Origin of the sequence: Clostridium sp. SM-530-WT-3G, assembly GCF_012843905.1 — a bacterium.
In the GTDB taxonomy this organism is placed as follows: domain Bacteria; phylum Bacillota; class Clostridia; order Clostridiales; family Clostridiaceae; genus Clostridium.
On sequence record NZ_JABAGC010000016.1, the window covers coordinates 1 to 57,671 of the forward strand.

The 57,671-nt window shown below is 32.7% G+C and carries 46 protein-coding genes and 3 pseudogenes (1 of these 49 running past the window's edge); all 49 read left to right on the forward strand.

The genetic code is table 11. The annotated features are described in order from the left end of the window. The first annotated feature begins 82 nt into the window (after nucleotides 1–82). Nucleotides 83–1,300: a D-alanyl-lipoteichoic acid biosynthesis protein DltB gene (dltB, locus tag HF850_RS07715; protein WP_169104891.1), complete on the forward strand. Its 1,218-nt coding sequence runs from the start codon at nucleotides 83–85 to the stop codon at nucleotides 1,298–1,300. Nucleotides 1,301–1,519: 219 nt separating this feature from the next. Then, the gene (locus tag HF850_RS07720) at nucleotides 1,520–2,371 is read left to right on the forward strand and encodes a YihY/virulence factor BrkB family protein (protein WP_169104892.1); all 852 of its coding nucleotides are present in this window, start codon (nucleotides 1,520–1,522) and stop codon (nucleotides 2,369–2,371) included. A 108-nt stretch (nucleotides 2,372–2,479) separates the two neighbouring features. Further along, complete coding sequence (locus HF850_RS07725) at nucleotides 2,480–2,830, forward strand: single-stranded DNA-binding protein (protein ID WP_169104893.1); 351 nt, start codon at nucleotides 2,480–2,482, stop codon at nucleotides 2,828–2,830. Nucleotides 2,831–3,187: 357 nt separating this feature from the next. Next, nucleotides 3,188–3,493: a DUF6514 family protein gene (locus HF850_RS07730; protein WP_169104894.1), complete on the forward strand. Its 306-nt coding sequence runs from the start codon at nucleotides 3,188–3,190 to the stop codon at nucleotides 3,491–3,493. Between the two features lie 83 nt (nucleotides 3,494–3,576). After that, entirely contained in the window at nucleotides 3,577–3,951 is a 375-nt protein-coding gene (gene acpS, locus HF850_RS07735; protein WP_169104895.1) for a holo-ACP synthase, read from the forward strand. After that, nucleotides 3,948–5,462: an NAD(P)H-hydrate dehydratase gene (locus HF850_RS07740; RefSeq protein ID WP_169104896.1), complete on the forward strand. Its 1,515-nt coding sequence runs from the start codon at nucleotides 3,948–3,950 to the stop codon at nucleotides 5,460–5,462. The genes acpS and HF850_RS07740 overlap by 4 nt, the downstream gene beginning before the upstream one ends. Before the next feature lie 60 nt (nucleotides 5,463–5,522). Next, on the forward strand, nucleotides 5,523–6,149 hold the full coding sequence (locus tag HF850_RS07745; RefSeq protein ID WP_169104897.1) for a germination lipoprotein GerS-related protein: 627 nt from the start codon (nucleotides 5,523–5,525) through the stop codon (nucleotides 6,147–6,149). Between the two features lie 311 nt (nucleotides 6,150–6,460). Further along, nucleotides 6,461–6,694 (forward strand): hypothetical protein, encoded by a 234-nt coding sequence (locus HF850_RS07750; protein WP_169104898.1) that lies wholly within the window; start codon nucleotides 6,461–6,463, stop codon nucleotides 6,692–6,694. Nucleotides 6,695–6,703: 9 nt separating this feature from the next. Then, complete coding sequence (locus tag HF850_RS07755) at nucleotides 6,704–7,057, forward strand: type II toxin-antitoxin system PemK/MazF family toxin (protein WP_169104899.1); 354 nt, start codon at nucleotides 6,704–6,706, stop codon at nucleotides 7,055–7,057. 168 nt (nucleotides 7,058–7,225) lie between these two features. Then, nucleotides 7,226–8,047, forward strand: coding sequence for a transketolase (locus HF850_RS07760; RefSeq protein WP_169104900.1), 822 nt, complete (start codon nucleotides 7,226–7,228; stop codon nucleotides 8,045–8,047). After that, on the forward strand, nucleotides 8,047–8,988 hold the full coding sequence (locus HF850_RS07765) for a transketolase family protein (RefSeq protein ID WP_169104901.1): 942 nt from the start codon (nucleotides 8,047–8,049) through the stop codon (nucleotides 8,986–8,988). The genes HF850_RS07760 and HF850_RS07765 overlap by 1 nt, the downstream gene beginning before the upstream one ends. Nucleotides 8,989–9,284: 296 nt before the next feature. Continuing rightward, the gene (locus HF850_RS07770; RefSeq protein WP_169104902.1) at nucleotides 9,285–10,133 is read left to right on the forward strand and encodes a YitT family protein; all 849 of its coding nucleotides are present in this window, start codon (nucleotides 9,285–9,287) and stop codon (nucleotides 10,131–10,133) included. Nucleotides 10,134–10,341: 208 nt separating this feature from the next. Beyond that, a complete protein-coding gene (ftsE, locus tag HF850_RS07775; RefSeq protein ID WP_169104903.1) occupies nucleotides 10,342–11,028 on the forward strand; it encodes a cell division ATP-binding protein FtsE in 687 nt (228 codons plus the stop codon). Beyond that, nucleotides 11,018–11,908: a permease-like cell division protein FtsX gene (ftsX, locus tag HF850_RS07780; RefSeq protein WP_169104904.1), complete on the forward strand. Its 891-nt coding sequence runs from the start codon at nucleotides 11,018–11,020 to the stop codon at nucleotides 11,906–11,908. The genes ftsE and ftsX overlap by 11 nt, the downstream gene beginning before the upstream one ends. A gap of 166 nt (nucleotides 11,909–12,074) precedes the next feature. Beyond that, nucleotides 12,075–13,340 (forward strand): S41 family peptidase, encoded by a 1,266-nt coding sequence (locus HF850_RS07785; RefSeq protein ID WP_169104905.1) that lies wholly within the window; start codon nucleotides 12,075–12,077, stop codon nucleotides 13,338–13,340. Then, entirely contained in the window at nucleotides 13,340–14,629 is a 1,290-nt protein-coding gene (locus HF850_RS07790) for a site-2 protease family protein (RefSeq protein ID WP_169104906.1), read from the forward strand. The genes HF850_RS07785 and HF850_RS07790 overlap by 1 nt, the downstream gene beginning before the upstream one ends. A 291-nt stretch (nucleotides 14,630–14,920) precedes the next feature. Continuing rightward, entirely contained in the window at nucleotides 14,921–16,897 is a 1,977-nt protein-coding gene (gene uvrB, locus HF850_RS07795) for an excinuclease ABC subunit UvrB (protein ID WP_169104907.1), read from the forward strand. A gap of 87 nt (nucleotides 16,898–16,984) precedes the next feature. Next, entirely contained in the window at nucleotides 16,985–19,810 is a 2,826-nt protein-coding gene (uvrA, locus tag HF850_RS07800) for an excinuclease ABC subunit UvrA (RefSeq protein ID WP_169104908.1), read from the forward strand. Between the two features lie 254 nt (nucleotides 19,811–20,064). Continuing rightward, nucleotides 20,065–20,508 carry an FHA domain-containing protein gene (locus HF850_RS07805; RefSeq protein ID WP_169104909.1) on the forward strand — a complete coding sequence of 148 codons (444 nt, stop codon included), beginning with the start codon at nucleotides 20,065–20,067 and terminating at the stop codon, nucleotides 20,506–20,508. A gap of 149 nt (nucleotides 20,509–20,657) precedes the next feature. Next, nucleotides 20,658–21,878 (forward strand): FtsW/RodA/SpoVE family cell cycle protein, encoded by a 1,221-nt coding sequence (locus HF850_RS07810; RefSeq protein ID WP_169104910.1) that lies wholly within the window; start codon nucleotides 20,658–20,660, stop codon nucleotides 21,876–21,878. A gap of 3 nt (nucleotides 21,879–21,881) precedes the next feature. Further along, nucleotides 21,882–23,366, forward strand: coding sequence for a penicillin-binding transpeptidase domain-containing protein (locus HF850_RS07815; RefSeq protein WP_169104911.1), 1,485 nt, complete (start codon nucleotides 21,882–21,884; stop codon nucleotides 23,364–23,366). Between the two features lie 121 nt (nucleotides 23,367–23,487). Continuing rightward, entirely contained in the window at nucleotides 23,488–25,365 is a 1,878-nt protein-coding gene (gene uvrC / locus HF850_RS07820; protein WP_169104912.1) for an excinuclease ABC subunit UvrC, read from the forward strand. 140 nt (nucleotides 25,366–25,505) lie between these two features. After that, on the forward strand, nucleotides 25,506–26,420 hold the full coding sequence (gene murB, locus HF850_RS07825; RefSeq protein ID WP_169104913.1) for a UDP-N-acetylmuramate dehydrogenase: 915 nt from the start codon (nucleotides 25,506–25,508) through the stop codon (nucleotides 26,418–26,420). A 243-nt stretch (nucleotides 26,421–26,663) separates the two neighbouring features. Then, nucleotides 26,664–27,548 (forward strand): RNase adapter RapZ, encoded by an 885-nt coding sequence (gene rapZ, locus HF850_RS07830; RefSeq protein ID WP_169104914.1) that lies wholly within the window; start codon nucleotides 26,664–26,666, stop codon nucleotides 27,546–27,548. Next, nucleotides 27,545–28,894, forward strand: coding sequence for a YvcK family protein (locus HF850_RS07835; RefSeq protein WP_169104915.1), 1,350 nt, complete (start codon nucleotides 27,545–27,547; stop codon nucleotides 28,892–28,894). The genes rapZ and HF850_RS07835 overlap by 4 nt, the downstream gene beginning before the upstream one ends. Before the next feature lie 40 nt (nucleotides 28,895–28,934). Continuing rightward, a complete protein-coding gene (gene whiA / locus HF850_RS07840) occupies nucleotides 28,935–29,879 on the forward strand; it encodes a DNA-binding protein WhiA (RefSeq protein ID WP_169104916.1) in 945 nt (314 codons plus the stop codon). Between the two features lie 316 nt (nucleotides 29,880–30,195). Beyond that, nucleotides 30,196–31,347 (forward strand): annotated as a pseudogene (dnaE, locus tag HF850_RS15740) (DNA polymerase III subunit alpha); the annotation flags it as partial. 27 nt (nucleotides 31,348–31,374) lie between these two features. Further along, complete coding sequence (locus HF850_RS15745) at nucleotides 31,375–32,724, forward strand: LAGLIDADG family homing endonuclease (protein ID WP_279285834.1); 1,350 nt, start codon at nucleotides 31,375–31,377, stop codon at nucleotides 32,722–32,724. Nucleotides 32,725–33,014: 290 nt separating this feature from the next. Continuing rightward, nucleotides 33,015–34,106: pseudogene (gene dnaE / locus HF850_RS07855) on the forward strand (DNA polymerase III subunit alpha); the annotation flags it as partial. Nucleotides 34,107–34,175: 69 nt separating this feature from the next. Beyond that, nucleotides 34,176–35,045, forward strand: coding sequence for a hypothetical protein (locus HF850_RS07860; protein WP_169104918.1), 870 nt, complete (start codon nucleotides 34,176–34,178; stop codon nucleotides 35,043–35,045). A 302-nt stretch (nucleotides 35,046–35,347) separates the two neighbouring features. Next, nucleotides 35,348–36,616, forward strand: a pseudogene (locus HF850_RS07865) (OB-fold nucleic acid binding domain-containing protein); the annotation flags it as partial. A 382-nt stretch (nucleotides 36,617–36,998) separates the two neighbouring features. Next, nucleotides 36,999–37,955 carry a 6-phosphofructokinase gene (gene pfkA, locus HF850_RS07870; RefSeq protein ID WP_169104920.1) on the forward strand — a complete coding sequence of 319 codons (957 nt, stop codon included), beginning with the start codon at nucleotides 36,999–37,001 and terminating at the stop codon, nucleotides 37,953–37,955. Between the two features lie 69 nt (nucleotides 37,956–38,024). After that, entirely contained in the window at nucleotides 38,025–39,446 is a 1,422-nt protein-coding gene (pyk, locus tag HF850_RS07875) for a pyruvate kinase (protein WP_169104921.1), read from the forward strand. A gap of 403 nt (nucleotides 39,447–39,849) precedes the next feature. Beyond that, on the forward strand, nucleotides 39,850–41,220 hold the full coding sequence (gene rlmD, locus HF850_RS07880; RefSeq protein ID WP_169104922.1) for a 23S rRNA (uracil(1939)-C(5))-methyltransferase RlmD: 1,371 nt from the start codon (nucleotides 39,850–39,852) through the stop codon (nucleotides 41,218–41,220). Between the two features lie 172 nt (nucleotides 41,221–41,392). Then, nucleotides 41,393–43,567 carry a phage tail protein gene (locus HF850_RS07885; RefSeq protein WP_243159439.1) on the forward strand — a complete coding sequence of 725 codons (2,175 nt, stop codon included), beginning with the start codon at nucleotides 41,393–41,395 and terminating at the stop codon, nucleotides 43,565–43,567. 13 nt (nucleotides 43,568–43,580) lie between these two features. Further along, a complete protein-coding gene (locus tag HF850_RS07890) occupies nucleotides 43,581–44,432 on the forward strand; it encodes a phage tail family protein (RefSeq protein ID WP_061129996.1) in 852 nt (283 codons plus the stop codon). A 2-nt stretch (nucleotides 44,433–44,434) separates the two neighbouring features. Then, nucleotides 44,435–46,372, forward strand: coding sequence for a siphovirus ReqiPepy6 Gp37-like family protein (locus HF850_RS07895; RefSeq protein ID WP_061129997.1), 1,938 nt, complete (start codon nucleotides 44,435–44,437; stop codon nucleotides 46,370–46,372). A gap of 15 nt (nucleotides 46,373–46,387) precedes the next feature. After that, nucleotides 46,388–46,891, forward strand: coding sequence for a hypothetical protein (locus HF850_RS07900; protein WP_061129998.1), 504 nt, complete (start codon nucleotides 46,388–46,390; stop codon nucleotides 46,889–46,891). 13 nt (nucleotides 46,892–46,904) lie between these two features. Beyond that, the gene (locus HF850_RS07905) at nucleotides 46,905–49,259 is read left to right on the forward strand and encodes a hypothetical protein (RefSeq protein ID WP_061129999.1); all 2,355 of its coding nucleotides are present in this window, start codon (nucleotides 46,905–46,907) and stop codon (nucleotides 49,257–49,259) included. Between the two features lie 74 nt (nucleotides 49,260–49,333). Then, a complete protein-coding gene (locus HF850_RS07910; protein WP_061130000.1) occupies nucleotides 49,334–49,774 on the forward strand; it encodes a phage holin family protein in 441 nt (146 codons plus the stop codon). Further along, nucleotides 49,771–51,165 carry a hypothetical protein gene (locus tag HF850_RS07915; RefSeq protein WP_061130001.1) on the forward strand — a complete coding sequence of 465 codons (1,395 nt, stop codon included), beginning with the start codon at nucleotides 49,771–49,773 and terminating at the stop codon, nucleotides 51,163–51,165. The genes HF850_RS07910 and HF850_RS07915 overlap by 4 nt, the downstream gene beginning before the upstream one ends. Before the next feature lie 17 nt (nucleotides 51,166–51,182). Further along, on the forward strand, nucleotides 51,183–51,884 hold the full coding sequence (locus HF850_RS07920; RefSeq protein WP_061130002.1) for an N-acetylmuramoyl-L-alanine amidase: 702 nt from the start codon (nucleotides 51,183–51,185) through the stop codon (nucleotides 51,882–51,884). Nucleotides 51,885–52,113: 229 nt separating this feature from the next. Further along, nucleotides 52,114–52,317, forward strand: coding sequence for an SHOCT domain-containing protein (locus tag HF850_RS07925; RefSeq protein WP_061130008.1), 204 nt, complete (start codon nucleotides 52,114–52,116; stop codon nucleotides 52,315–52,317). 61 nt (nucleotides 52,318–52,378) lie between these two features. Further along, nucleotides 52,379–53,941 carry a recombinase family protein gene (locus tag HF850_RS07930; RefSeq protein ID WP_169104923.1) on the forward strand — a complete coding sequence of 521 codons (1,563 nt, stop codon included), beginning with the start codon at nucleotides 52,379–52,381 and terminating at the stop codon, nucleotides 53,939–53,941. Further along, complete coding sequence (locus HF850_RS07935; RefSeq protein ID WP_061130004.1) at nucleotides 53,942–54,355, forward strand: recombinase family protein; 414 nt, start codon at nucleotides 53,942–53,944, stop codon at nucleotides 54,353–54,355. A 3-nt stretch (nucleotides 54,356–54,358) separates the two neighbouring features. Next, the gene (locus HF850_RS07940) at nucleotides 54,359–55,930 is read left to right on the forward strand and encodes a recombinase family protein (protein WP_061130005.1); all 1,572 of its coding nucleotides are present in this window, start codon (nucleotides 54,359–54,361) and stop codon (nucleotides 55,928–55,930) included. A 289-nt stretch (nucleotides 55,931–56,219) separates the two neighbouring features. Beyond that, on the forward strand, nucleotides 56,220–56,642 hold the full coding sequence (locus tag HF850_RS07945; RefSeq protein WP_229059762.1) for a hypothetical protein: 423 nt from the start codon (nucleotides 56,220–56,222) through the stop codon (nucleotides 56,640–56,642). Between the two features lie 13 nt (nucleotides 56,643–56,655). Beyond that, nucleotides 56,656–57,546: an alpha/beta hydrolase gene (locus tag HF850_RS07950; RefSeq protein ID WP_211101838.1), complete on the forward strand. Its 891-nt coding sequence runs from the start codon at nucleotides 56,656–56,658 to the stop codon at nucleotides 57,544–57,546. Nucleotides 57,547–57,574: 28 nt separating this feature from the next. Next, on the forward strand, nucleotides 57,575–57,671 hold the 5' end (the start) of the coding sequence (locus tag HF850_RS07955; RefSeq protein WP_044037638.1) for an Mph(B) family macrolide 2'-phosphotransferase. It continues 803 nt past the right edge of the window; 97 of the gene's 900 nt are visible here — the first part of the coding sequence; the start codon lies at nucleotides 57,575–57,577; its stop codon lies off the right edge, out of view.

Here is a 57,671-nt window from a genome sequence, read left to right on the forward strand (position 1 = left end):
GCAGATACATTGAAAAAGGAATGAAACATAAGATTTTATAATTTTTTATAGATTTTTATAAGTTTTCAGTAACGGAATAAAAATGACCTTAGAACAATACGGAGATTATTTTTACCTGTATATTTTAATTATTTTCTTATTGCCAGCTGTGATTTTAGGAATATTAGAGAAACCTATTAAATACTATGGATTATTTTTATCTATAATCATGATACCGATACTGATGAGACATAATTTTAATGAAATATATCCTATGTTTATACAAGGAAATATAAAGGGCGTTATTAAATCTGGGCAAATGGAGTTTTTATTATTTTTAATTTTCTTATTTGTAGAGATCCTAGTAATTAAGGGGTATTTAGAAATAAGAAAAAGAACTGATAATAAGTATATTTATTATATATTTCTATTCTTATCTATTTTACCAGTGCTTATTGCTAAAATAACTTCAATAACTTCAATTGGAGCCGTTGGTTTTTTGGGATTATCGTATCTGAATTTTAAGGTAATACAGATGGTAATAGAAATATATGATGGTGTACTCAATGAAATAAGCTTGATAAAAACATTATATTTTATTATATTTTTCCCTACATTAAGCTCAGGGCCAATAGATAGATATAGAAGATTCGATTCAGATTTAAATAGGAGAATAGAAAGAAAAGAGTATATAAATGATTATCTAATTAAAGGGATTGAATACATATTTCAAGGAATATTATATAAATTCATTATTTCAGCACTTATAAATGTACTTTGGATTGATAAAATACCTAAGGATATTTCTTGGTATCATGGAATTAAATATATGTATTCATATAGCCTATATTTATTTTTTGACTTTGCTGGTTATAGTGCATTTGCTATAGGAACAAGTTATATATTAGGGATAAAAACTCCTATTAATTTCAATAAGCCTTTCTTAAGTAAAGATATGAAAGAATTTTGGACTAGATGGCATATTTCATTATCTAGATGGTTTGGAGATTATATTTTTTCAAGATTTGTATTAAATTCGATGAGAAAAAAGAGATTTAAAAGTAGATTTACTGCATCCCATGTGGCACAGATTTTAACAATGCTTATTATGGGGATATGGCATGGATTTGAAGTATATTATATTATTTATGGTCTATATCAAGGAATTGTATTAGTTCTTACAGATATTTTTCAAAGAAAATCAAAGTTTTATAAGGCTCATAAAAAAGAAAAGTGGTTTCAATGTGTTGAGATAATAGTTACTTTTAATATAGCATGCTTTGGACTATTAATTTTTTCAGGATATGGGTTTAATAAATAATATATTTTAAGCAGACATTTGTTGAAAGTCTGCTTTTTATTAATTATTTTTAAAAACAATAAAAATAGTGAAAGTATTATGTAGTTATTATAAGTATAAGTTTTGGGATTAATAAAAAAAGTGTGGCATATACTATAAAAAGCACGTTATAATTGTTTTATTATAAGTAAAATTAAATTAAATTAAATTGTGAATAGTTAGAAAGAAAATGGTGATTAAATGAATAAAAATAATTCGACAATAAGGAGAAGGATTAATGTGCTGATTCATCTTATGATAAAAATAAAGAATGACGATGTTGTCGCATTATCTTCTCAATTAGCATATTATCTGATGTTATCATTTTTTCCGTTTATTTTATTTTTAGTAACTCTTGTGGGATTTAGTAAATTAAATTCTTCTGAAGTACTTAATAGCCTTAATGGGTTACTTCCTCAAAGTATAGTAGAACTTACACAATCAACGGTTATGGAAGTTTTCGATAACCAGCATACAGGATTATTAGGGGTATCTATTCTTCTTATGATATGGACTTCTTCATCAGGATTTAGGGCAGTAATAAAAGGAGTAAATAAAGCTTATAATTTTAAGGAAAATAGATCATTTATAGTAAGAGCTGGTATTTCTATGATGGGAATATTGGCATTGGCTATAATAATTATTTTATCTTTATCTATGCTAGTTTTTGGAACTATAATAGGAGACTTTATTAAGAGAATTATACCAATATACAGCTCATTTTCATTTATATGGGATATGTTTAGGCATGCTTTTATATTTATTGTAATGGTGTTTATTTTTTCAGGAATTTATTGTGTAGCACCATCGAAGAGGCTTAAAATAAAAGAAGTAATACCAGGTGCAGTATTTAGTACTGTGGGATGGATAGTTATGTCGTTTGCATTTTCTTTTTATGTAAATAATTTTAGTCATTATTCAAGATTTTATGGAAGTCTTGGAACTGTATTTATTCTAATGACATGGTTGTTTTTAATTTCAATGATTTTTATTTTAGGTGTTGAAATTAATTGTGTTAGATCTCAGATGAAACAAAGGAAAATCATAACTTAAGATATTTAAAGCATATTTTATTTTTGATATTATTTTTTCCTCTGTAATGTGTATATATTTGCTTAAAGTGGGTATTACTTAAGAAGAAATATACTCAGGAGGTAAAAAATGAATAAAATAATTTTATTAGGTACATTAACAAAAGATCCAGAGTTAAAACAAAGTGAAAATGGAGAAAAAACATACACTCGTTTTGTTATTGCAGTACAAAGGAATTTTAAATTACCAGATGGAAGTAGAGAAGCTGATTTTATACAAGTTGTTGTATTTGGAAAAAAGGCAGAAATAATTTGTAAGTATTTAAGAAAGGGAAGTATGCTTACATTAAGTGGTAGATTAAGAACAGGGAGTTATGAAGATAAGGATGGAAATAGGAGGTATGTTGCAGAAGTAATTGCCGAAGATTTTAAGTTCTTAAATTATAAAAAGAGCAGTGATGAAGACGAAATAAGCTGTTAATATATACAAATTTTCCTTATAGAATAAAAATAATAAAATGTAAAAAAAATGTGCTATAATTGTGCTGATTATATTTAAATGGGCATAAATTTCGATTATGGTTAAAATAAGAGAAATTATGAGACAAAAAAGAGCGAAAGCTCTTTTTTTATTTAAATCATTTTACATAGTTCGGCAAGATTTAAAGAAATATAGTAATAATATTTATTATTGTATGTTGTAAAAAGTAGATTAGCATCTTATATTGTCAATAAAAAAAATATGATTATTAGAATATTAGTACATACTTTGACATTTTATTAAAGAACTATGTGCTAACATTTAGATGTAAACTTAACATAAAGGGGAGTGGAATTTATGAATATTCTTGAGGAGTACAAAAGTGTCAACAAACAAAAAAATATAGAATTTCGATATTATTATAGACTAATTAATAAGAAATTTAATGGGGTAACAGCATATGGGATTGAAGTAGAACGAAAAGATTATATTGGATCAAAAAATGTAAATCTAGAGAGAGATAAGATAGATGTCATTTCTCCAGAAAAAGAAGATGTGGAAAAAATGCTTGTAAAAATATGGAGCAATCAACTTTCGCCAATACATTTAGTTGATGTATTAGGAGCTTATGTTGATGATAATGTATGTAAATTTAATATTTAATTAAATCACTGAATAGCACAAGATAAAAAAGTAAATATTTATTAATTCATTATGGTAAGATGTTACTAAATGGAGGCGATAGTATGATTACAGGAATTGGAACAGATATAATTGAAATATATAGAATAGAAAATGCAGTTAAGAGAACAACCAGTTTCATTGATAAAGTATTTACTTGTAAGGAAAAGGATTATTTTAAAAGCAAAAATTTTAAAGCTGAAGTAATGGCGGGTAATTTTGCAGCAAAGGAAGCTGTAAGTAAAGCTTTGGGAACAGGATTTAGAGGATTTGGTTTGTTAGATATTGAAATTTTAAGAGATGAAAAGGGAAAGCCTATTGTTAATTTAAGTGATAAAATTTGTGAAATATTATCTTTAAGTAATTTTAAAATTCATGTTAGTATTTCACATAGTAGAGAAAATGCAATAGCATATGCAATTTTGGAGGTGATAGAATGATTAATGTTTTATCATCAGATCAATGTAGTGAAATGGACAGAAACACCATAAACAATATTGGTATTCCAGAAATAGTGCTTATGGAGAATGCAGCTTCTGAGGTTTACAAGAAAGTTAATGACAAAGCTGAATCTTTTTTAATATTGTGTGGAAAGGGTAACAATGGAGGAGATGGATTAGCACTAGCTAGAAAACTCATAGTTAAGGGAAAGAAAGTTAAGGTTTATATAATTTCCAAAGACAATAATTTTACAGAAAGCTTTAAGTGCAATTTAGACATATTGATTAATATATCTAATGGTGAAAATATTATTTTTATAAAATGCGAAGAAGATATTGATGATAAATTCATAAGTGATTTAAAAAATTATGATTTTATTGTAGATGCAATATTTGGAGTGGGTTTAAACAAGAACATATGTGGGATGTTCGAGAATGTAATTGAGAAAATAAATAAATATGGTAGATACATAGCAGCAATAGATGTACCGTCAGGTTTAAACTGTGATACTGGAGCAGTTATGGGGATATCAGTAAAAGCAGATAAAACATATACATTTGAAGCAATAAAAAAGGGGTTTTTAAATTACAATGCTTTTGAATATATCGGAAATGTAGAGATCTTAAACATAGGTATACCAAACAATATAAAACAAGACTTGGGAAAGGTTATCAATATATTAGAAGAGGATGAATATAGAGATTTAGTGCCTAAAAGAAGGTTGTATGATCATAAGGGTAATTATGGTAGAGCTATAATTGTTGCTGGAAATAGTGGATTTACTGGGGCAGCATTTATTACAACAGAATGTACTGTCAGAGCAGGTGCTGGATTAACTACTTTAGTATGCAGCTCAAAAGAAGTTCAAAATGTCCTTGAAAATAAACTAATAGAAGCAATGACTATAACTATAGATGATGAAAGAATTGTTGATATTATAAAGAATGCTGATACTATTGCATTTGGGCCAGGAATGGGAACTGGAGTTTATCAATATAATATCCTAAAGAAAATTATCAGCATGAGTAGATGTCCTATTGTTATAGATGCAGATGGAATAAATATCTTAGCAGATAATAAGGATTTATTATCTGAATTAAAAGGAAGATGTATTATTACACCACATCCTGGTGAGATGGCTCGTTTTATTAACAAGAAAATTAGTGACATAGAGGCTAATAGAATTGCAATTGCTGAAAAAACAGCAGAAGAATATGGGATAATTATTTTATTAAAAGGCTATAACACTATAATTACAGACGGAAAAAAAACATATATAAATCCTACTGGAAACAGTAAAATGGCATCTGGTGGAATGGGAGATGCACTTACAGGTATAATTAATGCTTTTGTTTCACAAGGAATGAATTTAATGGATTCAGCTCTTATTTCAGCTTATATTCATGGAAAAATAGCAGATGACTTAAGTAGTGAAAATTACATAATAAATGCAAGAGATATAATAGAAAATCTTCCTAAGAAAATAAATGAAATAGTTAATTTTATTTAGAATAAAAATTTATAGAGTTTCATAATAGTATTACAGTAATAATAATTTACTGGGGGATTTATGAATTTAAACTCTAAAACAATAAATAATAAATTCTTGATAGGTGCTTTGATTACTATACCTTTATTAATTATTTTAATAATTATAGTATGCAGATATATTACGGCTCCAACTAATCAAGATATTGTTAACAATTTAAAAAACATGAAATGTTACACTTCTTCAGTTGAGTATGAATTTAAAAATCAAAAATTAGATTATAAGGAAAATACCAAACAGTATTACGATGCTGAAAAAGGTGTAAGAATTGAATTTAAAGATGAGGGAGATAGAGTTAAGGTATACAAAGGTGGAGAGATAAAAATACAAGATAATGATGATGAATATTCTCTAGATAAGGATATGGATATAATATATCCATTAGCATTTTTAGAAAATATATTTTCAAATAGTGATGCTAAAGAAATACAAGAAATAAAGCCAGAATGGAGCGATGAAATATATTTAAAGCTTGATATAGATTATAATTGTAAAAATAAGCATTTAAATAATGCACAATTTTATATCAATAAAAATACTGGGAACCCTGTATTGCTAAAAATATATGATGTAAATAAGAAAGAAAGAATTATTATTAAATATAATGAATTTTTAGAAGAGAAACAATTGAACGATGAATTATTTTAATGCAAGAAATAGAGTTTCTTTTTCAAAATAAAAGAAACTCTTAATTTAAAATATATTTAGATAAACAAATGAGGTAAATTGGATTAATATATAAAAATATATTTCAAGCTAAATAGACAGAGTTAACATTAGTTATTAACATAAATTGGTACATATTTATATGGTATAAAGGGGTATATTGACAGATAAAATTAAAAGTCTTTGTTATAATTTAATTGGTAAAATAAGAGAATTAATCCTTTGACAAATTGACATATTTTGCAATATAATGATATGTAAATGAAACTTTTTACTACTATGGAGGCGAAATTATGTCACTATTAAATCTAAGAGATAATTGTAAGAAAAAATTAGAAAAAAACAGTAGATTTATAGAAGGGTTATTAATAGAATATAGTGATGAAGAACTTTTAAAAGACTTTGTCAAACAAATGGAAAAGGGTTATAAAGAAATGGCTGAAATAAATTTAGAGTATTCTAAATTAGGCTCTGAATATGTGTTAGATGATGTTAATGAGTATGAGGCATGGATTTGCGGAGTGTGATTATTTGATATGGCAAACATTGTGGTAAAAAGAGGGGAAATATTTTATGCTGATCTAAGTCCTGTTATTGGGTCAGAGCAGGGAGGAATACGACCTGTTATTATAATACAGAATGATATTGGAAATAGATATAGTCCAACAGTTATAATTGCAGCAATAACTTCTCAGATTAATAAGGCAAAATTACCTATTCATGTAGAGATATCGTCTGAAGAGTATGGTCTTAACAGGGATTCTGTTGTGCTTTTAGAACAGATACGGACTTTGGATAAAAAAAGATTAAAAGAAAAGATTGGACATATGACAGAAAAAGATATGAAAAAGGTTGATAAAGCATTAGCTATCAGCCTTAGCTTAAAATAATCATAAAAACAGCTTGCATTAAAATTGTACAAGCTGTTTTTATATTAATAATAAAGTGTAGCACATTTATAAATAGTATATACAAAATCTAAAATATGTGATAGAATAAATATAACAAAAAAACAACATAATATATGAGAAAAATTAATTTACTAGGGGGTTCTACTAATGAATAATAAACAAGAGCTTGAAAATATTTCAAAGCTGATGAGAAAAGACATAATTACTATGCTTACAGAATCAGCATCTGGTCATCCAGGAGGATCACTATCAATAGTAGACATAATGTCTGTATTGTTTTTTGAAGAAATGAATATAAATCCTTCAAATCCTAAAGATTCTAACAGAGATAGATTTGTTTTGTCTAAGGGGCATGCAGCACCAGCATTATATAGCGCTTTAGCAAGAAAAGGCTACTTTGATGTAGAAGAATTAATGACATTAAGAAAGACTGGTTCAAGATTACAGGGGCATCCTAATATGAATGATTTACCTGGAATAGATATGTCTACAGGTTCATTAGGACAAGGAATTTCAGCAGCAGTAGGTATGGCATTAGCAGGAAAACTAGATAAAAAAGATTATAGAGTATATACAATTCTTGGTGATGGAGAATTAGAAGAAGGTCAAGTATGGGAAGCAGCAATGTCAGCAGCTCACTATAATTTAGACAATTTAACTGCTTTTGTTGATAATAACGGATTACAAATTGATGGTGATATTAAAGATGTAATGAATCCAGCGCCTATCGATAAGAAATTTGATGCATTTGGATGGAATGTTCTAAAAATTAATGGTCATAATTATGATGAAATAAGAAATGCAATAGAAGAAGCAAAGAATAAAAAAGGACAGCCAACAGTTATAATTTGTGATACAGTAAAAGGTAAGGGCGTATCATTTATGGAAAATAATGCAGGATGGCATGGAAATGCACCTAGTAAAGAACAATGTGAACAGGCATTAAAAGAAATCGGAGGGGAAAACTAATGAGTAATAAAATAGCAACTAGAGAGGCTTACGGAAAAGCGTTAGTAAAACTTTCAAATATAAATCAAAATGTTGTTGTATTAGATGCAGATTTATCGAAATCAACTAAGACTGCAGAATTTAAAGCTGTTGCTCCAGAAAGATTTATAAACATGGGGATTGCTGAAGCTAATATGATGGGAGTTGCAGCAGGACTTTCAACATGTGGAAAAATACCATTTGTAAGTACATTTGCTATGTTTGCAGCTGGCAGAGCATTTGAACAAATAAGAAATTCTATATGCTATCCTAATTTAAATGTTAAAGTATGTGCTACGCATGCAGGATTAACAGTTGGAGAAGATGGAGCGACTCATCAATCTATTGAAGATATATCATTAATGAGAAGTATACCAGGAATGACTGTAATAAATCCATGTGATGCAGTAGAAACAGAAGCAGCAATCCTTGCGATTGCAGATTATGATGGACCTTGCTACGTTAGATTAGGAAGACTTGCTGTTAATGTAATCAATGATGAAAAGAACTATAAGTTTGAAATAGGAAAAGGTATAACTTTAGCAGAGGGTACTGACGTTACTATTATTGCTACAGGAATGATGGTTGAATTAGCATTACAAGCTAAAGAAGAATTAGCTAAGGACGGAATAAATGCTAGAATAATTAATATTCATACAATTAAGCCTATAGATAGTGAACTATTAATTAAGGCTGCAAAAGAAACAGGAGCTATTGTTACAGCAGAAGAACATAGCATAATTGGTGGATTAGGTTCAGCTGTTTCAGAAGTTGTTTCAGAAGAATGTCCAGTTCCAGTATTAAAGGTAGGTATTCAAGATACTTTTGGTGAAAGTGGAAAACCAAATGAGTTATTAGAAAAGTATGGATTAACAGTACAATCAATAGTAGAAAAAGCTAAAAAGGCAATTACATTAAAATAATAATGTTTTTATTTTAAAAATTTTATTAAGCATAGATATATGTGTTATATTGCATGTGTCTATGCTTTTTTATATAAAATTACTTGTAATATTTTGGTATTTAAGTTATAATTTGCGGGGTATGCACAAGAAAATATTAAAAAATCGTTATAAAATGGAAAAATATATATAAGTATTAGCTTATAAGTGAATAATATATATAAATAATTAAAAACTAATAGTAAATACGAGATTTGTAGAGTTTTATAGATTATATATACTTATATCAGCAATATGCAAAGGGGCGATTTATAGCAATGAAAAAAATTAAAGAATATGGAATAATAACATTTGGAATAATATTAGTGGCAATTTCAGTAGAATATTTTTTCTCGCCTAATAATTTAGCAGCAGGTGGTGTCACTGGAGCTGCAATAGTAATAAATGCATTATTACCTCAATTATCAGTTGGAATACTAACTTTTATACTAAATGCAGTTTTGTTTGTAGTAGCATTTATGTTTATTGATGGGAATTTTGGGGTTAAAACTATTTTTGCAAGCCTTGGGCTATCTGTTGTATTGTGGATTATTGAAGAGTTTTTGAATCCTGTAGCTATAACAACAGATCTTACTATGGCAACTGTTTTTGGGACTTTAATATCAGCTATAGGAATGGCAATTGTTTTTAATGAAAATGCATCTACTGGAGGAACAGATATATTAGCTAAAATTCTAAATAAATTTTTTCATTTAGATATAGGAAAATCACTTCTTATAGTTGATTTTATAATTACATTTGCTAGTGCTCTTGTATTTGGAATTGATGCGGGACTATATGCAATGGCAAGTGTTATACTACTTGGAATAACAGTAGATAGATTTATAGATGGATTTAATTCTTGTAAGAATGTATTTATAATTAGTAAAAAGAACCATGAAATAAGTGAATTTATAATGAATGAACTTGATAGAGGATGTACATTCTTAAATTCGGTTGGTGCGTATAGTAAAAGTGAAAATAATATTTTGTATGCAGTAGTAAGTAGAAAGCAGTTTATATATTTAAAGAAATATATAAAAGAGATAGATCACCAGGCATTTATATCTGTTGGAGAAGCACATGAAGTATTAGGTGAAGGCTTTAAGGATATAAAGCAGGATTAATGTTGAAACAAGGTTGAATAGTGTCTGAATTTATATTTTTTAATATAAATTCAGACATTTTTTTTGAGATAATTATTTTAATTTAAATTTATATTATGGCCAATTTAATAAATTTGTATAACATTAGAAACTGTTCTTATGTTATAATAATTTTGTAGGTTTTGCAGTAATTTTGCAAAATATACATTGAAAGAAGGAGTGTTAGAATATGATTGAATTTAGAGGAGTATCTAAGATTTATGACAATAATGTAAAAGCTCTGTCAAATATTAATGTAGAGATAGAAGCAGGAGAGTTCGTTTTCTTAGTAGGTCCAAGTGGGTCTGGTAAGTCTACTTTTATAAAGATGCTTCTTAAAGAAGTTGAACCAACAAATGGAAAAGTTATAGTTGGGGACAAAGATTTATCAACAATAACAAGAAAGCAAATACCTTATTATAGAAGAAAAATAGGAATGGTATTTCAAGATTTTAGATTAATACCTAACCTTAATGTATATGAAAATGTTGCATTTGCAATGAGAGTCGTTGAAGCATCACCAAAAGAAATAAGGAGAAGAGTTCCAATGGTATTATCACTAGTTGGATTGTCTCATAAATACAAGATGTTTCCTAATGAATTATCTGGGGGAGAGCAGCAGAGAGTTTCCCTTGCAAGAGCATTAGTTAATAATCCTTCAGTATTAATAGCTGACGAACCTACTGGTAACCTTGACCCAGATACAGCAAGAGAAATAATGGAACTTTTAGATGATATAAATAAATCTGGAACTACTGTTTTAATGGCTACACATGCTAAAGAAATTGTTGACTATATGAAGAAGAGAGTTATAGCAATAGAAAAGGGCGAAATAGTAAGAGACGAGAAAAGAGGTAAGTACGAATATGAAAATTAATACCATTTCTTATTTTATTAAAGATGCTTGTACGAGTTTAAAGAGAAATAAAACTATAAGTATAGCTTCAATAATTACAGTTCTTATTACTTTCTTTGTATTAGGAATATTTACTTTACTTGCAACAAATATTAATAATGGAATACAAGATGTGCAGAATAAAGTTGAGATTAAAATTTACTTAAAAGAAGGAATTAAGGTTATAGACCAAAGAGAAATTGAACTTAAACTTAGAGAAATTGATGGTGTAAAAGATGTTATATATTCTTCAAAGGAAGACGAATATAACAAAGTTCAAGAAACTATAAATGGAAGTGAAGGATTATTAAAAGGATATACATTTGAAAATAATCCATTCCAAGCAGCATTTACTGTTAAGCTAGAAAGTCCTGAATATGCTTCAAATGTTTCAGAAGCAGTAAAGGGTCTTGAAGGTGTTGATTCAATTAGTGACCAACAAGAAATGGTTGATAAGATAGTTGGATTTGTAAAAGGTTTAAGAATAGTTGGATTTGTATTATTTATAATACTAGTTGGTGTTTCAATATTCTTAATAATGAATACAACAAAGTTAACAGTTTATTCAAGAAGAAGAGAAGTTGGAATAATGAAATTTGTAGGAGCTACAGATTGGTTCATTAGATGGCCATTTGTTATAGAAGGAATGGTAATAGGATTAGTTGGATCATTTTTAGCATGTATAGCTCTATACTTTGCTTATAAAGGTGTATTTGGATGGGCAGCTTCACAATTTGCTTTCTTAAGTTTAGTTAATCCAATATACATATTAACAGCTGTTTTATGGAAATTTGTTATAGGTGGAATCGTAGTTGGTGGAATTGCCAGTGTAATTGCATTAAGAAAATTCTTAATAGTATAATATTGACGAATAAATGTAGAATAAATGTGTTATTATTATATAGAATGATATTAACACTATAAAAATTAATTTTAGCTTCAGATTAGCAATGTAATGTGTTATATCTGGAGCTAATTTATTTATATGGAAATTAAAATAATTAAAATTTAGAAAGGGAGGGGTATGAATGAGTAAAAGACTGTTTAAAGAATATAGCAATAAGAGAAAGTGGTATGTTATATCTATTATTTGTTTTATTATTATAATATGCTCTTCAACATTATTTTTAGGAAATTACATGGCTACAAAAGGTATATTTTTGTTTAAAACTTCTGATACAGTAAAGAATACTGCAGTTCAGAAAAATAATGTAGATAAATATTCATCATTATTTTTAGTAAGAGATACACTTATGGAAAAATATGATGGTGAAATTGATGATGATAAGCTTCTTGAAGGTGCGATTAAAGGAATGACTAGTGCATTAGATGATCCATATACTGTGTTTATGAATAATGAAGAATTTGATAAACTTATGAAACAGAGTAATGGTTCTATGAATGGAATAGGAGTTACAGTTGCAAATGTAGATAATAAGATAACGGTTTTATCTGTTTTAAAAGATTCTCCGGCTGAAAAGGCTGGTCTTGAAAAAAAGGATATAATAGAAAAAGTAGATGATACTGAGTATACAGGTGATCAGTTAAGTGAGGCTGTGAGCACAATAACATCATCAGGAGAGAGTGGAGTTAATCTAACAATAAAAAGAGGAGAGCAGGAAACATTTAATGTAAATGTTATACCTGAGGAAGTTAAAATAACTGTTATTGACGGTCAAATGATTGATTCAGACCTTGGATATATAAGAATAAAATCATTTATGAATGAAAATACTGCTGAAGATTTTAAGAATAAGATTAGTGATTTAAAAAATCAAGGGATGAAAGGATTAATACTTGACTTAAGAGAAAATCCAGGGGGGCTTCTTTCACAGGCTGTAGGAGTAGCATCTCAATTTATACCAGCAGGAAAAGTAATTACATATACTGTTGATAAATATGGCAATAAAAATGAGTCATTATCTGTTGGTGGTATAGCTGAAGGAATGCCATTAGTTATATTAGTTAACGGAAATAGTGCTAGTGCATCAGAAGTAGTAACAGGTGCCTTGAGGGATTATGGAGCAGCAACAATAGTTGGAAATACTACATTTGGAAAGGGAATAGTTCAACAGACATTAAAATTTAATAATGGAATAGGTGGAATAAAAGTTACTATTTCAAAATATTACACTCCTAATGGAGAAAATATTCATAAAATTGGTATAGCGCCAAATTATGAAGTTTCTACACCAATTGGTATAGATGAATCTGGTTACGACAGAAAAACAGATAATCAATTGAATACAGCAATAGATAAGCTTAAGGAAAAGGTTGAACAGGGGGATCAATAGTGGAGTTAATAAATTATACTTTAAGAAGTATTTCAAGTGCAATTATATCACCTCCATTGGTATTTATATTAGTAATATTAATGTTTGTGTTTTATTTTAAGAATAAGAAGATACAAACTATGCAAAGTATAATAATTGGAGGAAAGGGTGAGTCGGCTTTAGAACTTACTCTTTCCCAATTTGTATTTGGCATTATGGGTGGCACTGTTGGCAGTATAATACTTACAGAACTTGGGGTTAGATTTAATTATGAGTCGGGAATACAGCTTTTATTTTTTGTTTCTATATTATTAATGTTTGTTAAACCCAAATACATATGTTTTTCTTATTCGGCTGGGATATTAGGAATAATAAACATATTAATTGAAACTTTATCAAGTGTATTACCAGAAACAATTAATAAAGAATTGTTTGAAATTAATATTGTATATCTATTATTATTTGTTGGTATACTTCATATTGTGGAAGGAATACTTGTAATGTTAGATGGCAACAGAGGTGCTATACCTGTATTTAAAGAATCAGAAAATAAAATTATTGGAGGATATACTTTTAAAAGATATTGGCTTCTTCCTATAGCTATGATATTTATAAATATGGCACCTGAAATATATAATTCAGTTGAACTATATATTGATACGCCTCATTGGTGGCAGTTGATTAACAATACAGGTTTAGCTGCAATTGGAATTGTTGCAATTATGCCCTTTTATGCAGTTATAGGATATTCAAGCGTAACATTTACAAAAACTAAAAGAAAAAAAGCATTAGTTAGTGGATGTTATATATCATTTTATGGAATTTGTGTTGTTATGGTTGCGCAGGTTGCTAGATTAGGAATAGCAGGAGAATTATTTGCTGTAATTTTTACTCCAGTAGCACATGAATTTATGATTAGAATTCAAAGAAAAGCAGAGAAGACTAATAATCCACTATTTTTAAGTGATGATGGATTAATTATTTTAGATATAAGTAGAGATTCGCAAATGAATAAATATGGATTAGAAATCGGAGATAAGGTTTTAGCCATTAATGGAGACAATGTAGATTCGGAAAAAGAAATATATAAGATTTTAAAGAAAAGCCTATATAGAGTTAATATTAAAATTAAAAAGAAAAATGGGGAAATAGAAGAATTTATGCATATTCATGATAAAACTAAGCGTCTTGGAATACTTCTAGTTCCTAGAAAGATATTAAAAGATGAAACTACAGAAATAAAAGAAAACTCATTTCAAGCAATATTAGAAGAAGTAAAAAGGGTAAATGAGTTTTCAAAAAGTAGTTAATAAAAAACTAATAACAATAAATTTAAAAAGATAGAAAAAAAGAAATTCTATCTTTTTTTATAATTTTATATGATGTAGGCTTAGTTTTAAATTTAATGAAACAGTTTTTATATAGCAATTTACAATTGATTTAAGATGGAATTGATATATATTTATATAAATATGTTAATAATAAAGGAGTATATAATTGTTGTTGATTAAGTATAGATATTGAACAGATATTGACTTAGAGTATAATGAAAAGTAGAATGGAGATATAAGCGAATATCTGTTCGATAAGGAGGGATTAGTATGGGAGAGTTTAAAATTCATTCTAAATTTAAGCCTACAGGAGATCAACCACAGGCTATAGAGAAACTTGTAGATTCAATTAATGAGGGGCATAGAGGTCAAACTTTACTTGGAGTAACTGGTTCAGGTAAGACATTTACTATGGCCAATATAATAGAAAAACTTCAAAGACCTACTATAATACTAGCTCATAACAAAACACTAGCTGCGCAGTTATGCTCAGAATTTAAAGAATTTTTCCCAGATAATATAGTTGAATATTTTGTATCATACTATGATTATTATCAGCCGGAAGCTTATGTACCACAGACAGATACATTTATAGAAAAAGATGCATCTATAAATGATGAAATAGATAAATTGAGGCATTCAGCTACATCAGCATTATTTGAAAGAAGAGATGTAATAATAGTAGCATCTGTTTCATGTATTTATGGTTTAGGTAATCCAGATGAGTATAGAAAATTAACCATAAGTTTAAGACCTGGAATGATAAAAGATAGGGATGAAATTATAAAAAAACTTATTGAAATTCAATATGAAAGAAATGATATTGATTTTTCAAGAGGTACTTTTAGAGTAAGAGGAGATTCGTTAGATATAATTCCAGCTTCATATTCAAACAAAGGAATCAGAATTGAATTTTTTGGTGATGAAATTGATAGAATAAGAGAGTTCGACGTCCTTACAGGAAGCATTTTAGGAGAGAGAAAGCATGTAGCTATTACTCCAGCTTCTCACTTTGCTACTTCAAAAGAAACTTTAGATAGAGCAATAGGTCAGATTGAAGGCGAACTTGAAGATAGATTAAGAGAACTTAATGCACAAGATAAACTACTTGAAGCTCAAAGACTTAGACAGAGAACAAATTACGATATAGAAATGATTAAGGAAATGGGTTATTGTAGCGGTATAGAAAATTATTCAAGAATATTAGATGGAAGAGCAGCAGGAACTCCACCAAAGACACTTCTTGATTACTTTCCAGAAGACTATCTTATGTTTATAGATGAAAGTCATGTTACTTTGCCACAAGTAAGAGCAATGTATGCAGGAGATAGATCGAGAAAAAATACTTTGGTAGATTATGGATTCAGACTTCCATGTGCGTATGATAACAGACCATTAAAATTTGAAGAATTTGAAAAGAAAATAAATCAGGTTGTATTTGTAAGTGCAACACCAGCAGAATATGAAATTGATCATTCAGATGAAATTGCAGAACAAATAATAAGACCAACAGGTCTTTTAGATCCTGAAATAATAATAAGACCTATAAAGGGACAAATAGATGATCTTTATAGTGAAATAAATAAAACAACAGAGCGTGGCTTTAGAACATTAATAACAACTTTAACTAAGCGTATGGCGGAAGATCTTACTAAATATTTAACAGAACTAGGTGTTAAAACAACTTATATGCATTCTGATATTGATACAATAGAAAGAATGAAGATTATAAGAGATTTAAGACTTGGAGAATATGATGTTTTAGTTGGAATCAATCTTTTAAGAGAAGGACTAGATATTCCTGAAGTAGCTTTAGTAGCTATATTGGATGCTGATAAAGAAGGATTTTTAAGGTCTGAAACATCATTGATTCAGACTATAGGAAGAGCAGCCAGAAATGCTGAAAGTAAAGTTATAATGTATGCAGATAATATAACTAAATCAATGGATAAGGCAATTAAAGAAACTGAAAGAAGAAGAAAAATTCAAACAGAATATAATGAAAAGAACGGAATAATTCCAACCACTATTATTAAGGATGTACGTGAAGTTATAGAAGCCACAAAAGTATCAGAAGAAGTTGTAGAATATAAGGTGGATACTGAAAATAATAAACTTACAAAGAAAGAAAAGGATAAGTTAATTAAAGATTATACAGAAGAAATGATGGCTGCAGCTAAGAATTTACAATTTGAAAGAGCAGCAGAATTAAGAGACATTATTGCTCAGTTAACAAGTGACAGTTAATAATTAGCAGTTGGTTAGACAAATTCCTTTGGAATTTGAACTACAAACTGTTAATTGCTAACTGTTAACTAAAGAAAGGGTGTTACTATGAACGATAAAATAGTGATTAAAGGAGCTAAGGTTAACAACTTAAAAAATGTAAGCCTTGAGATACCTAGAGATAAATTAGTTGTACTAACAGGATTATCTGGTTCAGGTAAGTCTTCATTAGCATTTGATACTCTTTATGCAGAGGGTCAGAGAAGATATGTTGAATCATTATCTTCATATGCAAGACAATTTTTAGGTCAGATGGATAAGCCTGATGTTGAATATATTGAAGGATTATCACCAGCAATTTCTATTGACCAGAAGACAACAAGTAAAAATCCAAGATCAACAGTTGGTACAATTACTGAAATTTATGATTATTTAAGACTTTTATATGCAAGAGTAGGGGTTCCACATTGCCCTAAATGTGGTAAGCTAATAAGCAAGCAGTCTGTAGATCAAATTGTAGATCAAATTATGAAAAATGAAGAAAGAACCAAGCTTCAAATATTAGCTCCAATAGTAAGTGGAAGAAAAGGAACTCATGATAAGGTATTAGATAATATAAAGAAAAATGGTTTTGTCAGGGTAAGAATAGATGGTGAAATTTATGATATTACTGAAGATGAAATAAAATTAGATAAAAATAAGAAACACAATATAGAAGCTGTAATAGATAGAATAATAATTAAAGAAGGAATAGAAAGTAGATTAGCAGAATCTATTGAAACTTCATTAAAAATGGCTGATGGTCTTGTTATAGCAAGTGTAATTGGTGGCGAAGATACATTATTCAGTGAAAAATTTGCATGTCCTGATTGTGGAATAAGTATAGATGAATTAGAACCTAGATTATTTTCATTCAACTCACCTTTTGGAAAATGTGATCACTGTGATGGTCTTGGAACATTAATGGAAATAGATGAAAAGCTAGTAATACCTAATAAAAATCTAAGCATAATGGAAGGTGCAGTTGCAAGCTGGGGAAGTGGAAGACTTAAGGAAGATTCTTGGACATATGCTATTTTACAAGCATTAAATAGAGAATATGGACTTGAACTAAATACTCCAATAAAAGATTTGAGTAAAGAACATCTAAATTTATTATTGTATGGTACTGATGGAGAAAGAATAAAGGTTGACTATACAAAGGATGGCATAAGAGCAACATATAATTATGCATATGAAGGTGAAATTAATGCCTTAAAGAGAAGATATAGAGAAAGTAATTCTGATCTTATAAAAGGTGAAATAGAACAATATATGAGCGATGCTCATTGTCCTAAGTGTAAAGGTGCAAGACTTAAGAAAGAAGCACTTGCAGTAACTATAGGAGATAAAAACATATATGAATTCACTGTAATGTCTATAAAAGATGAGCTTGACTTTATAAATAGTCTTGAATTCTCAGAAAAAGATAGAATGATTAGTGAACAAATAGTTAAAGAAATAAAGAATAGGCTACAGTTCCTTATGGATGTAGGATTAGATTATTTAAGTTTATCAAGAACTTCAGGAACATTATCAGGTGGTGAGTCTCAGAGAATAAGACTTGCAACTCAAATTGGATCATCACTTATGGGAGTTTTATATATATTAGATGAACCTAGCATTGGACTTCATCAAAGAGATAACGATAAGCTTATTCGTACATTACAAAATTTAAGAGATGTAGGGAATACAGTTATAGTTGTTGAACATGATGAAGATACTATGAAAGCAGCTGATTATATTGTTGATATTGGTCCAGGTGCTGGAGAACATGGTGGAAATGTAGTTGCTGCAGGGCCTTTAGATGAGATTATGAAATGTGAAGAATCTATTACTGGTCAATATTTATCTGGAAAGAAAGAAATTAAAGTTCCAGAACAAAGAAGAAAGGGTAATGGAAATATAATTAAGGTTGTAGGAGCAAAGGAAAATAACCTTAAGAATTTAAGCGTTTCATTCCCACTTGGAACATTTACAGCAGTTACAGGAGTTTCAGGTTCAGGAAAGAGTACATTAGTAAATGAAATACTTTATAAAGGATTAAATAAACTTGTAAATAAGAGTAAGAATCCAGTAGGAAAACATAAAGAAATAATAGGATATGAAAATATAGATAAGATTATAGATATTGATCAAAGTCCAATAGGAAGAACCCCACGTTCTAATCCAGCTACTTATACAGGTACATTTGACATAATAAGGGAATTATTTGCTCAGACAAATGAAGCTAAAATGAGAGGATATAAACCAGGAAGATTTAGTTTCAATGTTAAAGGTGGAAGATGTGAGGCCTGCTCTGGTGATGGAATAATCAAAATAGAAATGCAGTTCTTATCAGATGTTTATGTACCATGTGAAGTATGTAAGGGAAAAAGATATAATAGAGAAACATTAGAAGTTAAGTATAAGGGTAAAAATATTGATGATGTATTAAATATGACAGTAGAAGAAGCTTTAGAATTCTTTGAAAATATCCCAAGAATTAAAAATAAAATACAAACATTATATGATGTAGGGTTAGGTTATATAAGACTTGGGCAACCATCAACACAGCTATCAGGTGGTGAAGCTCAAAGAATAAAACTTGCATATGAATTATCTAAGAGAAGTACAGGAAAAACTCTATATATTTTAGATGAACCTACAACAGGTCTTCATATTGATGATGTAAGCAGACTTGTTGATATCATACAGAGATTAGTTGATGGTGGAAATACAGTTGTAGTTATTGAACATAACCTTGATATGATAAAATGTGCAGACTACTTAATTGATTTAGGGCCAGAAGGTGGAGATAAGGGAGGAACTCTTATTAAAGCTGGAACACCTGAAGAAATATGTAAATGTGAAAAATCATATACAGGAAAGTATTTAAAGAAAATTTTAAATTAAACTATATTTAATTTAATGCATAATAATTAATAAATTTAGATTGATGATTAGATGCAAATTTAGTCATTAATCTAATTTATTGTTTAATAAATTATTATTGTTTAAGAAATAATAGAAGTAGTAATGATTATTTAATTCACAATTTATGATATAATTGTGAAATGATTATTACAAAGTAGTGTTTTTCATGATATATTTGATTTTTTGTTGTATAATCATTAATATGATATAGAAATATATATTGAGGTGAAGATATGAGTTTTTCAAGAATGATAGCTGGAATGTTTGGGCTGATTTTTATAGTTATATTGTACGTAATAATTTATTATGCATTAAAAATAATGTACAAGGATGTTAAAAATGGTGGCAAAAAAAGAAAACCAGTTAGAACTAGTGGGAGCTATGGTTTGGAGATATTAAATTCAGGGAATGGAAGAGATCTTAAAGAAGGCTCAATTATTCCTATAAGGTCAGATTTGTCAATAGGGAGGAAGGATAATAATTCTATAATATTATCAGATCAACATGTTTCAGGGAATCATGCTAAGATTGTTGTGAGAAATAATGGATTATTTTTAGAAGATTTAAATAGTACAAATGGTACTTATTTAAATGGAAAGAAAATATCAAGCAGAATCAAGTTATCAAACAAGGATGAAATTCAAATTGGAACTGCAGTTTTTAAGATATTAAGCTAAAATTTTATTTACTACAAGATATGAATTGCCACTTTTTATAATATAGTGGCTTAATAATTTTAATTTAATAAATTAGTAACTTATAAAAATTTCTGATTTGTTATAAAAACTTTTAAGGATTATATGAAATATGTTTTGAGGTGGAAAAGTTGAAAATAAAAAAGGATGAGGTAAAGTTATTAATACTGACATATATATTATGTATGGCTTTATTTTTAAACTTAGCTATTCTAAAGGATCCGATAGATAAAGGTGCTATATATATGGGACTTATAGTCTGTGCACTTGTAACAGCAACTCAGGTATTAATACGTAAATTTTATCCTCAAGGGGATAAGTTTTTGATTACCTTTGCCTGTATTCTTTCGGTAATAGGAATGGCCATAATGTATAGGCTTAATTCGTCTGTATCTATTAAACAGTTTATATGGTTTTCAGCAGGAATTATAATATTTATAGTTCTTGTAGTTGCTATACCGGATATACGGGAAATGTATAGATTTAAGAAGACTTATTTAATACTAACAATACTTATTATGCCAATGGCTCTTATTTTAGGTAAGGAAGTAAATGGTGCGACAAACTGGGTTACAATAGGAGGGTTTGGTTTTCAACCATCAGAATTTGGTAAGATAACATTTGTTCTATATTTAGCGTCAGCGTTAAGAGAATACGAAGATAAAAATAATATAAAAGAAGATATTAAGCAACTTTGGCAACCTGCTTTAGTTATTGCATTTTCTCTTGGTTGCTTAGTTCTTCAAAAGGATTTAGGTTCAGCACTTATTTTCTTTGGTATTGCGCTTACAATGCTTTATGTTGCGACAGGTAAAAAGAAATATGTTATTATAACATTTATATTATTTGCAGTAGGTGCATTTGCTGCATATCATTTATTCCCTCATGTAAAATTAAGAATAGATGTGTGGAAAAATCCATGGGATTATCCAGATACAGGAGGATATCAAATAGTTCAAGGATTATATGCTATTTCCTCAGGTGGTATGTTTGGTAGTGGATTAGGTCAAGGATATCCAGGATTTGTTCCAGTAAATACATCCGATTTAATTTTCGCAGTTATTTGCGAAGAACTTGGAATGGTGTTTGGACTTGGAATAATGGTAATCTATTTCTTATTCTTCTATAGAGGTATGAGAGCAGCATTTAGAGTTAAGGATAGATTTTCTCAGCTTACTACAATAGGATTTAGTGCAATGATAGCTTGTCAGGTTTTAGTTATCATAGGAGGGGTATTTGCTGTTATTCCATTAACAGGTATTACACTACCTCTTATAAGTTATGGAGGTTCCTCTATGCTTACAATGTTTTTTGCACTTGCAATACTTCAAAAGATATCAGAGGAGGGCTAAAAATTGAAGAATATATCGGATAGCGTAAAACAAGTAATGGTAGTTTTTCTATTTTGCTTTGTAGCTCTTATCTCTTATATTGCGTATTTTCAGGAATTTAAAGCTCCAGAAATAGCAGCTAAGCAGACTAATCAGAGACTTTGGGCAAAGAGAAATGAAGTGCTAAGAGGAACTATCTACGATAGAAATGGAACAGCATTAACAACAAGTGAAAGAGTTAGTGCACTTACACAAAAAAGAACATATACTCAAGGCGATTTATATGCTCATGCATTAGGGTATGTTGATCCGAGATATGGACTTACTGGCCTTGAAGCTAAATATGATACTGAACTTACAACATATAGTAAGCTTACTAATAATTTTAGAAATCTTATAAATGATTTTAGCATAGAGAAATTAAAGTCTATGTTTGAAACAAGAAAACAAGATGAAATTCAAATCGGTAATGGAGTTATTACTACTTTGGATCCATCTATTCAGAAAGCAGCTTATGATGCTTTAGGAAGTAATAAAGGTGCTGTAGTAGCTTTAAATCCAAAAACAGGTGAGATATTAGCTATGGTTTCAAAACCTACATATAATCCAAATGATTTAGAAAATGAAATTACTAAGGCTAATAAAGAAGCAAATAATGATAGCCCAAGTCAGTTATATAACAGAGCAACTGCAGGGTTGTATCCACCAGGTTCAACATTTAAAACAATAACATTAAGCAGTGCTTTAGAAAATATGCCGGGTGTTACAACTAGAATATTTGAAGATGATGGTAAGATTATATTTAATGAAAAGCAGTCATTAAGTAATGATAGCAATGCTGTAAATGGATCAATTGATTTAAAAGATGCCTTTAGAGTATCTAGTAATGTTGTATTTGGTACATTAGCTATGGAACTTGGAAATGATAAGCTTAAAGGAACAGCTGAAGCTTATGGATTCAATAATTCAATAGAAACAAATGGATTTACTCTTGAAAACAGCAGATTCCCAACTTTAAAATCAAGCGAAAAGGGAAGTATTGCTCAGACAGGAATAGGACAGAGCAGTATATTAGCTACACCAATGCAGATGGCTCTAGTATCAAGCACTATAGCTAACAATGGGAAGATGATGGAACCTACACTTGTAAGTAAAGTAATAGATAAGGATGGAAATACAGTTAAGACTATTGATCCTAAAGTTCTTAAGCAAGTAATAAGTGCAAGCAATGCAGCAACAATAAAAGATTATATGAAAAATCTTGTTGATTCTAAAGTGAATGGTAAATGGAGTTACTTTAGTGGTACTGATGCTGCAGGTAAAACTGGAACAGCAGATTATAACTTACCAAACGGCACACCAGCTAAACCACATTCATGGTTTATAGGATTTGCACCAGCAGATAATCCTCAGATAGCAGTTGCTGTAATAGTAGAAAATGGTGGTTATGGTTCTACAGCTGCAGCTCAGGTTGCAGGAAGTGTAATAAGAACAGCTGTATTAAGATAATAAATTATAATATGTAATATTAGGATATTCTATTATGAATATCCTATATTTATATGCTAAATTATTTGTTATTATAATATTAACTATATGATAAATGAAATAAAAATAGGGGAGTGATTTGATGTTTGATTTTAAGGCACAATTAAAGATATTACCTGATAAGCCTGGTGTTTATTTAATGAAAAATAGTCTTGGAGAAATAATTTATGTAGGTAAAGCAAAGATTTTAAAAAATAGAGTAAGACAGTACTTCCAAAATTCAAAAAATCACTCTGAAAAAGTTAAAGCAATGGTTAAGAACATTGCAGAATTTGAGTACATAGTAACAGATTCAGAAATGGAAGCACTAATATTAGAATGTAATTTAATAAAGAAATATAGCCCTAAATATAATATATCCTTAAAGGATGATAAGTTTTATCCTTTTATAAAAATAACAACTAATGAGGATTTTCCAAGAGTTTTTATTACAAGGAACTTTGCCAAAGATGGCAATAAGTATTATGGACCTTATCCAAATGCTGGCGCAGTTCATGAAACAATTAATCTAATAAGAAAAATTTTTCCTTTAAGGACATGTAAAAAATCTATTATAGAAGGAGAAAATTTTACTAGACCATGTCTTAATTATCATATAAAAAAATGTAATGCACCATGTGAAGGTCATATTTCAAAAGTAGAGTATAGAAAAATGATAAATGAAATAATGGATGTATTAAGCGGAAAAGACAAAACTCTTCTTAACCAGCTTAAGGAGGAAATGCAGATTGCATCTATGAAGCTTGAATTTGAAAAGGCAGCATCACTTAGAGATAAGATAATAGCAATTGAAAATATTGCAGAAAAGCAGAAGGTTTTTAAATCTCAAGATAATGATGAAGATTTTATTAATTTATATAAAGATGAAAAGGACTGCTGTGTACAAGTGTTTTTCTTGAGGGATGGAAAGGTTACTGGAAGAGAGCATTTTATGATTTCAAATAGTGCAGATGAAGATGATAAAACCATAATATCTCAGTTTATAATTTCATTTTATGGCGGAACACCTAAGGTACCTAAGAATGTATATATACCTGAAGAATGTGAGGATATAGAAGCATTAGAAGAATTTCTTACAGTAAAGAGGGGAACTAAAGTATATATTAAGATTCCACAAAAGGGTGAGAAGAAAGATATGATGGAACTGGTAAAGAATAATGCAAAAGTAACATTAGATCAGTTTAAGGATAAAATATTAAGAGAAAAAGAAATAAATAGAATATGTCTTGAAGAAATTCAACATTTACTAGATTTAGATTCGCTTCCATTAAGGATAGAAGCATATGATATATCAAATATTCAAGGTGTTGATTCTGTTGGATCTATGATTGTTTTTGAAGATGGAAAAGCTAAAAATAGTGATTATAGAAGATTTCGTATAAAAACTGTTAAAAATGCTAATGATTACGATAGTATGAGAGAAATATTAGAAAGAAGATTTACGCGTGGATTAAAGGAAATTGAAGAAATCCAAGAGAGAAAAATTGAGTTTTCAAAAGGAAAATTTTCGAATTTCCCTGACCTTATTATGATGGATGGAGGAAAAGGTCAGGTTAATGTAGCGTTAGAAGTTTTGAATAAACTTGGAATAAACATACCTGTATGCGGTCTTGTTAAAGATGATTATCACGCTACAAGAGGAATAATCTATAATAATAATGAGATTATTATTAATAGAACATCTAATTTAATGCAGCTTATAAGAAGAATTCAGGATGAAGTACATAGATTTGCAATAACCTATCATAGAAGTTTAAGAGATAAGAAAACATTACATTCTATATTAGATGATATACCTAATATAGGTCAGAAAAGAAGAATGTCTCTTCTTATGAAATTTGGAAGCATAGATAATATTAAGAATGCTACAAAAGAGGAACTTCTTCAAACTGAGTCTATTGACAATAAAGCTGCTGATAGCATTTTAGCATATTTTAAAAAAAATGAACAAAGCAATTAAACTATGCTATAATAGTACGGTATGAATTTTGCTTGAATTAAAGTGGATAGATAAAAAATTACTTGAATTACTTTAATACTTGGATTATTCTATATGAGGTGAATAAATGAGATTAATATTAGTGTTTGAGGAGTTTTAGCATGAATAATTATAAGAAATATAAAGACTTATTCAGCAAAATATATGATGAGTCACAAATTCAATTAGATGCGAAAATGAGTGAACATATATACTTTAGGGTTGGAGGGCTAGTTGATATACTTTTAACTCCAGATAAAGTGGAACAATTAAGAGATACTATAACTATTTGTAAAGATAATAATATTCCATACTATGTTATTGGAAATGGATCAAATCTTTTAGTTAAAGATGGTGGTATCAGAGGCGTTGTTATAAAATTATGTGAACTTAATAAAATAGAATGTAATGAAAATAAGATTAAAGCAGAATGTGGAGCTTTATTAAAAGATGTATCTTCAGCAGCAACAAAGGCTAATCTTTCAGGATTTCAATTTGCATGTGGAATCCCAGGAAGTGTAGGTGGAGCTGTATTCATGAATGCAGGTGCATATGATGGAGAAGTTTCATTTGTTATTGAAAGTGCAGAAGTTTTGAATGAAAATCAAGAAATTGTAGAGCTTTCAAAGGAAGAGCTTAATTTAGGGTATAGACAGTCAGTAGTAATGCAGAAAGGATATGTAGTAATAAGTGCTACATTTAGCTTAACTCCTGGAGATCATGATAAAATACAAGGCAGAGTTGATGAGCTTACTCATAGAAGAGAAGAAAGACAACCACTTGAATATCCTTCAGCAGGTAGTACTTTCAAAAGACCTGAAGGTTATTTTGCAGGAAAATTAATTGAAGATTCAGGATTAAAAGGATATACAGTAGGGGGAGCATGTGTTTCAGAAAAACATGCAGGATTTGTTATAAACAAATCAAATGGAACTGCTAAAGATGTATTAGATGTAATACGTCATGTTCAGGAAGAGGTTAAGAAGAAATTTGGAGTAGAACTTCAGACTGAAGTAAGAATTTTAGGTGAAGATTAATAAAAATAGAAGCTATTGACTTTGGTAGAACTCAAAATACATATTTTGAGTTCTATTTTTATCGTTAGGAATATACATAAATTGATACTAGTTTTACTAAAAACTAAATAAAAAGATATTCTATATATTTATCGTAGTTATTTTTATAAACTTGAATTTAGAAAAGTATTTTATGTTTTAAATATGATAGTATGTTATAATTTTGATATTGAAAAATATCAATGAAAAAAAGGAGTGGGTAATGTGAGATTTGTTATAGTAACAGGATTATCAGGAGCTGGAAAAACGCAGGCTACAAGAACATTAGAAGATTTGGGATATTTTTGCGTTGATAATCTTCCACCAAAGTTGATACCTAAATTTGCAGAAGCATGTACTCAAAGTGGCGGGAATATTGAAAAAGTTGCTTTAGTTATAGATATAAGAAGTGGGGTTTTCTTTGACGACCTTTTTGAAAGTATAGATTATTTAAAGAAGAATGAATTTAAGTATGAAATTTTATTCTTAGAAGCAACAGATGAAGTTTTGATAAAGAGATTTAAAGAAACTAGAAGAAGCCATCCGTTATCACCAGATGGAAGGGTGCTTACTGGTATAACTGAAGAAAGAGAAAAGCTTAAAGAAATAAAAAATGCAGCAGATATAATAATTGATACATCTAAGTATGAAATAAGACATTTGAGGGAAAAAATAAATGAAATTTATGGAGACAATAAGTTCCCAGAAAAGCAGTTATCAATTACAGTACTAAGCTTTGGGTTTAAGTATGGAATACCTGTAGACTCAGATTTGGTATTTGATGTAAGATTTATACCAAATCCATTTTATATTCCAGAATTAAAACAGTACTCAGGGAATGATGTACCTGTAAGAGATTATGTATTGAAGCAAGAGGAAACAAAAATATTTATAGAAAAATTAATAGATATGCTTAAATATTTAATACCTAACTATATTAAAGAAGGTAAGAGACAGCTTATCATATCTATAGGATGTACAGGTGGAAGACATCGTTCAGTAGCAATTGCTAATGAGGTTTATGAAAGATTGAATAATGAAAATTATAATACAAAAATTGAACATAGAGATGTAACTGAAGATCTTCATAAAGGGGAAAAGAAACTATGAGGATACGGGATTGGCTAAAACCTGGAATTAGGGTTAAGCGATGGCTCGCATTTGGTGTATTTGGAATACTTTTAATTGCATTCGGATTTACAGAATTAGTTACTCATAGAGTTTATGATTTATATTATCAACTTTTTTATATATTTCTTAATATTACAGGAATATTTGTATTATATATATCAGTTACAGAAACTATGAAATCTGTAATAGCGCTTTTTAATAGAGGATATTTAAAGGTTTCATTAGACAGTAGAAAAATAGAAAGTTTAATATATGAAAAAAGACTTCTTGTAAAAGGACCTAAAATAGTAGTTATTGGGGGAGGAACAGGCCTTTCAACAATGCTTAGAGGACTAAAATATTATACATCCAATATCACAGCAATAGTTACAGTTGGTGATGATGGAGGGGGTTCTGGTGATTTAAGAGAAGATTTAGGTATGCTTCCACCAGGTGATATAAGAAACTGTATATTAGCATTAGCAGATACAGAACCTATAATGGAAGATTTATTACAGTATAGATTTAAAGATGGAAGGTTAAAAAATCAGAGTTTTGGTAATTTATTTTTAGCAGCTATGGATGGAATTTCAGATAATTTTGAAGAAGCGGTTCAAAAAATGAGTTCAGTACTTGCAGTTACAGGCAAAGTAATTCCAGTTACCCTTGATAATATGCAGCTTGTGGCAAAACTTAAAAACGGAAATACTGTAATTGGTGAATCACAGATACCAGAAGAGGCTATAAAGCAAAATTCAAGAATAGAGGAATTAAAAATAATTCCTGAAGATGCAAAAGCATTAAAGGAGGCTCTTACTGCATTAAAAGAAGCAGATGCTATTGTTATGGGACCTGGAAGCCTTTATACAAGTATAACATCTAACCTTTTAGTAAAAGACATAGCTAGAGCTGTAAGAAGAAGTAGCGCGTTAAAAATCTATATTTCTAATATAATGACGCAGCCTGGAGAAACAACAGGATTTAAAGTATCAGACCATCTAAAAGTATTACTTAAATATGGCGGAAAAGATATAGTTGATTATGTAATTGTAAATACAGGTGAAATTACAGATGAATTAAAAGAAAAGTATCGTAAAGATGGTGCGGGAATTGTTGAAATTGATGAAGAGCGTATAAACAGCTTAGGAGTTAAAATAGTTGGTGAAAACCTGGTTAAAATAAAAAATGATACAGTAAAACATGATCCAGATAAATTAGCAGAAGTACTTGCTGATACTATTATGGAAAAGAAACTTTTATATGATAAGAAAAAGATCATTGAGTATATGTATTTATCACAACGTATAAAAGAAAGAGTAAGACAAGAAAAAGGTGAAAAAGAGTAGCTTTTAAGATTAAATATTAATAGATAAGGAAGGAAATATGATGTCATTTTCATCAAAAGTTAAAGGAGAAATATGTAGATATGTTGATATTTCTAAGGGTGAGGCGCTGGCAGAAATATCAGCTATAATGAAAGTAAGTGGAACGTTAGCTTTTAGTGGAAGTGGACTTAGTTTTAAGATGACCACAGAAAATCCCGCTAGTGCTAGATTGATATTTACTCTTTTAAAGGATCACTTTAATATCCATTCAAGATTAATGGTAAAGAAAAGTAATTCTCTAAAAAAGAATAATATATATATGGTAGTTATTTCTGAAGAAATGGGAGTAAGAGATTTACTTAGTGAGACTGGAATCTTAAGAGAGATAGATGGGATTATGAGTCTTGACTATAGAATAGAACCTCATATATTCGAAGATGATAACCTTAAAAGAGCATATATAAGAGGTGCATTTATAGGTGGTGGAAGTATAAGTAATCCAGAAAAAACCTACCATTTAGAATTTGTAACTCATAGTGAAGAGTATGCAAGAGATTTAAGTAGTCTTGTTAATACATTTAAGTTGAATTCAAAAGTTATTCAAAGAAAGAATAGTTTTATAGTTTATATAAAGGAAGGCGAACAGATAGTTGACCTTCTTAATGTCATAGGAGCTCATACATCTTTATTAGAAGTTGAAAATATAAGGATTATGAAGGAAATGAGAAATAACGTAAATAGACTTGTAAACTGTGAAACAGCAAATTTATCTAAGACAGTAAATGCAGCTGTAAGACAAGTAGAAAGTATAAAGCTTATACAATCACAAATAGGTCTTCAAAGACTGCCTGAAAACCTTAGAGAAGTAGCAGAATTAAGATTAAATTACCCAGATGAATCATTAAAAGAATTAGGTGAAATGCTTGATCCACCAGTAGGAAAGTCAGGAATAAACCATAGATTAAGAAAAATAGAAAAGATAGCAGAAGAATTAAGAACAAATTAATAACTTTAAAATGGAAAAGGTAATTGAATTTCATGTAGAGAAAGTTAAAATGGTTATAGAACCATATATAGAATATAGTAAAACTTTAGATTTTATGTTTTGAAGATATCATAAGTGATATCTTCTATTTTTTATAGAAAATTTACATATATAAATTTAGAAAAAGTAAAGCAAATTAATAAGGTAAATATGTAAATTAAAATCTATATAAAAAAAATATATAGATTGGTATAATGTAAAAGAATAAGTATAGAGTATTATGCTAAAAATAATATATTAAAAGTATAATAAATAAAAATATGAAGGGAGGAGTCATATGGAAGATAAGAAGAAATTCGTCCATCTTCATCTTCATACGGAATATAGTCTGTTAGATGGTTCTGGTAAGATAAAAAAGCTTATGAAACAAGCAAAAGAACTAGGAATGGATAGTATTGCAATAACAGATCATGGTGTAATGTATGGGCTTGTTGATTTCTTTAAGGCTGCTGAGGAAAATGGCATAAAAGCTATTTTAGGTTGTGAAGTTTATGTTGCTAAAAAATCTATGCATATAAAACAGCCAGATAAGGAAAATTCAACTCATCATTTAGTTCTGCTTGTAAAGAATGAAACTGGATATGAAAATCTTATGAAGATAGTTTCCATGGCTTCAATTGAAGGATTTTATTATAAACCAAGGATTGATCATGATTACTTAAAAGAGCATAGTGAAGGTATTATTGCACTAAGTGCATGTTTAGGTGGAGAAGTTCAATCATATGAACTTAATGATAATTATGAAAAAGCAAAGGAAACAGCACTTTTATATAAAGATATATTCAAAGAAGGATTTTATTTAGAAATCCAAAACCATGGAATGGAGGAACAGAAGAAAGTAAATGAATTTAATATAAGGATATCTAAAGAAACAGGGATACCTTTAGTTGCTACTAATGATGTTCACTACATAAAAAGAGAAGACTCAAAATCTCATGATGTTCTTATGTGTATTCAAACTGCAAAGACAATAGATGATCCTAATAGAAGAAGATATCCTTCGGATCAGTTCTATTTAAAGTCTCCGGAAGAAATGTGGGATATGTTTTCGTATATTCCAGAAGCTCTTGAGAATACTGTCAAAATTGCAGAAGAATGTAACTATAGATACAAGTTCCACGAATCTAAGCTTCCTAAATTTCCACTTCCAGAGGGGGAGGATGATTCATATAAGTACCTTAGAGATACATGTTATATGGGACTTATTGATAGATATGATGTATTTAAAGAACTTAGAAATAAGGATTTAGATTATGATGAAGTTAATAAAATTGTGGAAAACTCTTCAGATGCAAAGGAATTTGTGGATAGATTAGAGTATGAATTAGGAGTCATTAATCAAATGGGATATGTTGATTATTTTCTTATCGTATGGGATTTTATTAAATTTGCATATGATAATGGAATACCAACAGGTCCTGGAAGAGGATGTTTCTTAGGCGATACACAAATATTAATGAGTAATGGAAGTACTAAAGATATTAAAGATGTTAAGCAGGGGGAAGAAGTAATAACTGCTTTTGGAAATAGGTCTTTAGTTGAAACCTTGATGAAATATGATGTAGAAGAAGAAATTACAGTTATCGAAGGTGCAAATGAGAAAGTTAAGTTAACATCAGACCATAAGATACTTGCAGTAAAAACTTCACCATGTACGAAGGAATGGAAAGATAGAAGTAAACTTCCGGTAATATGTAGGAAAGAGTGCTCAATAAAGAAAAAATGCATAGATGCTCCATTTAATTCATATAAACCTGAATGGATTGAAGCTAATCAGCTTAAAGAAAATGATTTAATTTTATATCCAAGAGTAAAGGAAAATTATGAAGAAGTAGTTTATGATTTGTTAGAGTATGCTAAGAATGATGATTATTTAAAATATGATGAAAATAGCATATGGTATGAAATTGGAGCCAATAAATTAGCAACAACTAAAATAAACAGATTTATAAGATTAGATAATAATTTATGCAAATTATATGGATACTTTATTGCAGAAGGATGGACCCATATAAATGCCAAATGTAGAACATATAAATTTGGATTTGGATTTAATAAAAAAGAAACTAATTATATTGAAGAAGTTCAGGCTTTAGTTGAAAAGATATTTGGAATACAGGGATATGTATTTATGCATAAAACTAAGGAATCTGCATCAGTAGAATTTAATTCTAAAGTAATATGTGAATTTCTGAGAAGCCAATGTAATAAAGGAGCTAATAATAAGATAATACCATATGATATTATGTTAAAAGCATCCAATGAAGATTTAAAAGCTCTTATATCTAATATGTTTAGAGGTGATGGAAGTTATTCTGATATAGAATGTAAATCATCATCATTTAGAATAAAATATACAACTACATCAATGGAACTTACAAGACAGCTTAGAATGGCACTTAGTAGATTAGGATATTGGTCTACATTTAAAACTAGATTAAAAGAAGATGAAAATATGCATGATGAATACTCAGTTTTAGTGTCAGGAAAGCAATTATTAAGATGGAATGATGATTTTAAAGATTATCAAATACCAATAAGAAAACAAAAATTTTATAGAAATGATAGCTTCTATATGGATGACAATTATTTTTATATAAAGATTAAGAGTACTAGAAAAGAAAAATATAAAGGTAGAGTATATGATATATCTGTTCCAGGTGATACATCTTATGTAGCCAATTCAATGGCGGTACATAACAGTGCAGCTGGATCGATTGTAGCTTACACTTTAGGGATTACAAAGATAGACCCTATTCAATATAGTCTTATCTTTGAGCGTAAATTATTAAGATGCGCTGTTTAAATTGGGTGAATTGCTGGAAAGCTAAACTATAATAGCATGCTAATCAGCAGCCAAACCTAGGAATAGTAAATAAGTACTAGGAAGGTTCAGAGACTAGAGAAATGAGTAACTAAGCAATAATTTTCTCCACGAGTGCCCAACATATTAAATAAGTTTTATTTTGTTATGAAAAGAAAAGGAGTTTATTTAATATGATGATATAGTCCAAACTGAGATAGAAATGACTATCTGATGAAAATGAGGGAAACCTCCAGAGCATGGAATAAAGAGTCCATGGTTAATAACTAATGTTCTTAAATCCTGAAAGAGTAAGTATGCCGGACATAGATAGTGATTTTTGCTACGAAAGAAGGCAAGAAGTAATTGATTATGTTGTACGTAAGTATGGTAAAGATTGTGTATCTCAAATAATTACTTTCGGTACAATGGCAGCAAGACTTTGTATAAGAGATGTAGGAAGAGCTATGAATTATAGTTATTCTGAAGTTGATAAAATAGCAAAAATGATTCCAACTATGCTTGGAATTACAATAGAAAAAGCTCTTGATTTAAATCCAGAATTAAAAGCCGCTTATGATAGTGATGAAAGAGTAAAAAATTTAATAGACGTTTCAATGGATTTGGAAGGTCTACCACGACATTCATCTACTCATGCAGCAGGTGTTGTTATATCATCTAAACCTCTTGTTGAGTATGTACCACTTCAAAAAAATGATGAAAGTATAGTAACTCAATTTGGCATGACGACACTGGAAGAATTAGGACTTTTAAAGATGGACTTCTTAGGTCTTAGAACACTTACAGTTATGAATGATGCCATAAAGATGGTAAAGAAAAATAGAGGAATAGATATAGATTTAGATAAAATAGATTTTGATGATAAAGAAGTCTACAAGATGATTGGCGATGGTGATACAGCAGGAGTATTCCAGTTAGAATCTCCAGGAATGACTAATTTCATGAAGGAATTAAAGCCGGATAATCTTGAAGATATTATTGCAGGAATTTCTCTTTACAGACCAGGTCCAATGGCTGAAATACCAAGGTATATAGAGTGTAAGAGAAATCCAGATAAAGTAGAGTATGAAACTCCGGAGTTGGAAAGTATACTAAATGTTACCTATGGAGTAATGGTTTACCAGGAACAGGTAATGGAAATTGTTAGAAAACTTGCTGGATACTCTATGGGGCGTAGTGATATGGTTAGAAGAGCTATGTCTAAAAAGAAACATAAAGTAATGGAAGAGGAGCGAAAAAACTTTATTTATGGTATTGAAGAAGATGGTAAAGTAGTAGTTCCAGGATGTATTAGAAATGGTATAAGTGAAGAAATCGCAAATAAGATTTTTGATAACATGATGGATTTTGCAAGTTATGCATTCGTAAACTAAATATTTATTATATTTAAATTGGATAATGATAAAAATATATCATGAGGTGTATTTTTATTTATGACTAAGAATTATAACGAATTATCTAATGAGGAGAAAAATAAAATAGTTGAATATTATTATAATAATAAAAATGTAAGTATGGATAACATTTCAAAAGAGATTAATATTTCTAGAAGAGCAGTTAGTAGAGTATTGAGGGAGAAAGGTATAAATACTAGATTAAAAAATAGATATTTATTAAATGATAATTATTTCAATGAAATTGATACGGAAGCAAAGGCATATATTTTAGGATTTATTTATGCTGACGGTTTTGTTGGGGATGAAAAGTATAATAATATTGTTATTTCAATAAATGACTACGATATATTACAGTGGATGGCTAAAGAAATAGAGTTTACTGGAACTATACGAAATACTAAAAAGGGTGGATTTGAAAACTCAAAAAGTGGATATTCATTAAATTTTTCATCTAAAATAATGGCTAATAGATTAAGAGAAATAGGGTTATATCCTAATAAATCTCTTACAATCTCAGAGCTACCCAAAATATCAAATGAATTAATGAGACATTTTGTTAGAGGATATTTTGATGGTGATGGAAGTATTTTGTTGTCTCACAATTCTAGTTACTATAGAAATGGCAATATAGTGAAGAAATATATTTATCCAACGTATAATTTTAGTATTTTAGGAACAGAAAATTTTCTGAAATCAATTGCTAAAGAAGCTAATTTTAACTATGCTAAAATAAGAGATACTAAGACGAAAGAAATTAAAAGTTTAAATATATGTGCTAAAAAGGAATTTGATAATATATTTAATTATCTTTATTTAAATTCAACTATAAAATTAGAACGAAAATATAATAAATGGAATGAAATAAGGAGTGCCTTTGCAGAGCAATCTGTAAAGAAAATGAGGTGAATTGCGGGAAATGCCTTAGAGCCTTGAATACTAACTTAACATAGTGATATAGTTAGGGGCTTAGAATAATTAACTAAGGAGAAGTAAAAACGTCAAGGATTGGTTAATCCGCAGCCAAGTGACCTGGAAACAGGTTAAAGGTTCAGAGACTAGATAAAGTAATCTAAGTGAAAAATAGATAATCATATGATGAAATATCCAAGAGTGCCTCATATCCTAATTATTTAGGATAATGATATAGTCCGATCTTTATAGAAATATAAAGTTTAAAGAGTAAATATCTTTAATACAACGTAAATGTCAACAAATCCCATGCGGCTGCATATGCAGTTGTAGGTTATCAAACAGCATATTTAATGAAATACTTCCCAGTAGAAATGATTGCTGCAATGCTGAATTCAATAATGGGAACAACTGAAAAAGTTGCTCATTATATAAATATTGCAGAAGGAATGGGAATACAGGTGCTTCCTCCTGATGTAAATGAAAGTTTTTCAAGGTTTACAGTAAAGGGAGATAAAATAAGATTTGGAATGGCTGCTATTAAGAATGTAGGTGGAAATGTAGTAGATGCCATAGTAAAAGCTAGAGAAAACAAGGGGAAATTTGATTCACTAGTAGATTTTATAAACAAAATGGATCCTTCTGCTATAAATAAGCGTGCAGTTGAATGTTTAATAAAAGCTGGTGCATTAGACAGATTTGATGTTTATAGATCAAAAATGCTTGCAGTACATGAAAAACTTATTGATAATATATCAAGTGATAAAAAGAGAAATATAGATGGACAAATAAGTCTTTTTGGAACTGAAGAGTTAAAGAATCCAGAAGTAAGATATCCAAATATAAATGAATTTGATAAGCGTAATCTATTGTCTATGGAAAAGGAAATGACAGGTCTTTATATTACAGGGCATCCATTAGATGAATATGCAAAGAGCTTAAAGATTCAAACTACAAATGAAATTTCAGATGTGTTGTCTGAACATGAATCATTGGATGAACAAATAGATACTTCTATAGATTCGTATAATAATGCAGAATTATTTAATAAAAATTCAAATAAACTTCAGGATAATGACCGTGTAATATTAGGTGGAATTCTGTCTTCAGTAAATCAGAAAGTTACTAGAAATAATACTATAATGGCATTCTTAACATTAGAAGATTTAAGTGGAACTATTGAAGTAATAGTATTTCCTAAAACTCTTGATAAGGTCAAAGATTTATGTGTTACAGATAGTCTTGTAGTGATTAAAGGAAGAGTAAGTATTAAGGAAGATGAAGCACCTAAGCTTATATGTGAAACTATAGAGCCTTTAGAAAAAATAGATAATTCTAAAGTATACTTGAGAGCTGAAAATGAAATTGAGGCAAAAGAGTTAAATAGGCAGCTTAAACTACTTATAATAGATGAATATAAAGGCGATACGCCTATATATTTATGTGCAGTTAAAGAAAGACAAAAGTTTAGAGTACCGAGAGATAGATGGGTATCTCTTAATAGTGATGTTGTAAATGTACTAAAAGAAAAATTTGGAGAAGACAGTGTAAAAGTGTCGAAAGAATAAAAATGTAGGAATTTAATTCCTACATTTTTTTGCAAATAAACAAAAATATTAAAAAACTAGGACTATAAAAGTTTGAGTGTTTTATATAAAAATATGTTCTATTGGTTATAATAAAATAGTACCATAAGTAAGCTTAATAATAATTAAATAGTATATTACATTAAATACATTTGAATACCCTATTTAAAGAAAGAATATAGCACATAATAAATATTTAGAAAATTATGAGATTTTATTTTGGAATTATATTAAAAGTTGTTCAAATAACATTGATAATTAACGGATTTTTATGTACAATAATTCTTGATTAATAAATTATGGTTATATTATGTACACAAGGGATTATTTTTGTCCCTCACCGGTATTTAAGGAGGAATATATTATGAAGAAAATAGCTGTATTAACAAGTGGTGGAGACGCACCAGGAATGAATGCTGCAATTAGAGCTGTTGTAAGAACTGCACTAAGTAAAGGCATTGAAGTAATGGGCGTACAAAGAGGATATAGCGGACTTATTAATGGGGAATTATTCAGCATGGATAGAACTTCAGTATCTGATATAATCCAAAGAGGTGGAACAATTTTAAGAACTGCTAGATGTCCAGAGTTCAAAAATGAAGAGGTAAGAAAAAAAGCTGCTAAAATATTACAAGCTTATGGAGTAGAAGCATTAGTAGTTATTGGTGGTGATGGATCATTTACTGGAGCAAAATTATTATCAAAACTTGGAATAAAGACAATAGGTCTTCCAGGAACAATTGACAATGATTTAGCTTACACCGATTTCACTTTAGGTTTCGATACAGCATTAAATACTATTGTTGATGCGATTAACAAGATAAGAGATACTTCAACATCTCATGAAAGAGTTTCAATAGTTGAAGTTATGGGAAGAAATTGTGGAGATTTAGCTTTATATGCAGGTATTGCAGGAGGAGCTGAATCTGTAATACTACCTGAACTTGATTTTGATAAGGACGAACTTTGCAGAACTATTATGGAAGGTAAAAATAATGGTAAAATGCATAATTTAATTATCCTTGCAGAAGGAGTTGGAGGAGCATTTGAACTTGCAAAAGAAGTTGAAGAAGTTACTGGCATTGAAACAAGAGCAACAGTATTAGGACATATACAAAGAGGAGGAAGTCCAACTGCAACAGATAGAGTTTTAGCTTCAAGAATGGGAGCAAGAGCAATCGAAGTACTATTAGAAGGAAAGACTTCAAGAGTAATTGGTATAAGAGATAATAAGATTATAGATCAAGATATTGATGAAGCTTTAGATATGGAAAGAAAATTTGATGAAGATCTATATAAAGTAGCTCAAACTCTAGCATAATAATTAATTAGCTTATAGTTTATTTATATAAATTTTATAATAATACAAAAAAGAGGAGTGTTAGTTTAAATGAGAAAGACTAAAATGATTTGTACTATTGGCCCAGCTAGTGAAGATTTAGAAACACTAAGAAAAGTAATATTAGCAGGAATGAATGCTTCAAGACATAACTTTTCACATGGTGATCATGAAGAACATAAAGGAAGAATGTTAAAAGTAAGACAATTAGCAAAAGAACTTAACAGAGAAGTTGCTATAATACTTGATACAAAAGGACCAGAAATCAGAACTGGTAAATTCGATCCTAAGAAAATTGAATTACAAAAAGGTTCAGAATTCACAGTATATGCTGGAGATATGGACTTAGTTGGAGATGCAACTAAATGTGGAGTTACATATGCTGGATTAGCTAATGATGTTAAACCAGGTAACACAATCTTAATAGATGATGGTTTAGTAGGATTAACTGTTAAATCTGTTGAAGGAAACGCTATTAAATGTGAAGTTCAAAATACAGGTTTCGTTGGAACTTACAAAGGTGTTAACGTACCAGGAGTTTCAATTAAATTACCAGCATTAACTCCAAAAGACGAAGCTGATTTAATATTCGGATGCGAAATGGAAGTTAACATGATTGCTGCTTCATTCATCAGAAAAGCTGATGACGTTAGAGCTATCAGAAAATTATTAAATGAAAACGGCGGAGAAAGAATATTAATCTGCTCTAAGATCGAAAACCAAGAAGGTGTTGATAACATCGACGAAATCTTAGCAGAATCAGATGCAATCATGGTTGCTAGAGGAGACCTTGGTGTTGAAATCCCAGTTCAAAACGTACCAGCAGTACAAAAAATGATCATCAAGAAGTGTAATGAAGCAGGTAAACCAGTTGTAACTGCAACTCAAATGTTAGACTCAATGATCAGAAACCCAAGACCAACAAGAGCAGAAGTTTCAGACGTAGCTAACGCTATCTTAGATGGAACTGACTGTATCATGTTATCAGGTGAAAGTGCTAACGGAGACTACCCAGTAGAAGCAGTAAGCACAATGGCTAAAATTGCTGAAGAAACTGAAAAGACATTAGAATACAAAGTAGCAGTATCTAAAGCTAAATCACATATACCAGCTATCTCAGGAGTTATCTCAAGAGCAGCAGCTAATGCAGCTAATGAATTAAAAGCATCAGCTGTTATAACTTCAACTCAAACAGGAGCTACTGCTAAGAGAATTTCTCAATGCAGACCAGAATGCCCAATCGTAGCTGTTACTCCAGACGTAGTAGTTGCTAGACAATTAGCATTCTCATGGGGTGTATATCCAATAGTTGCTGATAAGATGGCTTCAACTGATGAAATGTTAGAAAAATCAGTAGAAATCGCTAAAGCTAACGAATTCGTTAAAGATGGAGATACAGTTGTATTAGCAGCTGGAGTACCAGTAAACGAAGTTGGAGCTACAAACTTATTAAAAGTTAGCGTTGTAAAATAGTTTTTACAAACTTATAAAAATATAATAAGCGTTTAATGTATATTACTATTAAAGCTTAATTTATAGTTATGGACACTTTAAGATATTTAGGTATCTCGAAGTGTCCATTTTTATAATTAATATATAATTATATTTTTGCGAAAAAACACGTATTTTAATGGAATATTATTAGCAAAATAAAATGTTAACAAAAAATTAACATTTACTTATGCTATATTTAATATATAATGTATATTATAGCATTAAAAGCGGGATACTTATTTTATATGGAATTAAATGGCAACTGATTCTGTATTAGCACCTTAGGGTGCTTTTTTTATAGCTATTTTTATAGTTTTAATAAAATGTGTTGTAGGCTATAATAATTATTAGATTATCATAATACAAAGGACGTGTGGCATTAATGCTAGAAAAGGATAAAGAATATATAGTTAACATAGAATCATTAGGGTATGAGGGTGAAGGTGTTGCAAGAATAGATGGTATTCCAGTATTTATACCAGGTGCCCTTATAAATGAGCAAGTTAAGATAAAGATAGATAAAGTAAAAAAGAATTTTGCATTTGGTAAATTAATTGAGGTGTTGCAGGAAAGTGAAGAGAGAAGAAAGTCTGAATGTAACAATTTTAAAAAATGTGGAGGATGTACACTTCAACATTTAACTTATAATGGACAGTTAGACTTTAAGTATAATAGAGTAAAGGATTGTATAAGAAAAATTGCTGGATTAGATGAGAACATAGTTAAATATCCTATTGGAATGAATAATGAGTTCAGATATAGAAATAAGGTACAGTTTCCAGTTGGACTTGTTAATGGAAAGGTAGCAATAGGATTTTTTAGCGAAAAAACTCATGAAATAATAGATATGGATACATGTATACTCCAAGATGAGGAATCAGAAAAGGTTGTAAGATATATTAGAAGTTGGATTAATACATATAACATAATACCTGCAAGAAAAGATGGAAAGTTTTATAGTAAAGGACTACTAAGACATATTGTAATAAGAAAATCATTCAAAACAAATGATATTATGGTAGTATTAGTAACAACAGATAAGGATATACCACATAAAGAGGAATTAATAAATATACTTACTCAAGAGATTCCAAGTGTAAAAAGTATAATTCAAAACATAAATAATAAAGATATAAAGTGGGTAATGGGAGAAAAATGTATAACTTTATATGGAAAAGATTATATTTCAGATTATATAGGTGAATACAAATTTAATATATCAGCATTATCGTTTTTCCAAGTAAATCCTGTTCAGACAGAAGTATTATACAATAAGGCATTAGAATATGCTAATTTAAGTGGTAATGAAGTTGTATTTGATGCTTATTGTGGCACAGGGACAATAACACTATTTTTATCTCAAAAGGCTAAGAAGGTCTATGGTGTTGAAATAATTGAACAGGCAATAGAAAATGCAAAAATAAATGCTAATGAAAATAATATTTCCAATGCAGAATTCTTTGTAGGAAAATCAGAAATTATTATTCCTCAGCTTATAAAAGATGGAGTAAGACCTGATGTTATAGTCGTAGATCCACCTCGTAAGGGTTGTGATGTAAAATTATTAAATGCAATAGGAGAAGCTTCTCCTGAAAAAGTAGTATATGTATCATGTGATCCTAGTACATTAGCTAGAGATTTGAAGATTTTAGAGGGCAAAGGATATAAGACTGTAGAAGTTCAGCCTGTAGACATGTTTCCAATGACTAAACATGTGGAGTGTGTTGTCTTGATGTCAAGGGTTGAGAAATAAAGTCTATTCAAAGTACTGATAAATAAAGGATTTCCGAGGTTGGAAGATTTTCTGTCTGATGTCTGGCAGTGCCTTTCAATCTTGAAAATCCTTGTTTTTGTTTATTGAGGAAACAGGTCGACTGTAATAAAGTGCGTGGGGTTGAGTTGACAGATTAGATAACTTCATAGGGTTGTGGAGAGAAAATGACCGCCGCACCCAAAACTGGCAAATCCAATTAAACAGGGCTCAGGCTGAACTAAATCTTATGGAGCGTGAACTTGAACAGTCCACAATTGAAGCGGATAATCTCGGTGAAGAGTTAGAGGATTCAGGTAAAAGTGCAGAGGATGCTGGTGGCAGATTTGAAAAGCTTGGCGGTGTACTAAAGGGAATTGGTGTGGCGATGGGGGCGGTTGCTGTTGCAGCCGGAGCCGCTGCTATTAAGTTAGGTAAAGAAGTAGTCACTCAATTTGGAGAGCTGGAACAAAACCTAGGCGGATCGGAGGCGGTTTTTGGAGCATATGCTGCATCGATTCAGAAAACTGGTGAGGAAGCCTATAAAAATCTTGGTGTTTCCCAAAGTGAGTATCTTGCAACCGCCAACAAAATGGGTGCATTGTTACAAGGTTCTGGTATACAGCAACAGAGGAGTCTTGAGCTAACTGAAAAGGCCATGCAACGTGCGGCAGATATGGCATCTGTTATGGGTATAGATATGTCTTCTGCTATGGAGGCAGTCACTGGGGCGGCAAAGGGTAACTTTGATATGATGGATAACTTAGGTGTTGCGATGAACGCTACAAACATCGAAGCCTACGCTCTTGCAAAGGGCCTGGATTTTACTTGGAATACTGCAACACAAGCGGAAAAGGCTGAAGTAGCAATGCAGATGTTCTTTGAGAACACGGAGCAGTATGCTGGAAATTTTGCGAGAGAGTCAACTCAAACAATTTCTGGCTCTATTGGATTATTACAGGCTGCACTTGGTTCTTTTACAGCCGGACTTGGTAATGCCAATGCGGATATGACAAATCTGACTGAGAATCTTGTGGAGGCTTTTGAGGCAGTTGTTACTAATATCGTACCGGTCTTGGAAAATATCGTAGCCGCATTACCAACAGCAACGGGCGCAATATTAGCAGCGGTAGCAGACTTGCTTCCAATGCTTCTTGAATTAGTTACAAATATATTCACGCAGGTACTGGAAACAATTTTGAGCCTTTTACCCGAACTTATTCCAGCTACGGTAAGTGCTCTAATGACGATTGTCGGTGCATTAATAGATAACCTTCCATTGCTGATAAATGCAGCAATCGAATTAGTAACAGCGCTTGTGGAGGGTATCGGCATAGCTTTACCACAGCTCATCCCTGCGGCTGTTTCTGCTGTTACGCAGATTGTCAAAGGATTGATGGATAACCTACCACTTATTTTAGATGCCGCTTTGCAGTTGATTATAGGGTTGGCAAAGGGATTGGTCGATGCAATACCCCAGCTTACTTCAGCCTTGCCTGTCATTATCAAAGCAATAGTGGATTTTATCATTGAATCCATTCCACAGATTATTGAAGCAGGTATTCAATTATTGACCTCACTGGTCACAGCTTTGCCTACTATAATTACAGCAGTTGTGGAAGCAATCCCGCAAATTATCGACAGTATCATCGGTGCTGTTATTGGGTCGATTCCTTTAATAATTGATGCAGGTATCCTGCTTTTAGTAGCGCTCATTCAAGCCTTGCCGCAGATTATTACTACTGTTGTAGGTGCCATTCCCAAGATTGTAGCTTCGTTGGTAAATGCCATTATTGGTAACATCGATAAGATCATTTTAGCGGGTGTTCAACTGTTCGTGGCACTGATTGCAAATCTACCAAGGATAATCGTGGAGATCGTTAAAGCAGTACCACAGATTATATCTGGACTGGTCAAAGCCTTTACGGGTTATATCGGTCAAATGTCTCAGGTGGGTGGCAATCTGATTAAAGGGTTGTGGAAGGGGATTTCAGACGCTGGGGCATGGTTATGGAGTAAAATTTCTGGATTTTTTGGAAATGTTGTATCAAGGATTAAAGACTTCTTCGGTATTCGCTCCCCATCAACTCTATTTGCTGGAATTGGCCACAACATGGGTGAAGGTATCGGTGTAGGTTTTGAGGATGCAATGACAGCAGTTTCAAGGGATATGCAAAATGCAGTACCAACCAGCTTTGATTTTAATTACAGAGGTGTATCTGGGCAAGGGAATGCTACAGGTGCAAGTATTACTCAAAATATTTCAGTTGTGACACCTAAGCCTCTATCAGAAAAAGAACTAGCACGGGAGTTTAAGAACCTATCCCGTAAACTGGCACTGGAATTGTAAGGGAGGTACGGCAATGGAACTAACATATACAAATAGAGATGGAGAGAGCATTACGCTTAAGCAAAGCCGACCGTACTTTCTTACGAAGGTAGACGGCACTGGCAATATGCGTCAAACCGTCAACACTTTCAAGGCGCCAGATCAGGATGGCGCTTTTTATATTTCCTCCACGTTAGATATGCGAAACATAACAATTGAAGGTACGGTTGTTGCTGATACCCCCGATGAGGCCTATAAAAGGAGACAGCGCTTCCTTCAAATATTCAGTCCAAAGTTATTAGGGACGCTTCAATACCGTGAGCGACAGATATCCTGTGTGGTGGAGGAGGCAGGTTTTAGTGTTTCTAATCGGCAACGAATACCAAACTTCTTTGTCAGTCTACTCTGCCCGTCCCCTTTCTTCGAAACATTAAACGAGGTGCGAGAGGAACTGGCATCATGGATACCGCTATTTGAGTTTGAATTAGAAATCCCAATGAGCGGGATGGAGTTTGGAATGCGTCAGCCTAGCCAGATCATTACGGTAGAAAATATCGGGGATGTATCTTGCGGATGTGAGATTGTGTTCCGAGCTTTAGGTACTGTGTCGAACCCTGAACTTTTAAATATAGACACAGGAGAATATATCCGGCTTCTCACTACAATGAACGCTGGGGATGAACTTCGTGTATATACCCATTTCGCTGGTAAGCGTGTAGTCCAGATTGATGGGTCAACGATTACAAATGCATTTTCACTGTTAGATACGAATTCGGTGTTCTTTCAACTAGCGGCAGGTCTAAATACACTGCGTTACGATGCTTCTGTCAATATGGAATTGTTAGAGGTTAGTATTTACTTTCGTCCGCAGTTTCTGGGGGTGTAAAAATGGAACTGTATATCTACAACTCAAACCGAGAGCTTGCGGGCATTGTGGAATCCTTCGAGTACTTGCGCTGGACGAGGCGCTATTCCCAGTGTGGCTCATTTGAATTAAAAGCGATTGCAACTCCGGAGGATACAGAACTCTTAAAGGAAGGGAATATCATCTGGAAAAATGATGATGAGGAAGCGGGGATCATCGAGCATCTGGAACTTTCTCAAACTGAGCATGAAATTATTACTGCAAGTGGTCGCTTTGCAACTTCCTTCCTTTCCCGCCGCATTGTATGGCAAACGGAGAAACTCTCTGGTGACATTTCTGTATGTGTAGAGCAGCTGATAAATAATAATCTTATCAATCCTTCTGATGTAGCAAGGAAGATTTCGAACATAACCTTTTCTGCTCCAAACTTAAATGTTCCCATTAGCACACAGGTATCGTACCGAAATTTGATGGATGCTGTGACGGAACTATGTGTTGCATCGGATGTTGGCATTAAGACTGTGTTCACTCCTGCTACAGGGGTTTTTACCGTAGCGTTATATATGGGAACGGAATCACAAGCTGTATTTTCTAAGGAATATGAAAACCTTACAGAACAGATTTATACAATAAGTGCTGGAGATTATGCGAACACTGCCCTTGTTGGTGGTGAAGGAGAAGGTCCAGACAGAACTTTTGTTGCAATTACAAGTGGCTCTGGTGAGACAAGGCACGAAATTTTTGTGGATGCTAAGGACTTACGGGCAGAAGACTTTGGTTTAGATTACATTGATACACTAATCTTTCGAGGTCAAAGTAAGCTGAGTGAGCAGGCAATACGCTATTCATTTGATACATCAGTCAATCCACACGGTAATTTGAAATATAAGATAGACTTCGATCTTGGGCAGACCGTCAAAGTCATTTCCAAAGCATGGGGTGTATCCATGACGACACGCATCACCGAAGTCGAAGAAACCTATGACGCAGATGGCCAGAGTATCAGTGTAGTATTCGGAAAAGCTGAATTGACAATAGCGCAAAAATTACACTCCGACTTGAGCGAGGTGAAAACAGCAATATCGGCTCCAACTGGCATATCTGAAATTGCACAGGCTTTAGGAGCAGTGGAGGATACGCTAGTAACAGTTGAGGAAACCTTAGGCGACTTGACGGAGGTAGATTCAAAGATTCAAGGAGACAACGTAGCATCTACTATCAACAATCTGTATGGAAAACTACCTGCGCTCGAAATCAATGTTGGCGGAGGAACTATATCGATTGGACAATATGCGTTGTATTATATGAAACCTGGAGATGCCTTTTATTTCACATCATGGAGTGGCAATAAGTTTAGTGACCAGCCAAGTGACGACGGTCATGTCTTTTTGATAAAACATAGTGGGGACAATACGGGAAATGGATATCAGCGAGCAATGGGTTTCTTTATTTCTCGCAATACGCTGACATTCTATGTGATTTCTGTTTTCGTATTTAATAACCCTTCTGGACAAGCAAACTGGCTTAATATCAATAATGAACCTGTAACTACTGCAAGAATTGCCAATGGAGCAGTTACAGGTTTAAAAATTGCAGACCGTACAATTACAGCTACTAAAATGGTTTCTTCTTTTAGCGACTATTCAACTACAGAACAAAACACTGGGCGACTATGGATAGATGGTAAGACGATTTATCGCAAGCAAGTGAATCTTGGGTCACTTACAAATACGACACCGAAAAGCGTAGCTCACGGCATATCAAACCTCAGCACTATTGTCAGTTTAACAGGCTTTGCGACAAATGGGACCGTATTCTTGCCACTGCCCCTTGCCCGGTACAACAACTTCGCATCGCAAATCGGACTCTTCGCAAATAAGACCGACATTGTAGTCGAACCAGGCAATGATAGAACTGCGTATACAGGCTATGTAGTAATAGAGTATACAAAAACGGAATAGAAGGAGGAGTGATTGATGGAAAAAAGCGGATTTTTCAATTCATCCGATGGTGATAGAGTCTATGATGCAACGGACTTCGCTGCATATTTTGGAAGCCTTGTCTCGAATGGTGTATTTTATGTGACACCAACAAACTTACTGGTATCTCCTGGGATTGGATTAGCAGTAACCATAGCACCGGGCAGTGCATGGATTAATGGTTATAGATATGAAAATACGGATGTTTTAAATAAACCCCTTGCTACAGCAGATGGGAGCAATCCTCGCATAGACAGGGTTGTGGTTCGTTTAAGTCAAATTACGAGAAGCATTCAGCTCGCCATTGTTACTGGTACTCCAACGGCATCGCCCATAGCTCCGGAGTTGACAAGAACAAGCGATGTCTATGAACTTGGTATTGCTGATGTTCTAGTACCTTCAGCTGCTACATCGATTTCAGCAAATAACATTATTGATACTCGGTTGAATACTAGTCTTTGCGGGTTGGTAAACTCGCTAGTTTCTGCGGTTTATGAATAGGAGGTGAATATAAGTGGCGGATATTAACGGCATCACCCTGCAGGCGGGTTCCAGCCCGACCGTTTATTACACGATTACTTATACTAAAAGCCGACCTAATAATAGCCAAATGACATACAATTTTACCATATCCGCTGCATTGGGTTCATCAGGTTCCTTCATCCATAATGGTTATGCATTGCTTTGTACAATGACTGTAAATGGATCTTCTTCGCAGGTGAGAATCAAAGCGGCGGACGGGGATAACTGGGATGGAACTACACCAAGACTCAGGTATGTTTCGGTGACCTGTGCTTCTAATACAGGTAATGCAACCCAGCCAGTCACATTCAAAGTGGTATCTGATGGACGATTGCCATTATCCTCTGGTGTAATTACCAATTCGAGTTATACGGTATTAAGCTCTCCTTTGCTTACTACAGCGTGTGGAGCACCGACATCTTGTACGGTTTCCCCAACACTTGCGGAAGGGAATGTGACTCTTTCTTGGAGTGGGGCTTCTGGGGGCATCAATAATACGATTTCCAGTTATGAGATTCAATATAGTGATTCTGCCGATAACATCACATGGGGAGCATGGACTGCTCTGACAACGGTGAACACCACAGCATCAAGTGGCAGTGTATCAGTAGCACCGCCCTTAACGCGAGGTAATTATCGAAGATTTCAGGTAAGGACGCGTGGTACAGCAGGTGCTAGTTATTACTCTATCTGGAAAGTATCCACAAACAGCGTCCGCAGAAATACTGTGCCAAAGCCAGCAACGACTGCTGTTGCTTCCCCAGCAGCATATAGTGATGAGATTATCACGCTTACTTGGAGTGGAGCGTCAAGTGGTACTAGTCCAATTAAGGGATATCAAATTGCCAGCCGCACATCCACAGATAACAGCACATGGAGTGCATGGAATGTGTTAACCATATTGACATTGGCGGCAAGCGGTGGTAGTTATAACCCAACTGTATCGAGGGCTCCAGGAACATACACACAATTTGGTATTTGGACAATCGACACATTGGATGTTTACTCAATAGAGACAATTAGCAATAGTATCTATTGTAATGTAACAGCTTGTGCAGCACCGACCGTTTGTACGGTAAGCGCAACATTATCTGAAGGAAATGTTACCCTCTCTTGGAGCGGAGCGTTAGGTGGTGCGGGAAATCCTATCACTTCCTACGAAATACAGTACAGTGATTCGCCTGATAACAGTAATTGGGGTGCCTGGATGGCATATGCTATAGTCAATACATCTGCAACAAGCAGTATTTTAAATGCCAGTCCACCTGCTACACGGGGCCATTATCGTCGTTTCCGAATAAGAACCCGTGGTACGGCTGGAGAGGATTTTTACTCAGACTGGACTATATCCAGCAATACTGTACGCAAAAATATACTACCCATACCGCCGACTACTTTTGCCGCAAACCCTCCTATATATGAAGCTAACACAATAAATCTTTCATGGAGTGGAACAGTACCTGGGACCAGTGCCATTAAGCAATATGTCATACAACAGGCTACATCGACAGATAGTGTGAATTGGTCGGCATACGAAGCACTGACAACTATTGTTTCAAACAATTCTTCAGGTAACCTTCAGGTAAATGCGTCACAGATAGCCGGTAGGTATACCCGTTATCGAATAAGCGTTACGGATGCACTTGATGCAGTTTCTGCTTTTGTAGTTAGCAACACGGTAAAGAAAAACAGCCCACCTGCAGCACCGGTAGTTGACTGTCCAATGTCTGGTAATTTTACTTATAACACCATACCACGTTTTATGATCACAACAGGTATTGAACCAGATGGACAACCACAAATAGTGGAGGTAAGGATTGATTCTGGTCCATGGCAAAACAGCGTAGACAATCCTGAGAGGTTTTCCATAAGCGGCTACCTTGGTAACGGGGTCAGGACCGTTTACCAGGCTGAGCCGCTGTCTGTAGGAAGCCATACAGTTACTTTCCGTTGTCTTGACAGTGATATCGAATCAGCAAGCACAGAAGTTGTTCGTACCTTCACGATTTTAGCATTACCTTTTGAAATCATCACTGCTAATGTAACACACGTAAAGGCAGCGCATATTCAGACGCTTCGAACTGCTATAAACAGGGTGCGTAGCTATTACAACCTATCCCCTATGACTTGGAAAGAGGAGATTGTCGTAGGAAAGACCACTGTTAAGAATTGGCCATTTCATATCGTTGAAATGCGCAAAGCAATTGATGCGATTATTATGATGATTAATAGTTTTGATTTTTCCCAGACATTCGATATACCACCTGTCACATGGTTGCCTATCGGTACAGGACGACCCAAGGCAGATGTAATGCAACAAATTCATGACCTAATAAAAATAATGTAAAGGTAACATTCAGCGCTCTTGTAATTTGCAGGGGCGCTTTTCTATATGGAAATACACGAATGGAGGTGTCTTTAATGAAAGAGATTTGGAATTGGATACAACTGGCTATTGCCACAGTCGGTGGATTTCTTGGGTGGTTTCTCGGCGGTTATGATGGATTTCTTTATGCATTGGTAGCCTTTATTGTCATCGATTATGTGACGGGAGTGCTCTGTGCCATTATAGATAAAAAGTTGTGTAGTGAAATAGGTGCCAAGGGAATTTTCAAAAAGGTACTCATCTTTGCAATGGTAGGTATCGCTCATATTATTGATACACAAATTTTAGGTAGCATTGGAGATAATAGTGGAGCCTTACGCACAGCAGTAATCTTTTTCTATCTAAGTAATGAAGGAATATCCATTTTAGAGAATGCTGGTCATATTGGGCTGCCTATCCCAGAAAAACTAAAATCGGTTCTTCAGCAATTACATGGACGTGATGAAGAACCTCGTAAGCCGGGTGATGGAATATGATTGACTTAACGAAAGCGGTAACGGTGTTCATAGGTCGCCGAGGTGAACATCACTATCGAAATATTGAATTTGATGTATCTAGCTTATTGGAAGAAAAATACCCCAGTGCCTCTTTGAATGCAATTTTCAAAAGACCCGATGGTATTGCCTATCCAGTGGTCACAAATTACGCTGACGGGGTTCTTGCCTGGTCGCCTAGTGCAACGGATACATCTATTGTCGGTGTTGGACGTCTTGAAATAAGGGTTACTTATGGAGAGGTGGTCGGAAAAAGCATTCAGATACTAACCATTGTAGAAGATGCCCTTGTTGATGGGATTGTCGAGCCGCCCGAACCTCCTGCTCAAGAATGGCTTAATCAGGTTCTTTCTACATTAGCTGGACTAGATATTAATGAAATAAATAATCTACTAAATCTCATCTACAGCCTGTTAAATAATAACTATGATTTGCTGAATACCACACACGGCCTAGTCGAGGATATGCGAGACACACTATACACTCGGACTGGAATTATCCTTAACCATTTACACCCGATAGAAACTGCTACTGCACCGGACATGGTAAGCCGGAGAGCATCCATCACATTTACGAGCATAAATAGCGGCAACAACGTAGTACTTGGCACGGTAACCTATACATTTGTTACATCTTTGGGCAGTCCCACAGCAAACAATGTGCAGGTGCTAATTCAAGGCACTCTCCGCAATACTGTAAAGAAACTTGCCGAAGCCATAAGGGGAATTCAAGATGTAGCGAACATAGCCTATGGCATAGGGACAGCCCCGAACCCAACTTGTATGGCTTATTGGACGAGTCGAGTTTTCTCCATTGGTGATGTTACTGTTCCTTCCGGTGAGAGTCTATTCTTATTGGAAAGAGCTGAAAATGCTACGACACCATTGACCCTAACCTCTACCGCAACAGCTACTATCAACGCATTTACCAGAGCAAGCTATTTGAGATATGTCTTAAGCGGTAATGCTACAGGTGGGAGCGGTATTAACAGTGTTCGAGGCCCTTTGCACACATTATTGCCCATTGGTAGCGTGGTTATAGGCGGGCAGGGTGGATTGCTTTATCCAACAGCTTATGATTGTCATTTAGTTACGCTTTGCCGCCAATCGGATACAAGTGAAAAGGAACTAGACCTATATATTTCAAATGATGAAGTGAACTTTACCAGAATCTCACGTAGCACACCTATAGGTGCTGATAGTTCAAACGCTGGGATGCATATTCATATTCAAATGCGTCAAAGCCGGGTGCCTTCTGGTTATGGACTGTATATCAGCATGGGAAGTGATGGTACATCGGCGAGTGCTTTTTGTGATTTGAAGTTTACCTATCATCTCTACCCTGTGGCTCTTGCATCTGACACAAACTCTTGATTAGTGGGGTGATTTTAATGAAGTTACGCAAGCTAATACTTACGAACAATGCCTGCTTCAAAGCGGGTAAAACCATAATACCAAAGGGCATTATGGTGCATTCAACAGGGGCGAATAATCCAAACCTAAAACGCTACGTTGGCCCAGACGATGGCTTGTTAGGAAAGAACGAGTATAACAACCATTGGAATCAAGACAAACCTGGAGGCCGCCAAGTATGTGTTCATGCCTTTATTGGTAAATTAGCAGATGGCTCCATTGCCACCTATCAAACATTGCCTTGGAATCACAGAGGTTGGCATGCTGGAGGAGATGCAAATAATACTCATATTGGATTTGAAATCTGCGAGGATGGTTTGACCGATTCCTCGTATTTTAATGCAGTTTATAAGGAAGCTGTGGAGCTTTGTGTATATCTTTGTAAACTCTATGGGTTTAGTGAGAAAGATATCATCTGTCACAGTGAAGGGTATAAACTGGGCATTGCAAGTAATCATGCGGATGTGATGCACTGGTTTCCTAAGCATGGTAAGAGTATGAATACCTTTCGAACAGATGTGAAGAAGTTACTAAACACAGAAAATAAACCACCAGAGCCAGTGAAAAAGAAATATTATCGTGTACAGATTGGTGCATATTTGGACAAAGCAAATGCTGAGGCACAGCTTGCCAAAGCTAAAAAGGCAGGCTTTACGGATGCATTTATTAAGTATGATTAATCAATTGGCAAGCTAAATAGCGGCATTCCTTGAATTTCATCGGGTTTCCCAAGCAAAATATTAAACTATTAGATTTATGCAGCCTGTGGGGGTTCTTCCCTTGCAGGCTCTTTTTTTATGCTCTGATTCACATTAAATTTTACAAATCCTCAACTTCGACCTGTTCCCACGGCTATTAGGTAGGAGGTGATTCCTAGTGAATCAGCACGAGGATAAAAAAGTTACAAAGATTTCAGACGAGATTATAGACAAAAGTATTGAATTAAAGAGGGTATCACAGGAACAGCTACAGCGTGAGTTTGATTATATCCAGGCAGAAAAAATGCTTAGAAAGATGCTCGGAAAAGGCTTAATAACTGAGGTGGAATTCAACAAGATAGACGCACTAAATCGCCAAAATTTCTCCCCCTTTTTAGCGGAGATAATGCCCTGAAATCGTTGATATATAAGGGTTTCAGAGGTAATATGTGACCTACCAAGAAGGAGGTGAGAGGATGAAAAAGATAACGAAAATAGAAGGAAATACGGCCAATTCTTTTAAGCCAAAAGATCGAGTAGTTGCCTACTGCCGAGTTTCTACAGGTAGTGATGAACAGCTTGTCAGCTTGCAAGCACAAAAGGCCCATTATGAGAGCTATATAAAGGCGAATCCAGAATGGGAATACGCAGGCTTATATTATGACGAGGGTATCAGCGGCACGAAAAAGGAAAACCGCTCTGACCTACTTAGAATGTTATCAGACTGTGAAACTGGAAGAATTGACTTAATCATTACAAAGTCAATTAGCCGATTTGCGAGAAATACTACAGATTGCTTGGAGATGGTTCGAAAACTGATCGCCCTTGGGATTCATATCTATTTTGAGAAGGAAAACATCAATGCGGGTTCAATGGAAAGTGAATTGATGCTCTCCATTTTAAGTGGACTTGCTGAAAGTGAGTCAATTTCAATTTCTGAAAATACGAAATGGGCAATTCAAAGACGATTCCAAAACGGAACCTTTAAAATTTCCTACCCACCATATGGCTATCAAAACATTGACGGTCAGATGATAGTAAACCCCAAGCAAGCTGAAATTGTGAAGTATATTTTTGCAGAGGTATTATCGGGCAAAGGCACACAGAAGGTTGCTAATGATCTTAATCAAAAGGGTGTCCCTTCAAAAAGAGGAGGTCGTTGGACGGCTACTACTATTCGAGGGATTCTAACCAATGAAAAATATACTGGCGATGTTATTTTGCAAAAGACGTATACTGACAGTCATTTTAACAGGCACACCAATTATGGTGAGAAAAATATGTATCTAGTAGAAAATCACCATGAGGCCATTATCAGTCATGAAGATTTTGAAGCTGTAGATGCCATTCTCAATCAGAGAGCAAAGGAAAAAGGCATCGAAAAGCGCAACAGTAAATATCTAAACCGATATTCTTTCTCCGGCAAAATTATCTGCTCGGAATGTGGCAGTACCTTTAAAAGACGGATTCATTCATCCGGTCCAAGAAAATACATTGCTTGGTTCTGTAGTAAGCATATAAGCAATATAACGGAATGTTCTATGCAGTTCATTCGAGATGAAGATATAAAGACTGCATTTGTTACGATGATGAATAAACTCATATTTGGTCAGAAGTTCATACTAAGACCACTTTTGCAGGGGTTACGTAACCAGAACAATGCAGCGAGTTTTCGTAGAATTGAAGAGTTGGAAACTAAAATCGAAAGCAACATGGAGCAGAGCCAGGTACTGACAGGTTTAATGGCCAAAGGGTATCTGGAACCTGCCCTGTTTAATAAAGAAAAGAATGCACTGGAGGCAGAAAGAGACAGGCTTCTTGCCGAAAAGGATCAACTTACTCGTTCCGTCAATGGCGATTTTGCAAAAGTAGATGAAGTTGACCGTCTGCTTAAGTTTGCCACTAAGTCCAAAATGCTCACAGCTTATGAGGATGAGTTCTTTGAAGATTACGTAGAGAGGATTATTGTCTTTTCACGGGAGGAAGTAGGTTTTGAATTAAAATGTGGAATCACATTGAAGGAAAGGTTGATGAATTAGATGGGTCACACACCCTATGGATATAGAATTGAAGATGGAAAAGCTGTTGTGGATGAAAAGACTTCTGAGCAGGTAAAAGAATTATTTTCCGGATACTTGGCAGGCCTTTCTTTGAAGGAAGCTGCTAAAAAGGCTGGGATAGATTGTTATCATGCCACAGCAGGTAAGATGTTACAGAACAAGCACTACCTTGGCGATGAATTTTACCCACCCATTATTGATGAGGAGACCTTTGAAAAAGCCAGGGTGGAAAAACGAAAAAGAGCAGAAAAGCTTGGAAGGATATGGGAACCTAAAGATGTGCCGGAAACGACTTATCCTGTAAAGTTCAAAGCAAAACCTCTGGTGCAAAAATATGAAGATCCATACAAGCAGGCCGAATATGCCTACAGTTTGATAGAAAGTGAGGTGTAACAAGTGGCAGTGAGTAGGAATGTCACAGTGATTCCGGCAATTAAACGTGTCGGAAGCAATAAGAGCAGTGAAAGAAAACCCAAAATACGAGTGGCTGCTTACTGTCGTGTTTCAACGGATAGTGAAGAGCAGGCTTCAAGTTATGAAATTCAGATTGAACATTATACAAATTATATTAAGAAGAACAAGGAATGGGAATTGGCAGGTATTTTTGCGGATGACGGTATCACAGGCACAAATACCAAGAAGCGTGAAGAGTTCAACCGCATGATTGAAGAGTGCATGGCAGGAAATATTGACATGATCATCACAAAATCCATCAGCCGATTTGCCAGAAACACGTTGGACTGCCTAAAATACATCCGTCAGTTAAAGGATAAAAACATCGCTGTTTTCTTCGAGAAAGAGAATATCAATACCATGGATTCCAAGGGTGAAGTCCTACTAACCATTATGGCTTCACTTGCCCAACAGGAAAGCCAATCCTTAAGCCAGAACGTTAAGCTAGGCATTCAGTATCGATATCAACAAGGTGAGGTTCAGGTCAACCACAAGCGTTTCCTTGGATACACCAAGGACGAAAACAAGCAACTGGTGATTGACCCAGTGGGTGCTGAGGTTGTAAAACGGATTTACAGAGAGTACCTAGAGGGAGCCAGCCTTTTACAGATAGCAAGAGGACTGGAAGCTGACGGTATTCTTACAGCGGCAGGCAAAGCCAAATGGAGACCAGAAACACTGAAAAAGATATTGCAGAATGAAAAGTACATCGGTGATGCCCTTCTACAAAAGACTTATACGGTTGATTTCCTTTCTAAAAAGCGGGTCAAGAATAACGGCATCGTTCCCCAGTATTATGTAGAAAACAGCCATGAGCCGATTATTCCAAGGGAGCTTTCTATGCAAGTTCAAGAAGAGATGGTTCGGAGATCCAACCTGCGTGGTGGGAAGGGCGGTAAAAAGCGAGTCTATAGCAGCAAGTATGCTTTATCGAGTATTGTGTACTGCGATCATTGCGGCGATATTTACCGACGGGTACATTGGAATAACCGAGGTTACAAGTCTATTGTTTGGAGATGCGTCAGCCGATTGGAGGAAAAAGGGTCTGAATGCACGGCCCCTACCATAAACGAGGAAACATTGCAGACAGCAGTGGTCAAGGCCATTAACGAACTTTTGGCTAACAAAGAACCATTCCTCTCAACCTTGCAGAAAAACATAGCTACTGTGTTTAATGAAGAAAATGATAATGCCACCAATGATATTGATAGCAAATTGGAAGAATTACAGCAACAGCTTCTTATACAAGCAAAGTCCAAGAATGACTATGAAGATGTGGCTGATGAAATTTACCGCCTTCGAGAATTAAAGCAAAATGCACTAGTTGAAAATGCAGAGCGAGAAGGAAAAAGGCAACGAATAGCTGAAATAACTGATTTCTTGAATGAACAATCCTACGAGTTGGAGGAATATAATGAGCAGTTAGTAAGGCGTCTCATTGAAAAGGTTACGATATATGAAGATAAGCTCACCGTTGAATTCAAATCAGGAATCGAAATTGATATAGAAATATAACCTTTGTGTTAAAACAAAACTAAATTTACTTGATTTTTATATCCCTCCATGCTAACATAAAAACAAATGAATATTTTGTTTTTATGTTTTTATATGGAGGTACATTATGTTATGGCTAAATTTACAGAGTTAGAAAAAGAAAAAATTCGAAAGGAATTGCTTAAAGTTTCCTATCGTTTTTTTTATAGATAAAGGTTTTAAAAGTACATCTCTTGAGGATATTACTTCATCAGTCGGCATTGCAAAGAGTTCTTTTTATATATTTTTCGAATCAAAAGAAATGCTATATATGGAATTGTTAGCGCATGAGGGAGAACAAATTGAAAAGCAGGTTTGGCCAAAAGTTTTGGCTGCTAATGATATACGTTCAGCTATAAAGATATATTTAAATGAGATGGCTTTAGAACTAGAAACAAAGATTTTAACTCAAAGACTGGTTTACGACATTGAGGAGTATAAACTTGTTTCAAGAAAACTAAATCCAGAGTATGTTGGTTCGGAGCATCTAAGAAGTATTGTTCCTCTTATGGAGTTTATAAAGTCGCGTCAAAACTCTAAGGAGGTTATCGATGAAGACCCAGGCGTTATAGCTGGAGTTTTAAGATCGGCATTACTAATAGGCTCTCAAAAAGGAGATTTGCAGCAATATAATTATGAAAAAATTAGAGAGTTATTATTCGAGGCGGTTACTAATCAAATTACTCGACCTTAATGGGGTATAGGTAATGATAATTTCAGATGAAAGTAAGAAAGTGGTGATATTTATGACGGAAAAAATAATTCACTTTAATAATGTTCATATCTGTACTGAGAGCTTTGGAGATATTAATAATCCAACAATCTTGTTAATTATGGGAGCTACTGCATCAATGATCTATTGGGAAGAAGACTTTTGTAAGAGATTAAGCAATAAAGGGTTTCATGTTATACGTTATGACAATAGAGATACAGGTAAATCAATTACTTACGCATATGGTCATCCAGAGTATACTTTTGAGGATTTGGCTGATGATGCAATTGAGGTACTAGATGCCTATAAGGTTGATAAGGCTCACATAGTTGGTATGTCTATGGGTGGAATTATTACGCAGATAATAGCTCTTAAACACCCAGACAGAGTTCTAACCATTTCATTAATTATGACATCAAATTTTGATTCTAATCTTCCTAAAAAGGATAGTAAAGTAACAGAAGCCTTAGGTGAGCTTAAAATTAAAAATTGGCAAGACAAAGATGAAGTGATAGAATGCTTTATTAAAAAAAGTAAAGTTCTTGTCGGGTCTAAAAATATATTTGATGAAGAGAAAATAAGAAGGCTGAATGAAGAGGAATTTAATAGAGCTAGTAATTTGCAGAGTATAGATAATCATGGATTTATTAGAGGTTGGGGTTTGTATTTATCTAGAACCAGCGAAATTAATGTTCCTACACTTGTAATTCACGGAACAGAAGACCCTATTATACCCTATGAGCATGGAGTTTATCTTTCTGAAGTTATACCAAATGCTGTATTGGTTACCTTAGAGGGTGCTGGGCATGAGCTTCACTATAATGATTGGGATAAGATTATTAATGCAATATCAAAGCGTGTATCGAGTTTTATAACTGAAATTTGAAAAAAGTTTTTAGATAGGAGTGATTTTAATGAGTAAAGATATGAAACAAATTAAGGAAATAACTAAAAAACATAATATTATTCTAAAGGAAGAAACAATGCAGTTTAATGAATCCGGGCTTGATT

Excerpts from the sequence above, each read along its gene's own strand:
- pfkA (WP_169104920.1), top strand. The coding sequence starts at position 36,999 with ATGAAGAAAATAGCTGTATTAACAAGTGGTGGAGACGCACCAGGAATG.
- ftsX (WP_169104904.1), top strand. The coding sequence starts at position 11,018 with ATGAAAATTAATACCATTTCTTATTTTATTAAAGATGCTTGTACGAGT.
- HF850_RS07895 (WP_061129997.1), top strand. The coding sequence starts at position 44,435 with ATGGAACTGTATATCTACAACTCAAACCGAGAGCTTGCGGGCATTGTG.
- ftsE (WP_169104903.1), top strand. The coding sequence starts at position 10,342 with ATGATTGAATTTAGAGGAGTATCTAAGATTTATGACAATAATGTAAAA.
- HF850_RS07835 (WP_169104915.1), top strand. The coding sequence starts at position 27,545 with ATGAGGATACGGGATTGGCTAAAACCTGGAATTAGGGTTAAGCGATGG.
- HF850_RS07760 (WP_169104900.1), top strand. The coding sequence starts at position 7,226 with ATGAATAATAAACAAGAGCTTGAAAATATTTCAAAGCTGATGAGAAAA.
- HF850_RS07900 (WP_061129998.1), top strand. The coding sequence starts at position 46,388 with ATGGAAAAAAGCGGATTTTTCAATTCATCCGATGGTGATAGAGTCTAT.
- dltB (WP_169104891.1), top strand. The coding sequence starts at position 83 with ATGACCTTAGAACAATACGGAGATTATTTTTACCTGTATATTTTAATT.
- HF850_RS15745 (WP_279285834.1), top strand. The coding sequence starts at position 31,375 with ATGAGTAATGGAAGTACTAAAGATATTAAAGATGTTAAGCAGGGGGAA.
- whiA (WP_169104916.1), top strand. The coding sequence starts at position 28,935 with ATGTCATTTTCATCAAAAGTTAAAGGAGAAATATGTAGATATGTTGAT.
- HF850_RS07930 (WP_169104923.1), top strand. The coding sequence starts at position 52,379 with ATGAAAAAGATAACGAAAATAGAAGGAAATACGGCCAATTCTTTTAAG.
- HF850_RS07755 (WP_169104899.1), top strand. The coding sequence starts at position 6,704 with ATGGCAAACATTGTGGTAAAAAGAGGGGAAATATTTTATGCTGATCTA.
- rlmD (WP_169104922.1), top strand. The coding sequence starts at position 39,850 with ATGCTAGAAAAGGATAAAGAATATATAGTTAACATAGAATCATTAGGG.
- HF850_RS07750 (WP_169104898.1), top strand. The coding sequence starts at position 6,461 with ATGTCACTATTAAATCTAAGAGATAATTGTAAGAAAAAATTAGAAAAA.
- HF850_RS07725 (WP_169104893.1), top strand. The coding sequence starts at position 2,480 with ATGAATAAAATAATTTTATTAGGTACATTAACAAAAGATCCAGAGTTA.
- HF850_RS07890 (WP_061129996.1), top strand. The coding sequence starts at position 43,581 with ATGGAACTAACATATACAAATAGAGATGGAGAGAGCATTACGCTTAAG.
- HF850_RS07785 (WP_169104905.1), top strand. The coding sequence starts at position 12,075 with ATGAGTAAAAGACTGTTTAAAGAATATAGCAATAAGAGAAAGTGGTAT.
- HF850_RS07770 (WP_169104902.1), top strand. The coding sequence starts at position 9,285 with ATGAAAAAAATTAAAGAATATGGAATAATAACATTTGGAATAATATTA.
- HF850_RS07740 (WP_169104896.1), top strand. The coding sequence starts at position 3,948 with ATGATTAATGTTTTATCATCAGATCAATGTAGTGAAATGGACAGAAAC.
- HF850_RS07910 (WP_061130000.1), top strand. The coding sequence starts at position 49,334 with ATGAAAGAGATTTGGAATTGGATACAACTGGCTATTGCCACAGTCGGT.
- HF850_RS07730 (WP_169104894.1), top strand. The coding sequence starts at position 3,188 with ATGAATATTCTTGAGGAGTACAAAAGTGTCAACAAACAAAAAAATATA.
- HF850_RS07915 (WP_061130001.1), top strand. The coding sequence starts at position 49,771 with ATGATTGACTTAACGAAAGCGGTAACGGTGTTCATAGGTCGCCGAGGT.
- HF850_RS07805 (WP_169104909.1), top strand. The coding sequence starts at position 20,065 with ATGAGTTTTTCAAGAATGATAGCTGGAATGTTTGGGCTGATTTTTATA.
- HF850_RS07935 (WP_061130004.1), top strand. The coding sequence starts at position 53,942 with ATGGGTCACACACCCTATGGATATAGAATTGAAGATGGAAAAGCTGTT.
- HF850_RS07945 (WP_229059762.1), top strand. The coding sequence starts at position 56,220 with ATGGAATTGTTAGCGCATGAGGGAGAACAAATTGAAAAGCAGGTTTGG.
- uvrA (WP_169104908.1), top strand. The coding sequence starts at position 16,985 with ATGAACGATAAAATAGTGATTAAAGGAGCTAAGGTTAACAACTTAAAA.
- HF850_RS07920 (WP_061130002.1), top strand. The coding sequence starts at position 51,183 with ATGAAGTTACGCAAGCTAATACTTACGAACAATGCCTGCTTCAAAGCG.
- uvrC (WP_169104912.1), top strand. The coding sequence starts at position 23,488 with ATGTTTGATTTTAAGGCACAATTAAAGATATTACCTGATAAGCCTGGT.
- HF850_RS07720 (WP_169104892.1), top strand. The coding sequence starts at position 1,520 with ATGAATAAAAATAATTCGACAATAAGGAGAAGGATTAATGTGCTGATT.
- HF850_RS07745 (WP_169104897.1), top strand. The coding sequence starts at position 5,523 with ATGAATTTAAACTCTAAAACAATAAATAATAAATTCTTGATAGGTGCT.
- pyk (WP_169104921.1), top strand. The coding sequence starts at position 38,025 with ATGAGAAAGACTAAAATGATTTGTACTATTGGCCCAGCTAGTGAAGAT.
- HF850_RS07950 (WP_211101838.1), top strand. The coding sequence starts at position 56,656 with ATGATAATTTCAGATGAAAGTAAGAAAGTGGTGATATTTATGACGGAA.
- acpS (WP_169104895.1), top strand. The coding sequence starts at position 3,577 with ATGATTACAGGAATTGGAACAGATATAATTGAAATATATAGAATAGAA.
- murB (WP_169104913.1), top strand. The coding sequence starts at position 25,506 with ATGAATAATTATAAGAAATATAAAGACTTATTCAGCAAAATATATGAT.
- HF850_RS07765 (WP_169104901.1), top strand. The coding sequence starts at position 8,047 with ATGAGTAATAAAATAGCAACTAGAGAGGCTTACGGAAAAGCGTTAGTA.
- HF850_RS07860 (WP_169104918.1), top strand. The coding sequence starts at position 34,176 with ATGACTAAGAATTATAACGAATTATCTAATGAGGAGAAAAATAAAATA.
- uvrB (WP_169104907.1), top strand. The coding sequence starts at position 14,921 with ATGGGAGAGTTTAAAATTCATTCTAAATTTAAGCCTACAGGAGATCAA.